The organism is Pedobacter sp. CFBP9032 (assembly GCF_034045265.1).
Classification (GTDB): Bacteria; Bacteroidota; Bacteroidia; order Sphingobacteriales; family Sphingobacteriaceae; genus Pedobacter.
Window position 1 is genome coordinate 346,029 of record NZ_JAXCWE010000004.1, and the last position, 57,671, is coordinate 403,699.

The window sequence follows — 57,671 nt, forward strand, 5'->3', positions numbered from 1 at the left end:
GGGCCGTTATTAACTTATAACGAGCAGAATGAAAATTTAGATACTACTTCTTTCACTCGCCTTCGCCATCCGAGAACCTGTCTGGGTATTAAACCAAATGGCAGGGTAATCTTATTAACGGTTGATGGGAGAAACGAAAATTCTGCCGGATTGAGTTTGCCAGAATTAACAAAGTTGATGAACTGGCTGGGTTGTACAAGCGCCATTAACTTTGATGGTGGAGGCTCGACAACCTTATGGATTGAAGGAATGCCCGATAATGGCGTGATTAATTATCCCACAGATAATAAAAAATGGGACCACAATGGTGAGCGTAAAGTAGCCAATGTGGTGCTGGTTAAAAAGAAATAATTATTTTAGTGCCAATGATTAAAAATATTTTCAGACTCTTTTTTATCGTACTCATGCTGTCTGCATGTAATTCAAAGTCGAAAAAGAATGATGCTACCTTACGTGACTTTACCTTTGCACCTGTAAAAGGGATTCGTTATGAAGAAGTGAAGCGTCGTTTCAGCAACAATATATCTTTTAATAAAGATGGTTTTATGCAGGAACCTTCCTGGATTATTGAAGTGGCCGCAGAAGATACCATGATGGCCTGGAGCCCGCAAAAACAAATTATGCAAAAGTTTTACCTGCAATATGATCACGGCAATGTATACAACTTTGCCGAAGAATTCTTTAAGGTTAAACACATTAGCAAAGATAGTTTGGTTTTTCAACGCATCCAGGTAGATGGAAAAGTAATTGCCGATGATATCCGTTCGGATGTAAACATGACGTTTTATGCGCAGACCTACATTAAAAATAAGTTGAAAACAACAGCATCTGTTTTGCAAAGACCAACAAAGGCAGATACGTTATTTATCAAAAAACGATCTGCCGAAGTTAACCGAACAGATACTGCTGCTTTTGCCGCCAGAGTGCCTGTACAATTTATTCCGAAGAGCAAAATTGTAAAGGCAGAAAAGTTTAGTTCTGTTGATAAACTGCAAAAGAGAACCTCAGCTTACGATTATATGTTTCCTAAATACCGGATCGAGATTCAGAGGGCATATAAAGACTTTGCATATGAATGTTTAGCAGTGGTAGATTATACCGGAAATATGAAAATTTTGACCGTAAATGGCGTATTGCCAGAAGCTGCAGAAGGTAAAAAAAGGATGATGCAAGGGGTAGCAGATATTTATATCAGAAACCTTTTTAATGTAATCCCCGGAACAACACTTGGAATTCCGCATAATAGCGAAATTACCGTGATGATTGTTGGGAAGGCAATTAAAAGCCCTTAGTAATCTGATGTTTACATTTTTTTAACCGTTAAAAAAATGTTAAAATATATTTTGATTTTAAAAATTAAAACTTACCTTGCAGACTTAATTTTAATATTTAATACAATGCAAGAAGGCACAGTAAAATTCTTCAATGTAACTAAAGGTTTTGGCTTTATCGTACCTGCTAACGGCGATAGCGAAATTTTTGTTCATTCAACAGGTCTTATCGACGAAATCCGTGAAAACGACAAAGTACAGTACGAAGTTGCTAACGGTAAAAAAGGCTTAAATGCCGTTAATGTGAAAGTAATTTAATTTATTATCATATTTACAAAGGGGCCTCGATCACAGTCGGGGCTTTTTTATTGCCAAATTTTTATTGATTAATTTTTACGAATGACAAATTACTTTATCGTACCTGGCTTGGGTAATTCAGGCCCGGATCACTGGCAAACATATTTTGAAAACTCAGGTCAAAATTTCATCAGAATTAATCAAAAAGATTGGGATACGCCAGCCAGTGCTGATTGGGTTAAAAACATTGATGAGGCGCTCTCTGGTTATGATTTCTCTACCGTAATACTAATAGGCCATAGTTTAGGTTGTACAGCAATTGCCAATTGGGCTAAACACTCGCAAAAAATAATTAAAGGCGCCTTACTGGTGGCGCCAAGTGATTTGGAAGCACCTCGCTACACTTTTCCAACAGTAGGTTTCGATCATGTTCCGTTAGATAAAATCAATTTCAAAACCATTGTAGTAGCCAGTACAAATGATGAATGGGTAAGCATAGAAAGGGCTATGTTTTTTGCCGCGAATTGGGAAAGTGAGTTGATCAATATCGGTGAAGCAGGTCATATTAATGCCGCTTCCGGTTTTGGGAAATGGGATGAAGGATTGGAAATTTTAAAAAGTTTGGATTAAAACAGTCATATATCCATCTGATTAAGCGGTAGCGTTGGTATATCGTAGTGATCAGATGAATCTAAGCATGGGCCAATATTCATCCGATGTCTACTTCCAGGATTTATGAGTTGCTTTTTTCCTTAATAAATGATCCAGAAATACCAACCCAATAACTAAATCAATAAATAAGAATGCATAAATGGTGAATGGGCTAATTAACTCGTTCCAGTCTATATTAAGGTTAATCTTAGTGTCGAAACTTGAAAATTGAAGGTTGGAAGAATAGAAAACATAGCCAAATAAGGCCAAAATAGCCGCTAAAAAACACCCGCCAATACCATAAACAATATAAATATTAACCTTTGTTTTGAGGGCTACCGGGGTTGGCTCCGAGGTAATGCTGTCCATTATATTTCTGGTGAAAGACATGGATGGTTCTTCCAAATCCAACTCGGTGAAAGAAAGATTAAGGTTTAATAATTCTTCATACAAAAGATTCACTTCTGCGTCGTTATTAATCTTTTCCTGAATAATTTTCTGCTGGGCTGCATCTAGATTTCCATCAATGTAATCCCAAAGTTGTTGTTCTATCGTATTCATAACAGCTCCTTTGCTTCATCCTTTAACAAATATTGTAATTTTTCTTTTAACCGTTGCCTGGCCCGGTGTAATTTCACTTTTATAGTATTTGGAGCCATGCCCAGGGTTGTACCAATTTCTTCCAAACTTTGCTCCCCCTGATAAAAAAGCGTAATAATTGCAGCATCGTCTGTCGATAGCTGAGTAATTGCTTCATTTAAAAATTTATAACTATCTTTTTTCTCATAGCTATTCGCCATAAATGCAGAGGTATGGTTTTCCAATTGAATGAAAGTTTCATCGTCACTAATAGATAAGGTATCCAATCGTTTTTTTCTCAGGAAAGTCATGGCTGTAGTGTAAGTAATGGTATAAAGCCAGGTACTAAACTTCGAAGTTTGTTTAAATGTTCCAAGTGCTTTGTAGGCCTTTACGAAACAATCTTGAGCAATCTCCTCTGCATCTTCTCTGTTTTTAGCGAAACGAAGGGCCAGTGTAAATACAAATCGCTGATGGCGTTTAACCAACGTAGAATATTGATCGGTATGCCCGTTCAATACTCTTTCGATCAGCATTAAATCTGTATTTGTTTGCTCCATGTTTAGCCATAAGACTACACTTGCGCGATGGAGGTTACAGAAAATTTATTTTAAAAAAATAATGAAATCGTTTTAGTTTAAAAAGATTGCTTTAACCCATACGATGCTGCTCGTGCGTATGGGATGGGGTTAATATTGCTCTCAGATCTAAAAGAAAGGTACGCAAATCTAAAATGACCTAAGTTTTGGGATTCCAATCTCCGGAATTCCCGGAATCGGCTGGACCATTTTAAGCCAGGCCTTTAATAATTAAAATCTCCATTTCTCCCCAACAGATTAATGGAAAAAATGCGCAGCTAAAACACACTATAATATTAATGCGCTGCAAAAAACTTTAACCCCGCAATAGATCCAATCAATGTACAGATAAAAAATATTCGCCAGAAAGTAGCCGGCTCATTAAAATATAGGATTCCAACGATTACGGTTCCAACAGCACCAATTCCCGTCCACACAGCATAAGCAGTTCCCATTGGAAGCGTTTGCGTAGCCTTATTCAAAAGTAAAAAGCTTAATGCAATACAAACAACAAAAGCAGCAGTCCATTTAATATTGGTGAAGTTTTTAGACAGTTGCAAACAAGTGGTAAAGCCAACTTCGAAAAGCCCGGCAACAATTAAAATAATCCAGTTCATACAAAATGTGTTTCTGCAAAGGTACCAAGCCCTATTTAGCTCACATTTTACATTTGTTAAAAAATGAATTATTTGCCAGCTCTTATTCTACTTAAAGTAACCTGGGTAACGCCTAAATAAGAAGCGATATGCTTCAATGCAACCCGTTTGAGCAATGCTGGCGACTGATCTGTAAATTCCTGATAACGTTCTGCCGCCCCCTTAAACGATCGGTCAATTAGTCGCCTTTCTGTTGCAATTAGTTCCCGTTCAGCCATTTTTCTACCCCAGTTCGCAAGTTCAATATTTGCCTGGTATAAGTTAAATAAATCGATGAGCCGAATTCGGATCAATACACAATCCTCTAAAAGCTCAATGTTTTCATAGCCTGGTTTATCATTAATGTAGCTATTAAAGGAAAATAACACACTTCCGCTTTCTCCAAACCAAAAGTTAATCTGTTGATTTTCGCCATCAGAATAAGCCCTGGCAATGCCGCTCTTAAGAATATAAAAATAAGGTTCTATTTTATCAGCCCGAATCAGAATGGTGCCTTTAGGATAACTCATTTCCTGACTGTGATTGGAAACGGCCAATAAGGCTTCATCGCTGAGCGATCTGAAAATGTCGATATGTTTTAGCTGATGCTGCAAGATTTATAAAGCTATTAATTTTTTTCCCGGCAAGGTGTAACCTGTTTCAAAATGTTGTAGTCATAATACACAGAACACGGTTCAAAACAACAGAAAATAAATTAAAACAAAAAAATATTATTATGGAAGCAGTATTAGTCCCAATGTCAATATTCCTGGGCACATTCGCAATGGTTTTCGGAATTCGTTATTTATCAAACAAAGAAAAAATGGCCATGATCGAACGTGGCATTCATCCCGGTGTTTCCAGATCTGCACCAAGACCTTATTTAAGTTTAAAGTTCGGTTTATTGATGGTTGGTTTAGGAATTGGCCTCTTAGTAGCGCTATTCACTGTAAAAGGTGTTTTTGGCCCGAATATGACCCATACTGAAGAAGGCCAGGCAGCTGCGATTTACTTTGGTTTTATAGGAATTTTTGGTGGGCTCGGATTGATCACTTCTTTCATCATCGAGAAAAAAGCAATTGACAACGAAGCTTTAAAATAAACACTAATGAATTTAAAATCGCTGTTTGCAATTTGCAGGCAGCGATTTTTTATTGTGGTTTATTAATCACTGCAACTGTTAACCGGCTGATGCAACTCATTTTTCCCCGGTCATCATACAATTTAATATCCCAGATGTGGGTTTTTGCACCGCGGTGAATAATTGTACAAATCCCCGTTACCAGCCCGCTTTTTACCGGACGGAGGTGGTTTGCATTCACTTCTAAACCAACTGCAACATATTTTTCAGGGTCAATACACATGTAAGAAGCAATGCTTCCAAGGGTTTCAGCTAAAACCACAGAGGCGCCACCATGTAAAATGCCAGCTGGTTGGTGGGTGCGTTCATCTACAGGCATGGTACCCTTGATGAAATCGGCACCAATTTCCGTAAATTCAATACCGAGCAGTGCGCCAATATGGTTTTTAGGACGACTATTTAATTCTTCTACAGTAAACGTTTTAAACCACATCGTATCGTTCCTTTAATATTCCAAAATGATGCATAATATGTCCGGCTGCAACAAATAAAATAGATTTTACATTAATCGCTCTGCCAGATGCCGTTCCTGCCCGATTAATTTCATCATCATTTAAACTCCGGTAAAGATAAAGATTTGCTTTTCGGAGTGCGGCAAATTCTTCGATCATATCTTCATAATTGCGTTCGCTGAAACGGGCATTTGAAACGTAATCATTCTCATCAAAACCTGGTAAATGCTGTTGTTCATTTCTGGCGAAGCAGGTAATGCGGTAAGCAAAAACACGCTCGCAATCGATAATATGGCCAAGCATTTCTTTTAGTGTCCACTTGTTTTCTGCGTAAGCAAAGTTTTCTTTATCTCTATTTCTTTCAAACAAAGCCGGGAGGCTAAAAACCTGTTCTTCCAGTATTTCAAAAATATCCTGATTTACTTTGCTAATGTAGGCTTCTGCCCATATCGGGTACTCGTTAGGCTGTGGTCGGTTCATATCTTAAGCTGCTTTTTAATATTATTCTAAAAGTTGTTCCCTTACCTACTTCAGATTCTTTCACAAAAATTTCTCCGCTGTGGTAGTTCTCCACGATGCGCTTGGTAAGTGAAAGGCCTAATCCCCAACCACGTTTTCTGGTGGTGTAGCCCGGTTGGAAAACGGCATCAAACTTTGATCTCGGAATCCCTTTTCCAGTATCCGTTACATCGATAAAAACCTGTTCTTTCGCTAAGTTTTCTATGATGTTAATAGATATCGACCCTTCATTTTCAATCGCATTTGCAGCATTTTTAAGTAGGTTTTCGATCACCCAGTCAAATAGCGGAACGTTCAATAATGCCCTTACCTGTTCATCTCCCGAAATGCTGAATTTCACTTTATCGGATGTCCTCACCTTAAAGTACCTGACAAAATCACTGATCACAATGTATACGGTATGATCTTCCAAAATGGGTTTAGAGCCAATTTTCGAAAAACGATCGGCAATAATTTCCAGGCGTTTAATATCATTCTCCATCTCTGCAATTAATGGATCATCTTCCGCATCAAATTTGGATTTCATCAGTTCTGTCCAGGCCATTAACGAAGATATGGGTGTACCCAACTGGTGGGCAGTTTCTTTGGCCAAACCAACCCACACATGATCCTGCTCATCTCTTCTTGCAGAACTAAATGCCGCATAAGCCGTTAGTAGGAAAAGGAAAATAACGGTCATTTGGATGTATGGGAAATAGCGAAGTTGGGTAAGCACGAATGAATCGCGGTAATAGGCTTTAAACTTCTTCCCGAAAATATTCATTTCATCTGGCGGATGCTGTGCCTTCATTTGTCTCAACTGGCGAACAAAGTAAACACTATCGTAGGTTAGCTTGGTATCGGCAATGGGATAATTGGTTTTGGTACTGTCCAATCCAAAAAAGGAACTGATTACTCCAGAAGAATCGACCATAATCACCGGCGTTTTGGTGTTTTGCCTTACGGTTTCTACCACCACCCGATAATCATCATTATCGTATAAAAACATGGCCCGTTCCTGAATTTTTACCCAAAGGTGAAATTGATCAGCTTCTTCGCGTTCCATTTTTTTAACAAAAGAATCGGTGTAAAATACTGATGCAATGCCAATTAAGATGGCGAAAATGAGAAGGAAAAACTTCCAGCGGCGTTTCTTTTGATAAGGATTCATGCTTTGGGTAGCCAAATTACAATAAACAAAACGAAAAAAACAGAAAACCATTATGCTTTTTCAAAAACGATGCCGTAACATTATAGAAAGGAGAATAGATTCATCACCGATGGAAACCCTATAAAATGGAGGAAAAACATATCTTTGTGGCGAGCATAGTGCATAGCGCTTCAGGCATGGATTGCACCATACCTTCGCCCTCAACTCCCTGCTCTTTGCTTAATTATGGATAAGAAAGTTAGAGTAAGATTTGCCCCAAGCCCAACCGGAGGACTACATTTAGGTGGTGTTCGTACGGCTTTATTCAATTATTTGTTTGCCAAAAAAAACAATGGAACCTTCGTTTTGCGTGTTGAAGATACCGATCAGAACCGTTTTGTAGCAGGAGCAGAAGAATATATTGTAGATTGTTTAAACTGGTGTGGCATTACGCCTGATGAAAGCCCGGCTAACCCCGGTAACTACGGCCCTTATCGCCAGAGCGAACGCAAACCAAGTTATAGAAAGTTTGCCGAGCAGCTTATTAGCGATGGTTATGCCTATTACGCTTTTGATACACCAGAAGAACTAGACGCTAAGCGGAAGGAAATTCCAAACTTTCAATACGGACAAGCTACACGGATGCAAATGCGGAACTCTTTAACCTTAACCATTAGTGAGGTAGAAGATTTGCTGGCAGCAAAAACACCTCATGTGATCCGCATTAAAGTTCCTGAAGATGAGATTGTACATTTCAATGATTTAATTCGTGGCGACGTAAGCTTTGAAACTTCATTGGTAGATGATAAAGTCTTATTAAAAGCCGATGGAATGCCAACTTACCATTTAGCCGTTGTGGTAGATGATAAAGCCATGGAAATTACACATGCCTTCCGTGGAGAAGAATGGTTGCCATCTGCACCAACGCATATCCTGTTATGGAAATATTTAGGTTGGGAAACTGATATGCCCGCTTGGGCACACTTACCTTTAATTTTAAAACCAGACGGGCACGGTAAATTAAGCAAACGCGATGGAGACCGTTTAGGATTTCCGGTGTATGCCATGAATTGGACAGATCCAGCAGGTCATGTTACCAATGGATTTAAAGAGATGGGATTCTTACCGGAAGCTTTTGTAAATATGCTGGCCTTATTGGGCTGGAACGATGGAACAGATCAGGAGTTATTCTCATTAAAAGAACTGGAAGAAAAGTTTTCTATTGAGCGAATTAGTAAGGCTGGAGCAAAATTTGATTTTGAGAAAGCTAAATGGTACAATCATGAATGGATTAAAGTGCAAAGCGCTGCGGGTTTGGCGCCAAGCGTTATAAATGAATTGCAAAAAGCAGGTATAGAAATAAACGATGAAAGCTTTTTAAATACCATTATCGATTTAATTAAAGATCGTTGTACACTTTTGCCAGATTTTGTGGCACAAAGTGGCTACTTTTTTACAAGCCCTAAAGCCTATGATGTGGCTTCTGTTAAACCAAAATGGACAGAAGAGAAAGCCGCATTTTTTAATGCTTACTCCGAAAGTTTATCATTAACGGATGCTATTACAGCAGAAGAGGCTTTTAAAGCGCTGGCAGCAGAGAAAGGTTTTAAACCTGGAGAGCTCATGTTACCATTCAGAATCATGTTGGTGGGCGGTAAATTTGGTCCGGGTGTTTTTGATATTGCCATTTTATTAGGATTAGCGGAAACAAAATCAAGAATAGCTAAGGCGATTGAAGCTTTTAACGCTTAGTTATTAAATAAAAAATTAGAAGGGCCAGCATACGTAGCATGGCCCTTTTTACAGCTAACTTATTGCGGAAACAGATTGCGTAAAATATTTTCTACTTTAGCATAACTATTTTTCGGTAATCAGGTTATTCATACAAATAAAAAAATAAATTATGCAGTGGTTTGGTAAAGGTAGCGGCGACGTAGAAGATAGAAGAAGTAGTGGAGGAGGCGGCCGGACAATTTTAGGCGGTGGCGTCGGAATTATTGTTGTTGTTCTGGGACTAATCTTTGGTAAAGATTTAACCGGATTGGTAGGCCAGACGCCGGGAAATACTGGTGGAGCACAAACTGAAGGGAAAATGGGTGTTCCTGAAGATGAGCAAGGCCGTTTTGTATCTAATGTTCTTCAGTCTACTTATGAGGTTTGGGAGCAGGAATTTCAAAAAATGGGTGAAACATATGAAAACCCTAAACTTGTACTATTCAGAGATGGCGTGCAAACCGCGTGTGGAAATGCCAGTGCCGATGTAGGCCCTTTCTATTGCCCGGGAGATCATAAGGTTTATATTGATCTGTCATTTTATGATGATTTGAAAAACCGTTTCGGTGCCGCCGGAGATTTTGCTCAGGCTTATGTAATTGCGCACGAAGTTGGTCATCACGTTCAGAATGTTTTAGGCATCTCCGAAAAACTGGACCAGGCCCGCGGCAAGGTAAGCGAAAAAGAATACAATAGATTGTCTGTTAAATTAGAATTACAAGCGGATTTTTTCGCTGGCCTTTGGGCACATCATGCTCAGAACCTGAAAGATTTTAAACTGGAGGAGGGTGATATTGAAGAAGCATTAACTGCTGCTAACGCCATTGGAGATGATAAACTGCAAAAGCAAGCTACAGGCGACGTGCAGCCAGATTCTTTTACCCATGGCACATCACAACAGCGGATGTTCTGGTTTAAAAAAGGGTTTGATACCGGTGATTTTAAACAAGGTGATACTTTTACCTCCGGTGATTTGTAAAAAATTAAAACATTTTCAAATGTCTGTTTGTTCATTTACATTTTAAGATATTTCGTATCTGAACCAAACATAATTGTCTTAAGCTTCTTACTTGTATAATAAAAGATGATCCTTATAGTTGATGACAGGCCTGAAAACCTGATTTCGTTACAGAAAGTACTCCAAGCGCACAATTTTGAGGTCGATACTGCATCTTCAGGAGAAGATGCCCTGAAAAAAGTTTTAAAAAACAATTATGTTCTGATCATTCTTGATGTTCAGATGCCTGATATGGATGGTTTTGAAGTTGCAGAGGCCATCTCTGGTTTCAGCAAGGCTAAAGACACCGCTATTATTTTTCTCTCCGCCGTAAATACAGAACTTAAGTTTATTACAAAAGGTTACCTAAGCGGTGGCCTGGATTATATTACCAAACCTGTAGATATTAATGTCCTGCTTCTTAAAATCAAAACCTTTTACCGCATTTATGAGCAAAGTAGAAAGCTAAACGAAGTACAGGAGAAGCTTTTAGAAGAAATTGAATTTCGTAAACAAGCCGAAAATAAAAAGGACGAATTTATCAGTATTGCCAGTCATGAATTAAAAACACCTTTAACCAGTGTAAAGGGTTATATCCAATTGCTTCAGCGGAGTTTAAATAAGGATGATAAAACAATGGCGCAAAACCACTTGGCCAAAGCCAGTGTTCAATTGGAAAAACTGAATGAGCTGATTGTTGATTTACTTGATATTTCCAAAATTGAAAGTGGAAAAATGAAGTTTAACATGCAATATTTCTGTGCCGATAATATGGTAAACAATGCCATTGAAATGTTGCAGCAATCTAATCCTGGTTTTACCATTAACAAGCTTGGAAAAACGAATGAAAACATTTACGGTGACGAAATGCGCCTGGAGCAGGTGGTTATCAATTTCATTACCAATGCCATTAAATACGCCCCCGGAACCAATCAGGTTAATGTAACCATCAATATTAAAGATGGCAAACTATACCTGGCCGTTAAAGATTTTGGAATCGGCATTTCTTCAGAGCAGCAGGCAAAAATATTCGATAAATTTTACCGGGTAGAAGAACATAGCAATCGTTTCAATGGGTTAGGTATCGGGCTATACATTTGTTCTGAAATTATTAACAGGCATGGCGGAACTATTGGCGTAAATAGTGTGCCCGATGAAGGTTCAGAGTTCTATTTTATCATTCCCATTACCGAAGAACAGGTACCCAGCAATCAAATCTAAGATCTCAAAAATATATTCATGAAAACCACCCTGAAAAATAATCTACGTTTAGGCTTAGGCTTATCGCTTATTATTCTTTTTATCAGCTCGCTGGCCTCTTATGTAAGCATTCGTAACCTGATCAGAAGTACAGAATTAGTTAAGCACAGTGATCAGGTGATCCTGAATTTAGAAGGCGTAATATCAACCTTAAAAGATGCAGAAACCGGACAAAGAGGTTACCTCTTAACCGGGAATAAATTATTTCTGGAGCCGTATAATGGTGCTACCGATCTGGCGCTTAGAACAATTGATACCATTTCAACAGCTACGCTTGATAATCCTTCACAGCAGAAAACCATTGCTGAATTAAGAGAAATCCTGGTAAAGCGTTTAAGCATTATCACTTCCACAATCGAAATTAAAACGCTTGGTGGACGAATTGACCCGACAGTTCTTCTGCAGGGAAAAACATATATGGATCAAGCTCGCGCCGCAGTAAACAAAATGGTGAAGGAAGAGCGAAGATTGTTAGACGAGCGTACGCAAGAGCTAAACAAATTAACGTCATACACACCAATTTTGATCATGGTAGCTGCATTTCTGGCTATTTTGATTACGCTGTTTTTCTATCGGAAGGTATCCGTCGACTTTGATGAGCGGGTTAAACTTCAGCAAGAGATTGAGGATAAGAAAGCGGAAATGGAGAAACGTATTATCGCCATAAAGGAGATTGCGCATCAAATCTCAACCGGCAATTATGGCGTTACTTTAGATATACAAGCACGTGATGATATAGGTGAACTTTCAGGATCATTAAATGAAATGTCGGCCTCATTGAAAAAATCTTTTGATACACTTGAAGAGAATGAATGGATTCAAACTGGTGTTGCCAATCTGAACATGAAAATGGTTGGGGAGAAAGATGTTTTTCATCTGGCAGATGATATTATTGAGTTTCTGGTTACCTATACAAAAAGCCAGATTGGAGCGGTTTACCTATTTAAGGATGATGGATACCTGCATCTAAAAGGTAAATATGCTTTAGAAGGACAAAACCTGGTGCCAGTTATTGAATTAGGCCAGGGATTAATTGGACAGGCCGTAAAATCTGGAAAAAATATCATTTTAGATGATGTACCTCAAAACGGACTTACCATTACCCATGCAACAGGAAATATAAAACCCTCTCAGCTAATTGTATTGCCTATTATTAGAAATGGAATATCTATCGGTGGTTTAGAAATCGGTACAGTTAAACCTTTATCTGATCTTCAGTTACATTTCCTGAACCTTGTTTTATCTGATGTGGGTACAGCATTGCTAGGCGCCCAAAACAGGCAGAAATTACAGCAATTGTTAGAAGAAACACAAGCGCAATCTGAAGAGTTGCAAGTGCAGCATAACGAACTGGAAGGCATGAATGCTGAGCTTGAAGCACAAGCACAGAAGCTGCAGGCTTCGGAAGAGGAACTGCGTGTTCAACAGGAAGAACTTTTACAAAGTAATCAGGAACTTGAGGAAAGAAGCAGCTTGCTGGAAGAAAAGAATGAACTGATAGAGGAGAGAAATGCTGAAATACAGCAAAAAGCGGAAGCACTGGAGTTAAGTACCCGTTATAAGTCAGAATTCCTGGCTAACATGTCTCATGAGTTAAGAACCCCGTTAAATTCCATTTTACTGCTTTCGAGGTTAATGGCAGAGAATGAGGAAATGGATAAAGAACACCAGGAATATGCTGAGGTGATTCAAAGTTCAGGACAAGGTTTGTTAAGTTTAATTGATGAGATTTTGGATTTATCTAAAATTGAGGCTGGTAAAATGGAGCTAGATCGCACCAATGTTAAGGTAAGTGATATTGCCTTAAATATGCGATCGCTGTTTAACCCCTTAGCAAAAGAGAAAGCCCTGGAATTGGTAATCGGCAAAGCAGAAGATGTTCCGGAGTATTTCCATACTGATAAAATGCGTTTAGAGCAAATTCTTAAAAACCTGCTTTCAAATGCAATCAAGTTTACATCAAACGGTTCAGTAAAATTAAATATCAGTAAGAATGAAAAACTTCATGCCCTGATTTTTGAGGTCACTGATACTGGTGTAGGTATTGCACAAGATAAGCAGGCTATGGTATTCGAAGCCTTTCAACAGGCTGATGGCTCTACCCGTCGTAAGTTTGGCGGTACCGGTTTAGGTTTGTCAATCAGTAGAGAGCTGGCAAAACTTTTAGGGGGTTTCATCGATTTAAAGAGCAAAGAAAACGAAGGGAGTATCTTCACTCTAACATTACCTATTGATAAAAATAAAGGTTTTGAAGGATCAGTTCCTTTGGCTGAAAAAACTTTCACACCGCCGGTAGAGGCGCCAGTAGCAAAGGTAAGCTACTTAACCGTAGAGAATATTCCTCAGGAAATTGAGGATGACCGCGATAATATTGAAAGCGGCGACAAGGTAATTTTGATTGTTGAAGATGATACGCCTTTCGCTAAAACGCTATTGGACTTTACGCGGAAAAAAAATTATAAAGGCTTGGTTGCCGTTCGCGGAGATGTTGGTATTGAAATGGCTAAGGCTTATAAACCGATAGCAATTTTACTCGATATTCAATTGCCTGTAAAAGATGGATGGCAGGTAATGGAAGAGTTAAAATCCGATCCCGATACACGCCCGATACCGGTTCATATCATGTCTTCTCTTCAGGTTAAAAAAGAGAGTTTACTTAAAGGAGCGGTAGATTTTATCAATAAGCCTTTCGCTTTTGAACACATGCAGGAAATCTTTTCCAAACTGGAACATGCCTTAAGCCGTCATCCTAAAAAAGTATTAATTGTAGAAGAAAACGAGCAACATGCAAAAGCCTTAAGCTACTTCTTAAGCAATTTCAATATTCAAACGGAGATTGTGAACCAGGTAGGTGAGAGTGTTTCCGCACTGCATAAACCAGATGTGAATTGTGTAATTCTTGATATGGGAATTCCTGATAAACACGCTTATGAAACTCTTGAGGTAGTTAAAAAAACACCGGGGCTTGAAAACCTTCCAATCATCATTTTTACAGGAAAGAACCTATCAAAAGGTGAAGAAAACCGCATTAAGCAATATGCAGATTCGATTGTGGTTAAAACAGCCCACTCTTATCAGCGGATTTTAGATGAAGCGGGTTTATTCCTTCACCTTGTAGAAGAAAAAAGCAAGGAAAAAACAAAAGCACCTAAAAAATTCTCAGAGCTGCAGGATGTACTGAAAGGTAAAACTGTTTTGGTTGCGGATGATGACATACGGAATATTTTCTCGTTAACGAAAATGTTAGAACAGCATCAAATGAAGGTTTTGGCCGCTACCGATGGCAAAGAAGCTTTGAAGCTATTGGATGAAAATCCATCTGTAGATGTCGTTTTAATGGATATGATGATGCCAGAACTGGATGGTTATGAAACCACTTCTGCCATCCGGCAGGATTTTAAATACCGAGATCTACCCATTTTAGCCGTTACGGCGAAAGCCATGATGGGCGATCGTGAAAAGTGTATTGCTGCGGGTGCTTCCGATTATATCAGTAAGCCGGTGGATATGGATCAGCTGGTTTCGCTTTTACGGGTCTGGCTTTATGAAAATCATTATAAATCTTAGTACTTTTATTTTATATGCCCCAAAAAATTATTCTTGTTATAGATGATGATAACCGAAACATTTTTGCTTTAAAAGCTGTTTTAAAAGCCAAAGGTTTTGAGTGTCTATCAGCGATCAGTGCCCGCGATGGTTTCGCCATTATGGAAGAAAGAGATGGTGTTTCTGTTGTTTTAATGGATATGATGATGCCAGATATGGACGGTTACCAGGCCATGGCAGCGATGAAGAAATCTCCGAAAATGCAGAATATTCCGGTACTTGCAGTAACTGCACAGGCCATGGTTGGTGATAAAGAACGTTGCCTGAGCGCAGGTGCTTCAGGTTATGTATCCAAGCCCATAAATGTTGATGAATTAATACAGCAAATAGAAGAGGTAACAAAATAAAGTGATAATTGACGCAATTGATAATGAACAGGTAGACACGCTTCTGAATGATGTATTGGAGGCGCATGGATACGACTTTCTGGAGTATTCTCATGCATCAATAAAAAGGCGCATTACCCGTTTATATACGTTGGATAGTTTTGTGAGTTTCGCAGAATTCAGGTATGCCGTTAAAACCGACAAAAAGTATTTTAAGCGATTTTTAGAAGAGATTACGGTAAATGTTACTGAAATGTTTAGAGATCCTACTTTCTATAAATCTTTGCGAAACGATGTTTTACCCGCTTTAGGCACTTACCCTTTCATCAGGATTTGGGTGGCAGGATGCTCAACCGGTGAGGAAGCGTATTCTCTGGCTATATTGCTCAAAGAATTAAACCTTCTGAACAAATCACTAATTTATGCAACGGATATTAATCCATCTGTTTTGGAAACAGCAAAACAGGGAATTTTTCCGTTAAACTACTTGAAAGGTTACTCCGAAAACTATGTTCATTCTGGTGGCCTGAAAGATTTTTCATCTTATTACGCAGCAAACTATTCGCTGGCGAAGTTCGATGAGGCGCTAAGTAGTAAAATGATTTTCTCTACGCACAATTTAGTTTCTGACCATTCTTTTAATGAATTTCAGCTTATTTTATGTAGGAATGTCTTAATTTATTTTGATAAGGACCTGCAACACAAAGTTTTTCAATTATTTGATAATAGCCTGGAGAATCTTGGTTATCTGGCGCTGGGAAGTAAAGAAAGTTTGGATTTCTGGCCCAATGCAAAGAATTACAAGCGGGTAAAAAGTGAAAAAATATGGAGGAAACTTTAACTCACGGCAAATGTAGTGCCTTAGTTATCGGTGGTTCTGCAGGGAGTTTGGATGTGCTGCTTGAAATTTTTCCAAATTTAAGTACGCGAATTAACTTTCCAATTATTATAGTTACCCACCGTAAAGCTGGTAATGACTCCTTACTGGCCGATCTATTAAAAAATAGAACGAGTTTAATGGTTAGAGAGGCTGAAGAAAAAGAGAAATTATTGCCTGGATATGTTTATATTGTTCCTGCTGATTACCATTTACTGATTGAAAATAGCCACACCATTTCGTTAGATTATTCGGAAAAGGTTAATTATTCACGCCCATCTATTGATGTTACCTTTCAGTCTGCCGCAGAGGTGTTTAAAAATGAATTGGTTTGTATTCTATTGTCAGGGTCAAATGCAGATGGAGTAGAAGGATTACTAGCGGTAAAAAAATATGGTGGTTTAGCAGTAGTACAAGATCCGCAAACAGCCATCATGCCCTATATGCCACAGCAGGCCTTAAATAATGCAAAGCCCGATGTGATATTGGATAGTTTAAAAATGGCAGCATTTATAAACGAGTTAATTAATAAATAGTAGTTAGATTTGCCTACGGGAGAAAGTGTTATGGCTGGTACGAAAAAAGTATTTGTTTTTGATGATAACAGGGATATTTTAGACCTGTGTACATTCATATTAGAGGATGCAGGTTATGAAATTAAAACATCCGAGAGTGCAAATGAGATAGAGAAACAAGTTTCGGCATTTATGCCAGATATCATCTTTATGGATAACTGGTTGCCTGATTTGGGTGGAATACAAGCTACACGTGCCATTAAAGGTAACCCTGCATTAAAGCATATCCCTGTGATTTATTTCTCTGCAAATAATGATATTTCTTCATTAGCTGATGAAGCTGGAGCGGATAGCTACCTTTCTAAACCTTTCGATATTGCAGCATTGGAAGACATTGTTAAAAAGCATTTAAGCTAAACAATCCCGATTATTCTCCTGGTTAGTGTCTCAGAAGTAAAATTTGCGATGATCATTTTGATCTGCGGGACAACTCCTTTAACTAAAGTTTGGTATCTATCAACCATCATAAGTTTATCTCATTCCTAATGACCGATATATAAAAGCAATCGATTATTCCTTACCCCAGATTCTGGTATTTAACTTAGTGTTTGTAGTCTCATCAACTAACCTAAGTTTCGCCATGACTGAAACAATTTTCACGCAGATTTAGGTGATTTCCGCAGAAGCAGGAAGTAAATTTGCGATGATCATTTTGATCTGCAGGACAACCTCTTTAACTAATGTTTGGTATCTATCAACCATCATAAGTTTATCTCACTCATAATGACCAATATATAAAAGCAATCAATTATTCCTTGCCCCAGATTCTGGTATTTAGATCCAACTCCTTCACAATATCACATAAAAAACGGATCGTATTTATATCTGTATTAAGCGAAACCGGATTAAGTAAGGACTCAAATATAGGAGCCTCGAAATAATTCCTATCTAATGGAAAAGCGATGTACATTCTCGATTCCATAAAAGATAAAGAAATAGTTTCGAGTGCATTGGCGTTTAGATACAAGATACGCTCCATCATAGCTGGGGTTAAAATGTAGCGGGATTCTATCTGATTGTTTCCATAAGTTACAAAAGTCAGGTCGAAAGCGGGATTCTCCAGCTGGATCACCTCTTTATCTCCGAAAGAGAAAATATTCTTTGTAAACCAGGAGCCGATTGTATTTCCAAGGTCTTTTGGTTTTACAATTGTTATGCTGCCCAGGTGTTTATTAAAATCTGCAACAAAAACGATTCCCCTAAAAACATCAGTCCAGGATGTTTCAGTACCATTCTTAGTTTCACGTTCAGTTTTATGTTCGGCATGAACCTCTGCAAAATAAAAGCTTGTTTTATCCGCTTTTCCCCTTACCAGATCTTCCGTTTTATACCGATCAATCTGTTTGGTAAAGAGCTGAGCATGCCTAAATTCGGCTTCAGATATTCCATCCCTGGGGCTTATCGTTAGGCTCGGATTTAGAAACTTTAGCGCCTCGCCAATTATATTTTGCTTATAGGCCAGTTCATATGCTTTTGTTGCCGGACTGATTTTAAATAAAATAATTACCCCGTATATTACCGGAATTAAACCTGCAAGTACTGCCCAGAAAAGCAATCCAAGTAGCAATCCGATGATGGTGACTGCAATGCCAACACCAATAAAAGTAAGGCCTTTAGTTTGCACTGATGCCACCCTTTTTCGCTCAACTTCCATTGTTGCCAGGGTGTTCTGCAAAGCCAAATTACCGTTTAGATAGTTTTGCATTAACTATTGAAAAGGGTTTTTGCACTAATGTTTTTTCGTTCTTCTTCGGCGGTAGCTAAAACTGCAATGGGTTGAAAATTTAACATGCCTGCAAAGACGCTTCCTGGAAACATCATAATTGAATTATTGTAATCAGTAACAGCTGCATTATACGTTCTTCTGGCGGCAGCAATCTGTTCTTCACTTTCCGTCCAGGTGGTTTGTAGGTTGATGAAATTGGTATTGGCCTTTAAATCCGGGTAGTTTTCTACATTAACCATTAAGCCATTTACACTACTGCTTAATTGCGCATCGAGCGTGGCTTTCTCTGCTTCCGAAATATTTCCAGCTGTAGCCTTTGTGCGTAATTCAACAATTTTAGTAAGCGTTCCCTGTTCGTAGGTGTTATACTGTTTAACTACTTCTACCAGATTTGGAATCAAATCAAAACGTTTTTTAAGCATCACATCTATGGCCGAAAATGCATTGGTAACCTGGTTTCTTTTGCCGATTAAACCGTTATAAAAGAAAATGCCAAACAGAAATAATGCACCGAAAAGGATTAAAACGATAATCATAATTGTCTTTTTTATTTTAAATATAAGTAAACATTAATAACTTGTTCATCTATCGCCGTTCATTTTGCTGCGCGCACGATCTCGCTGCTGCCTTCGCTTTAACCTGTTTCGCTTTCTGATCTGATGGTTTTCCTGCATCTCCTTGAAATTAGCAATGTGTTGTTTGATTTCATTTTGCTTTTCTTCTGTAATACCGATGCTATTTTTAATGCCCATAAACAGGCTTCTCCATATCAGACTAAAAAATGATGAACTATCCGGTTTTTTATAATCAACCTGTGAAGAAATAAACTCATTGTGACGATTTGGGTTTTCAGAATTGATCAGTAACGCATTGGCAAGAATCGAAATTAAACCGCGGGTTACCAGGTGATCTTTGGATGGATCATTACGCATCAATGCAACCGATAAATCATAATAATAGAAATCTACCTTGCCCTTTGCACCAGTATTATCAGCTTTAAAATCAAACTGTAACTTATCTACAATCCCACTGTTAATTCTAACCAGGCCTAGTGGTTTTGTAATTTGGTTAAGTACCCTGGCATTGAAATTATGCAATACCCCTTTGTACTCAAAATCTCCTTTGGGAGCTTTTAGATCGAATTTAAAGTTTACATCCAAACTCGCCTGACCCAATAAGTATGTGTTTAAGCTTACCTCCATAGTGGGGTTGATAGCCTTTATTTTTGGAAGGTTAGTTACATTTTTAAAAACGCCAGAAGTATGTTCAAAAGAGATTCTTCCACGCTGTTGACTTTCGCTATTATAAACGCCGTAAGTTATATTAACATCTTTTAAGTTAATCTTCTGTACCAATACAGGTGGAGCAAGCTTCTGCAAAAGCTGATGTGGGAACCGGCCAATTTTAATTTCACCTACTTGTTTGTCTATACTTCCATTGTTAAATACAGAAACGAAGCCATTTACTATGCCCATTTCTTTTGCCCGTAATTCCTGTTTGCTAATGTAAACGGGCAAATCAATGCCGTTCATCGAGATGTTGCTCATCTGGATATGGAACCTATCGGTGGCATGACCAGCAACTTCAGCGAATTTCATTTCATCATAACGGGGTTCCAGCTCAAATTTATCTACCCTTAGTTTTCCTGTAGATGCACGGAAATCAAGTTTATTAAGCTTAATATTATACATTTTATTCGGAGTAGTATATTGATAATCGTTAAGATTGATAATGACATCCTTTAATAAGTAAAATCTGGATGGATCATCAACCGAAGTAGAATCAACCAACAAATCTATAAGTGTGATATTAAGGTCGTCGATGGCAAAAACATTGAGTTTATTTACATTTTTATTGACGTATTTAAAGCTCGCATCCTGGAAACGAATGGCGTTTATTCTGAATTCATCCAGATTTTTAGAAATGAACGAGTAAGGTGATTTTATTAGTCGCGGGGGCCTGTCTTCATTAAAATCGAACTGCCTGTTCATCATGAGCACTTCTGGCTTATCAAAAATTACTTCTTCAATCTCAAGCTTTCTTTCCCGGTATAGGGTGAGTGGGTGGAAATGTTTGACCACTAATTTTTTTAAGGTAACAGTATAGAGATTATTTGGAGCCCTCTTTAACCGGATTAGTTCTCTGAATCGAACAGTATCAGCAGTTATCTTAACATTTTGCAAGGTGGCACTTCCCGTTAAAACATTGGTGGTGACCTTCGAGAAGCTAATGGTATATAAACTATCTGTAGATTTATAAAGAAGTGTTTTGATTTGTTCAGTTAGCAGCGGGCGGGATTTTACATTTAAAAACCATGCAATTGCAGCCAAAAGGCCGAAAGCAACAACAATTGTCGCTGCAATCCATTTAATAATTTTATAGCTGGGTCTCCTGGTTTCTGGCATTTAACTAATGGACTGGATTCTACAGCAATATACATTTATAAACGTATTTCTTAAACGCTGCCCGTTAATTTTTCTCTCGCCTTGCCTTTCGAGCCGCTTTTCTATCGGCTCTTTTCTGTTTCCGAATCTTTTTGGCAATTACCTTTTGCTGTTTGACCGGGTTTTTTTCAGGAACTATACCTACGCCAACAATGTCCTTTATACCAACAAAGACTGTTTTCCACATCAAGTTAAAGAAAGAGGCAGATTTGATTCGGGTATTAGTCATTGTTGCTGTACGAGGCGCATCTCCTTTTGTAGGGTTTGAGTCTTTGATTAAGATATTATTTGCCAAAAATGATAGGAACCCCTTCTCTTTAGTTCCCTCGCCATCAATATTATCTGATAATAACTTCACTTTAAGATCTGTATAAATCATATTCATCGAACCCGAAGCCGTAGATTTATTTCCGGTTGCCTTAAAATCCAGCTTTTGAATATTTCCGCTTTCAATTTGTACCAAACCTAAAGCTACGGCTAGCGGATTAAGCTTTACAAGGTTAAATGTGCCCAGGTTTCCACCATAACTAAAGCCACCGTTTGCATCAGTCAAATTGAAATCTATCTTAACATTCATCTTTCCTACGCCCATTAAAAGGGTGTTCAGATTGGCTTTTGCATGGTTATTTTTAGTTAGCCTTAAGCTATCGTTGGTTACATTAAGAATATTTCCATTTAACGAATTAAATAATATCGTGCCTGTTTTTTTACTTGCCGGACTGTACTCGGAATATTTAACATCAACATTTTTAAGCTTTATGGTATCAATAGCGATCGGGATGTTGAGTCTCTTCAGTGCCATGTGCGGATAATTTCTCCCTTTATCTAGGTCTGCAGCGGGTGGCGATTCCCTGCTCATAAATACCGCTACTTTAGCCGGACCAATGGTTACCGACTTTGAATAAATCTTTTCGTCAGTATTTAAGCTGGTGAAATCCACTCCAGCAAATTCAATTGCGTTAAAGGTGAGGTCGTAACGATCTTTTTGAACCTTGAATTTTCTTGCGAAAGCCAGTTCAGGATATAGGGGAATTAATTTGAAGCCTTTGATTGATATCTTTTTTGCAGCGGTTGAGCCCCTGATGGTATCAACTTTCATGCTATACATTTTATCTTTAGTGTTCGATTTATAGCCTGCAATCTCAAATGAAATATCTTTTGTATAGTAAAACCTGGAAGTGTCTTTGCCCGAAAGTGAATCTAACAAGAAATCTTTTACATTAATATCCAGGTGTTTAATCTCATTTCTGGTTTTCTTCGGAGCGCCACCTTTAATGTAGCTAAAGTCGGCATCAATAACCTTTACAGCATGTACCCTGGCAGATTTGAAGGTTTTAGAGATTAGCTCATAGAGCGATTTTTCTACCTTATTGGTGTCAACCACTTTTAGAACCTTATTAAAGGTAACGTCAATGGAGGGTCGATCGAGGACAATCGCATTAATATCCAGCTGCTTTTTGAAATAGGCTGTTAAGATACTCGCCCTGGTAATCTGTAATTTTTTCAGCTTAACTTCGAAAACATGCGCTGGCGCAAGCCTTTGTTTTTGCAAACTATCAAAAACTGATGGGTTGGCTTTTAATGTAACTTCTCTTAAAGCAAGGCTTCCGGTAATTACATTTAAATTAATACTTTTAAAATCTATAGTGTAAAGATGGTTAGATCCATTATATATACTTTCCTTTATCTTTTCTGTGAGTATAGGTTTCCACCTTGCACTTAAGAACATCGCTCCAAAGGCAAGCACTAAAATCAATAATCCGAAAATACTTCCAATCCAAACCCAAAGTTTGGTTCTATGCTGATTTGTCATCTTTTTGGGGTATCGATATTAAACACATCAACATTAGAAAGGTTTTTTAACAGATTTGTCTCCTCTTTTCTGCTAGAACTAAAAGACCTTTTCATCAAGATAATCTGAGGCAATTGTTTTTTAAGGAGATTTTAAGGCACAATGTTAATTTAGACAATTAAATTAAGCGGATCACGTGCGAGAGGTCGTTAGACTAAGGTTCTAAATACAGATCATTAACCTCAGAATATGAGAAAGATAGCTGAAATTAGCTAAATCCTTAATAATAATCTATAACTTAACATTAACTTAACATTGAGCGTGTAGCTTTGTAACATATTAAGAATTAACATGAACAATATTTTTAAGTTCTTTACCCCTCAAGATAGAAAGTTTCATCCTCTTTTTGAGCAAGCTGGTAGTAATGCATTAAAAATCGCAGAATCTCTTTTAGAAATGGTTAGCACAGCTGATGCTGAAAGCCGGAAAAGTATTTTCAAGGAAATTGAACGTTTAGAACACGTTGGAGATGATATTACCCATTCAATTTTCTTAGAATTAAGCAGGAACTTTATCACCCCGTTCGATCGTGAAGATATCCACCAGTTGGCTACAGCTGTAGATGATGTTGCAGATTATATTTACGGAACTGCAAACCGTATGCAGATGTATAATATGAATACCATTAATGAGCCAATTGTTAAAATTGCTGAGCTTTTGGTAGAAATGTGTACTGATATTGATAAAGCGATTAAAGAATTACGCAGTTTCAAAAATATCCGGGTAATTGCAGATGCTTGTATCCGCATTAATAGCGGTGAAAACCAGGCAGACTATGTATTCACTTTAGCGGTTGCCCGTTTATTTGAATATGAAACCAATGCAATTGAATTAATTAAACAAAAAGAGGTTTTACAAACGATAGAGAAAGCGACAGATAAGTGTGAAGATGTGGCGAATGTGCTTGAAACTATCCTGGTTAAAAACGCTTAATAAAACACAAACATGGTAACTACCTTATTGGTTGTTGTTGTAATTCTGGCCATTGCTTTCGATTACATAAATGGCTTTCACGATGCCGCTAATTCGATTGCAACGGTTGTTTCTACAAAAGTTCTTACGCCTTTTCAGGCGGTTTTGTGGGCAGCACTTTTTAATTTTGCTGCTTACTTTTATTTTACCGATCATAAGGTAGCCAATACGGTTGCCAAAACGGTAATCGAAAATTATATTACGCTAGAAGTGATTCTTGCAGGGCTTGTTGCCGCAATTATCTGGAATCTTTTAACCTGGTGGTATGGTATTCCTTCCAGTTCATCACATACACTTATTGGTGGTTTTGCTGGTGCTGGTATGACGCATGCCTTGCTTATAGGTGCAAGTCCGTTAGATGCGGTAAACATGAGCTATGTAGTGAAGATTGTATCCTTCATCGTATTGGCACCTGTAATAGGTATGGTTATTTCGGTGGTGATTACTTTAATTATTATCAACATTTGCCGTTATGCAAAACCATCAACAGCAGAGAAGTGGTTCAAACGACTACAATTATTATCATCTGCGGCTTTAAGTTTTTTCCACGGAGGAAACGATGCGCAAAAAGTAATGGGAATTATTGCTACTGCTTTAATTGCATCGAAAGTTATTCCTGATTTTGCAGCGCTACCTACATGGGTACCAATTGCCTGTTATTCCGCAATTTCATTGGGTACCATGAGTGGAGGTTGGAAAATTGTGAAAACAATGGGTTCAAAAATCACGAAGGTAACGGCACTGGAAGGTGTTGCTGCTGAAACGGCTGGCGCGGTAACACTAGGTATAACCGAGCATTTCGCTATTCCGGTATCTACTACACACACCATTACCGGTTCAATTGTAGGGGTAGGGTTAGTGAAAAGTGTTTCGGCTGTACGTTGGGGTGTAACCATCAATTTAATCTGGGCCTGGGTATTAACCATTCCTGTTTCAGCTACTTTGGCTGCAATTATTTACGCTGGTATTTATTTCTTTAAATAGAAGATAATCCTTTAAAATACGAAAGACCAAGGCTTAGGTGCTTTGGTATTTTTTTATGCTTTTTTTACCGCGGAGAGCACGAAGTTTTTCGCAAAGAGCGGAAAGCCTTTTTCTACAGTTAATTTGATGCTAGGGCTGTATGTTCCATGTGCCTTTCACCCTAGTCTTTGTGGTAAAATGGGTTAGTTATAATTGTCTGGCTTGGCGTTCTTTGTGCCTTTGCTTATCGCTCTTTGCGGTTAAACCTTAAATGTTTCTAGAATCTGATACTCAATTCTACTTCGTTTGTTCCTTTGGTAGGTAAAATCCAGTCGGGCCCAGCCTTCACCAGGCGTTTAGCTTCTGCATCGGCTTTAGCATTAAGCGATTTAATCACTTTAATATCTGTTGGCCGACCGTTTTTCTTCACTTTGAAACCTAGTATCACAAACTGCTCCGGTCCTTTAGGATTGTAGAGTTTGTTGTTATTGGCCAGGTATTGTGTATAATCAATAATGGCGACAGGGATTGGCTTGCTAATTTCATCAGCCCGTTTTCCATTTAGATTCTGCTCCGCTCTCAATACGATTTTAGGCGCAGGAATATTTTCCTTTTTTCTACCGTTTGACCCGGTAATCATCGCAATTTCATTCAGCGATTTATTTCCACTTAATGCTTCCCGAATGGCATCTGGATTTTGCGTGCCCTTTATAGGTGTTTCTTTGTAGCCAACTGCATTAATTACTAAATCTTTATCCTTTAAATTACTATCGGCAGGTAAAGCAAAATAACCCTTCGTATTAGTAGAAGTGATTTTATCAGAGCCTATAATCTTTACCACGGCACCCTGAACAGGTTGTCCGTTACGTTGGTCGATAACATTTCCGCTAAATAAAATCTGATCTGCTGTTGTGGATGGTGTAGCCGAAACCATAGCCGCACTCATAGGTTCCTGGCTCGTTTGTACCTTAGGTGCGCCTGGAGTTATTGATTGTGCGCTTTTATTGAACCTTTGATAATTGACTGTGTTCTGCTCACTTTGCGCTGCTTTTTCTGATGTTTTAATGATGGAATTAGATTTTGTATTCTTCGCTAAAGTCGCAGACTTTCCATCTGCAATCGCTTGGTCTATTAAGGCTGATTTGGTGGCTTCATTAATATTTACCGCAGAATCTTTTGTCTTTGTAGTGGTAGCCAGGGAAGTATTGGAATCTAAATTTACGATGACACCATCTGCTTTTCTTGCTGCAGTTTCAGCATTCCGCCGATTGGTTTCCCGCATAAAGAAGAGAATGCTCACGGCAATAAAAGCGACAGTGGCAGTTGCAGCAATACTTAATCGTTGGGTAGTGATGCCCCAAAGTTTTCGTTTAACTGGCTTTTGAGCAATACGATCGTACAGTTGTTTTTGTAAAATAGAAAGTGTTTGCTTACGTTTTGGAGATTGTTTCAGGCCTTCTAAAGCTTCGGCTACGAAAGGATCTTCTAAAGCCTGCCTTTCTACAAAGTGCATAGCCTTGGCATCAAGCTTACCGTCGAGGTAATCTTCCAGTACATCAATATCTAACCAATCGTTATTCACCACTGTTTTTCTCTATACAAATCTTCAGGTTGCGCTTACCATTTTGGATATAACTTTTTACCTTCAGCATATCATAGCCTGTAATATCGGCCACTTCTTTATAACACTTCTCCTGTAAATAAAATAAATCTACGCTTTTTCGCTGTTCTTCGGGCAATGTTTCCATGCACTTTTCCATAATGGTAAGTTGCGTTTCTTTTGTGTTGTCGATATCTAGATGCACCAGTTCGCTGTTTTCCACAAAAGTATCATCAATAGATACGGTATTTTGCTTTGAAGATTTCCTCAGCGCCATTAAACAATGGTTGCGGGTTAATACATGGAGCCAGCTTTTAAAATTTTGAACTTCATGGATTTTCAGTTTCGTAACCAATTCTTCAAAAATTTGCATTACCGCATCTTTGCTTTGCTCTTCATCTTTGAAATAATTTAAGCAAACCCCAAAAACCAAATGCATATATTTATTATAAAGCGTACCCAACGACTCCAAATCACCTGTATTTTTATACTCGGCAATTAGTTTGGCATCGTCTTGCTGGTTATTTCCAGCTGTGTTTTTTATAAACTTCAAAAAATCAGGTAGCTATTTCAAATATCTTCCAAGTATAAAAAATATTTTTGAGTGATGAGAAATAAACCAGACAATTGGGTACTTATATTCAAGGGATACCTTTAAATGGCTTAAAAATCACGCCCACAGCTATTTGTTAAAACCTAATCTTTAGAAGCTGTTGAATATTATGGCAGTTCTTTTGCTTATAAGAGTTAAACACACACAAAATGAAGAAAATTAATGTTTTATCTGCATGCCTCTTATTCATGCTATTTACCAACCTGAAGACAAATGCTCAAATCAAACTCAGTGATATTTTTAAAAAGGTTACCGAAAAGAAGGGAACTACCTCCGCGTCTGTAACGGGCACGCCCAGTAGTTTAGAAATTGGACAGGGAATAAAAGAAGCGCTACAGATTGGTGTTTCGGCTGGTGCAGATCGACTAGCTGTGAAAGATGGTTTTCTGGGGAACCTGGCAGTTAAAATTTTAATGCCACCCGAAGCCCAGAAAGTAGAGCGAACCCTGCGTGGGATTGGGCTGAATAAACTTTGTGATAATGTAATTGTAAGTTTAAACCGTGCCGCTGAAGATGCAGCTACAGAAGCAAAGCCAATATTTATTACTGCAATTAAGCAGATGACATTGGCCGATGCCAGCAATATTTTGCTTGGAAACAACGATGCCGCTACTGCTTATTTCAAACGGGTAACCACAGCACAATTGCTTCAGAAGTTTAGTCCGATTGTAACCAACAGCCTCAGCAAAGTAAACGCAACAAAATATTATTCAGATCTTACTACGCAATACAATCGCCTGCCCTTGGTGAAGCCAGTAAATACAAATTTGACAGAATATGTTACACAAAAAGCGATAGATGGTTTGTTTATTGAAGTCGCAAAAGAGGAACTGAAAATCAGGGGAAATATCAATTCCAGAAGTACAACTTTATTGCAAAAAGTTTTCGGTTACGCAGATAAAAAGAAAGGTTAACAACCTCAAGTGCATCGCAACGATACATTAAGTCTGATTAAAATCAAAAAGGAGTAGAAGATCCATGTTTCGAAAGGGCATGGGTCTTTTTTGCTTAAAACAATTCGTAAAATTGTAAATGATTAAATTTAACTTGCGTTTGGCGGTGGTAATTATTCCTTGCTTCACATTATTTTCGGCCTGTAATTCAGGTAATAATGATCAATCGAAGTCTACTGCAGTTTTAGATACGGTGTCGTTAAGTAGCAAAAGTTTTGCGCTGGCTTATCAGGATGGGAGCAAAATTGTGGCAACGAGCATTGATACCATGAAACAGATTTCTTTTGGCGGTGCTACCGATCCGGCAATATCACCTAATGGAAATAAACTGGCCTATACTGTAAGCGATAGCATAGGTAACAGAAGCATTTGGGTGGCTGATCTGGAAAGTAAGAGCCAGTTGCAATTACAAGCAAATAGCAAAAATTACCATCATGCGGTGTGGTCACCAAGCGGAAACAAAATTGCATTTAATCTATATAATGATAAAGGCATATGGAAGGTTGCGGTAATTAAGACGGATAATACCGGATTGTTAGTGCTCGACAACAAATCTGCAGCGAATTTATATTCTCCAACCTGGAAGAGCGAAACGGAAGTAACTGCTCACGATTTGAAAAACATTTACACCTTTGATGCTGCTGGAAAAATAATCAATACCAAAGCAATAGTGGAATTGTTAGGTTCAGATTACCGCATTGCTGGCAGCAATAGTCTCTTTTTTACCAGCGATGGAAAGAAACTTATCTTCAATGCTGGTTTTGGAAGCCAGGTAGCGGAACTCAAAGGCCAGGCTGAAAGTGTTTTTGTGTTGGATGTTAGTACAAAGAAAATCTCAAGAATTTCGCCAGAAGGGCTGAATGTGCCTTACGTTTTCTTAACAGCAGATAATCGCATTTTCTTTAGCGGCGCTGAAAAGCCTTTTACCCAAAGTAAAATTTACGTATCAGATTTAGATGGGAACATAAAAACGCTTGTCAATAAAGGAACTAATCCAACTGGTACCTTAAAGTAGGTTTTAGAGCTGGATTTAGATAATCTGTTGGATAGTGCTTTCAACGGGTTTCGTGATTTACTTAATTTTACTGGCAAATACCTGGAATCTTCCCTGCCAAGCTGACACCTTATATTCCTGTATTGATTGCAAATTGACAGTACAGGTGTAAATTTGTCCCTCAGCACCACTTGGCATAAAAAGTGTTAATTACCTGCATAGTAAAAACTCAACTCAAATAAAAAATAATAAAAGTTATGGCGTTAAACCTAAAACCAATTGCTGGCAGTTCAAACAGAGTAATAGTTGAACCAGCTGCGGCGGAAGAAAAAACTGCATCGGGTTTGTATATTCCTGATACTGCAAAAGAAAAACCATCTAAAGGAACTGTAGTTTCTGTTTCTGAAGAAGATGCTGACGGTAAAAAAGCGAGCGTAAAAGTTGGCGATGTTGTAATTTATGGTAAATACGGTGGTACCGAGTTTCCTTACGAAGGTAAAGACTACCTGATTATGCGTGAAACAGATATTTACGCTGTTGTAGGGTAAATACTGATTAAATGACTGAATTTCGAACGTGTAAATTCAGCATGAATCAAATAAGTAAAATAATTATAGAATGAATGATTTTTGAATGATAGAATATATCGAAGTCCAAATTGAAACATTCTTTCATACAATCATTCAAAATTTAAAAACAAAATGTCAAAACAAGTAAAATATAACGTGGAAGCACGTGACGCCCTGAAACGTGGTGTTGATATCTTAGCGAATGCAGTAAAAGTAACTTTAGGTCCAAAAGGACGTAACGTAATTATCGATAAAAAATTCGGTTCTCCGGCGATTACTAAAGATGGGGTTACTGTTGCAAAAGAAATCGAATTGAAAGATGCGGTTGAAAACATGGGTGCACAAATGGTTAAAGAAGTAGCTTCTAAAACAGCAGATATTGCTGGTGACGGAACTACTACTGCTACTGTTTTAGCACAGGCAATCATCACTACAGGGATTAAAAACGTTGCTGCTGGTGCAAATCCAATGGATTTAAAACGCGGTATTGATAAAGCTGTTGCGGCTGTGGTAGCTAATTTGAAAGAGCAATCGCAAACAGTTGGTGAAGACAACAATAAAATTAAACAAGTAGCATCTATTTCTGCTAATAACGACGAGATAATTGGTTCGTTAATTGCTGAGGCAATGAGCAAAGTAGGTAAAGATGGTGTAATTACTGTTGAAGAAGCAAAAGGTACTGAAACTGAAGTAAAAACAGTTGAAGGTATGCAGTTTGACAGGGGTTATTTATCTCCATACTTCGTTACCAATGCAGATAAAATGGAAGCGGAATTAGAAAATCCTTACATTTTAATCTACGATAAAAAAATCAGCAACATGAAAGAATTGTTGCCAGTTTTAGAAAAAACTGTTCAAACAGGTAAACCATTGGTTATCATTTCTGAAGATTTAGATGGCGAAGCTTTAGCTACCTTAGTCGTGAACAAAATCCGTGGTTCGTTAAAAGTTGTTGCTGTTAAAGCACCAGGTTTTGGCGACAGAAGAAAAGCAATGTTAGAAGACATCGCTATTTTAACTGGCGGTATTGTTGTATCAGAAGAGAGAGGTTATAAATTAGAAAATGCTGATTTAACTTATTTGGGTTCTGCTGAGAAAGTTGTTGTTGATAAAGACAACACTACCGTAATTAACGGTGCTGGTAACTCAGAAGATATTAAATCTCGCGTTAGCCAGATTAAATCTCAAATCGAAACCACTACTTCAGATTACGATAAAGAAAAATTACAAGAGCGTTTAGCTAAATTAGCTGGTGGTGTTGCAGTTCTTTACGTTGGTGCTGCCAGTGAGGTTGAAATGAAAGAGAAAAAAGACCGTGTTGATGATGCTTTACATGCTACTCGTGCAGCTGTAGAAGAAGGTATCGTTGCTGGTGGTGGTGTTGCTTTCATCCGTGCAGTAGAAGCTTTAGCTGATCTTAAAGGTGTTAACGAAGATGAGAATACAGGTATTCAGATTATTCGTCGTGCTATTGAAGAGCCTTTACGTCAAATCTGTGAAAATGCAGGTATCGAAGGTTCTATCGTAGTTCAGAAAGTTAAAGAAGGAACTGCAGATTTCGGTTACAATGCACGTACCAATGTTTACGAAAACTTAATTGGTGCTGGTGTAATTGATCCAACTAAAGTAAGTCGCGTAGCTTTAGAAAATGCGGCATCAATTGCAGCAATGTTGTTAACTACAGAAGTTGTTTTAGCAGATGAGCCTGAAGAAGGTGGTGCTCCAATGCCGCCTATGGGTGGTGGTGGTATGGGTGGTATGATGTAATATCACCTATAGCGAAATCATTTCGTGTAAAATATTCCCCGATAGCCAATTGCTGTCGGGGTTTTTTTTTGCCCATTTTTTAGCTACAATGAATATTTATTCACTTTAAACATTCATTTTGTTCGATTTCATGTAAAAAATTATAGGTATACTATAAAAGTTACGTTATTTGCAATTGAATATTTATTAACGTGCTACAGAAGTGTTTACTTATTTGCATCTCACCTAACTAGTTGATTTGAAAGTGCCGATCATAAATTAAAGCGTAACTAAATCATTCCCCTATGTGCCCGCGATTATGAAAACCTGTTTGATAAGGAAATGGCCCTTTTTTGCGCTGTTTTGGATACTGCTTTTAATGACAACTGTCGGATTTTCCCAGGTTAATATTGGCGCGGTAAACGCAGGGCCATTTACACCAGGAAGTACGATCGCAGTTCCATTTAGTATTGCCAATGGCTGTGCTGAACAGAGCAATACGTTTCAGCTTTACTTATCTGACCAAAATGGAAGTTTTGGAAGTGAACAACTAATTGGAACTTACACTGGTTTCTATAGCACTTATGTGAATGGAATTATCCCAACAGGAATTGCGCCGGGTACTGGCTATAAAGTACGTGTAAAAACCACCCAGCCAGCTTCTGTAAGTGGAGAATCAACTGCCTTTGAGATTAGAGCCGGATTACCTGTTGAAGCCAAGTTGGTAACTTCTTACCTAAACCCCTCAAATACGGAAACCTTCGGGACCTGTGGAAGCAGGCCAAATAATTCATTTTTCATTACTAATGAATCTACTGCTACGGCTACTGTTACGGCGGCGGTCAGAAATGAATCAGTAGGAAGCACCTCTACACTTAATTTTACAGTGCCTATTCAGAGTTTTAACGCAGATCAAACTCATTATTCTATTGTGGCAACAGCTACCATGCCGGATGGAACAATAGGAACAAAAGGCTATTTGCTCGTTAATAACAGAGCCATTACTGCTTTTGGTACATCAGGTAATAATATTGTATGCTTGCCATTAGGTGCCCTGGAGTTCAATGTTGATTATACTTCTCCGGCAGGTATTCAGAATAATTTTCCAGGTAATCGTTATACCATTAGCTGGGGAGATGGAAGCCAGACGGTTTATACCTTATGCGACATTATCAATAATTCAGGAAAAGTAACCCATCCCTACACCAGGTCATCATGTGGGAGCAATTCGGTAACCAGTGCAGGTACCATTTACAATGCATTTCCTGTTACCATAAATGTATCAAATGATTTTTGCGGTACCGTAGGAACGCCGGTATCTTCATCGGCAAAAGTAGTGGTTAAACCCATGAATGCCTTTACCTTTCAAACACCTTCCTGTACCAATACGGATGTTACCTTTTACAACACCTCCATTTTAGGCGAAAATCCAGATACCAATACACCGGCCTGTGCACCAAATAATGTTACCTATAACTGGTATGTAGATGGTGTAATTACAGAGGCTAATAAACCGCGCTCATATAATCTGGTTACTCGTTTTTTAACAAATGGCGAACATGTAATCCGTTTAGAATCCAATAGTTCCGGCACGTGTAATGCCGATCCAGTAGAGATGCGGATATGTATTCAGAATCCGCCGAAACCTGAATTTTCACTCCCACAAAACACCATTTGTGCGGGCGCCACTTTAACCGCTACTGATTTATCCGTGCTGGATAATACCTGCGAAACAGCCAACACCTATTCATGGAACGTTACACCTGCGGTAACCTATGCAGGCGGTACAAATGCATCCAGTAAGGAGCCTGCGTTTATATTTACAAATCCCGGGATCTACACCATCACTTTAAACATCACCACACCATCCTGTGGTTTAGTGGCATCAGCCCCGCAAACGGTTGTGGTAAATGAATTACCTAAAGCTACACTTTCACCAGATATTACTTTATGTAACCTGTCTACCTATGATTTTAATCCAACAACAACAGGGCCAACGAGAACACTAATTGAGGGAACCTATCAAGATGTGGCAGATACTTACACCTGGACGGTTGTTCCAGCCGGAGCTGGTACCTATAGTTTTGAAGGAGGAACAACAGCAGCATCGAAATATCCTTCTATTAAATTTGATAATTACGACGAATATAGTATCACGGTAACCCATAAAAATAATTGCGGAACAATATCTAAAACACAAAAACTAACTTTCACCACTGCTCCGGTAATTAATGCCGGGGTTGATCAGACTTTATGTTTTACAGGAACCAGTTTTAATCTGGACGGAATCATTACAGGAACGGTGAGTTCGCAAACCTGGATAGGTGGTTTAGGAAGTTTCTCTCCCAATCGAAACGACCTGAAAGCAGTTTATACACCAACAGCAGCAGAAAAAGCAAATGGTTCCGTAAACCTGATATTAAGAGCAACGACTACTTTGGCGCCACCCTGCAATCAGATTGATGATGAAATCGCATTAACCATAAAACCAGATATTAGTGTAACCAGTGCAGCCAGTAAAACCATTTGTACAGGGACAAATGTAGGCTATACGCCAACAGGGTTGGTAAATGGAACTACTTTTAACTGGACCGCTACCGGATCCGCTAATGTAACCGGAGTTACACCATCTGGAACAGGCATTATTAATGATTTACTAACCAATTCCGATTTAACTACAAACGGAACGGTTACCTACATTATTACGCCACAAAAAGATGGTTGCGAGGGTGTACCATTTAACTTTGTGGTTACGGTTACACCAAATCCAGATGTGGTAGCTACAGCAGCCAATCAAACCATTTGTAGCAGTACATCATCTGCCATTACCTTAACATCGGCCTTAACTAATGTTAATTATACTTATACCAGCACGGTAACGGGCACCATTACAGGGAACAGCAACCGTCCTGTTGCCACTGCAGCAACGCAGATTAATGATATTTTAATGAATACCGGAACCACGTCTGGTACGGTAACTTATACCATTACGCCAGTATCAGCAGGTGGATGTACCGGAGCAGTGATATCTATAAGCCTCACAGTTCTGCCAAGTGCAACTTTGGCAAGTGCCGGGCCGGATGAATCGGTTTGTAATGCTTCAACTTATACTTTGAAAGGAAATGTTCCGGTAGTAGGGGTAGGGAAGTGGACTGCAGTGGCAGCACCAACAGCGATTACTTTTGATGATGATGCAAAAAATGATGCGGTAATATCTGGTTTAGTTGCCGGGAATAGTTATACGCTCCGCTGGACCATTACTAACGGTGCCTGCTCCAGTAACAGTGATGATGTGATCATTACTGTGAATCCTAACAGTGTTGGCGGTACCACAGGTAATGATTTAACTTTGTGTGCCGGCGCAAATAGTGGCATTATTACTTTAACCGGCCAAGTTGGAAACATCGTTCGTTGGGAAGCTTCTATAGATAACGGCGTAACCTGGGCAAGTTTAAACTCAACCTCCAATCCATATACTTTTACCAACATCGTAGTTTCTACCAAATACAGGGCTGTTGTACAAAGTGGCTCATGCTTAGAAGTTCAATCATCTGTCACTACCATCACCATAAACCCTACAACTGTGGCTTCAAACGCTGGTGCAAATCAAAGTTTATGTAGTGGCAACGGCATTACCCTTAACGGAAATAATCCTGCACCAAATAGTGGCTTGTGGACATTAGTTTCGGGCCAGACTGATGTAACGATTAATGATCCAACCTTGTTTAATACGGCGGTTACCGGCCTGATTCCCGGTCAAACATATCGGTTTATGTGGACAATAACCGGGTTCGACGGCTGCCCGCCATCCATATCTGAAACGACTGTTACTTATTTCTTCCCTGTAACCAACAGCATCTCGACGGCGGCAGACCCAATTTGTTTTGGTCAGAGTGCCACCATTACAGGAAGTTCGCCAACAGGCGGAAGCGGGGTGTTCAGTTATCAGTGGCAAAGCAGTGCAGATGGAAATACATGGACTAATCTTGCTACTGCTACCAATAAAGATTTAATTGTGAATGTTCCTGTATCTACCTTCTACCGTAGACTGGTAAACAGTACCATTTGCGTTGCCATGAGTAATAGCGTTCAGGTTGTGGTGTTACCAGCATTGCGCAACAACACTATTTCAGCAGATCAAACCATTTGTATTGGCACGGCTGCGGCCCCAATTATCGGGTCTACCCCAACCGGAGGCAACGGAACTTATGTTTATCAATGGCAATCAAGTTTAAATGGTACAACATGGACTGACATTTTAAATGCCAATGGTGCAGATTATGCACCACCTGTACCAGCAGCAACTATTTATTACCGCCGTTCGGTTTCTAGTGGTGCTTGTTCAGTAATTATGAGCAATCAGGTAAAGATAACGGTAAACCTTCCCGCAAAAGCGGAATTTACCTATACTACTGATGCAGGTTGTGTTCCTTTTGATTTAAGTTCAGTTAATCTTGCTGCAACGCCATATCCAGATCGAAATGCTACTTATACCTGGTTTGCTAATGATGTACAAATTGGAACAGGCATTAACTTCCCGGGCTATACTATTGCTACTCAAAATCAGTCTGTTATAATTAAGTTGGTTGTTACAAGTAGTTTAGGGTGTAATAGTGATGAGTTTTCGCATACCTTTTTTACGCGGCAGGATGTGACGGCATCTTATACACAAAATGTTGTGGAAGGATGTGGGCCATTAACAGTGAGGTTCACTAATACATCTACATCGCTAACTGATGCAACATTTAGATGGAATTTTGGCAACGGCACCACTTCCAATCTGGCTGTACCATCGGATGTAGTCTACGCGGCTGATCTCACCGGGAGAGACATTACTTATACGGTAACGCTTGAAGCCACCACACCTTGTGGCGTAAGCAGGCAAACTTCTACCGTTCTGGTAAAAGCAGCTCCAATTTCAATCTTTTCACCAGATAAAACAGCCGGATGTTCACCTTTTACCGTAACTTTTAGCAATACTTCTCCGGGAAATAATGGTACCTATACCTATGATTTTGGTGATGGAACCACAGTAACGAAAACGGATAAAAGCAGCGTTTCACATACTTATAACACCATTGCAGTCACAAATTACGTAGTCAAAATGCTTGCTGTGAACGAATGCGGAAGCAATGAATCTTCTTATACCATTAATGTAGCCCCAAATAACATTACTGCAGAATTGGTTGTAAATAGCAATCAACTTCGGGGCTGCGCACCATTTAAAGTAGATTTCTTTAATAATACGAAAGGGGCCAATACTTTTGTTTACGATTTTGGCGATGGCAGCACAGTGGTTCGAAATATTGCACCCGAAACTGTTTCGCACACCTTTACCAGGGCTGGAAGATTCAGGGTTACACTTTATGCTTCGAATGATTGCTCAAACGCCACAACAGTAGAAGAAATAGAAGTTTTAGAACAACCAGAAGTAAGTTTTACAGCAGATAAAACCAGTGGTTGCGATGGCTTAATTGTGAAGTTTAAAAACGATAGTAAAAATGCGATAGGATACGTGTGGGACTTTGGAGATGGCACAACTTCTACTGCTTTTGAACCAACACATACTTTTAACGGAGTGGGCAGAAACTTCATTGTAAGCTTAACTGCAACCAACACTTTGGGCTGTACCAGTACGGTAACTTCAAGCTCACCAATTAGTGTTGTAGCCCCTCCGGTGGCTGCTTTTACAGTTTCACCTGGCAACGAGATATCCATTCCTAATTATGCTTTTGGTTTTAAAGATAGCGGTACAGGTGCGGTAAGTTGGGAATGGGCTTTCGGAGATGGTGCGGTTTCAACACTCCAGAATCCAAATCACACTTATGGCAATGAAGGTACTTATACGGTTACGCTAAAAGTGCTCAATAAAGAAGGATGTAGTTCCACAACAGTGCAATCCGTTAGGATTATTGGCGTTCCCGGATATTTGAACGTTCCGAATTCTTTTATGCCGGGAAGTGCCAAGAATGAAATCAGGGTTTTCCAGGCAAAGGGGAGAGGTATTCAGGAATGGAAGATGTCTGTTTTTAATAAATGGGGGCAGATGCTCTGGGAAAGCTCAAAATTGGATGACGGTGCCCCTTTAGAAGGATGGGATGGAACATATAAGGGAAAAGAGCAGCCGCAGGGCGTATACTACTGGAAAATAGATGTCAAATTTATAAATGGTAGTGAGTGGAAAGGGATGACCTATGATTCATCATCTCCAAGGAAAACGGGTGTAATATATTTAATAAGATAATGATGAGGAGGATAATATTATTGGTGCTGGTGATTGTGCAGCCACTAATCTCGATAGGACAGGATCACATTTACTCTCAGTTCTATAACGCACCAATTTACCTCAACCCTGCACTTACAGGGCAATTTGAGGGCGATTTCAGGTTCAATGCGCTCTATAGAAATCAATGGACAGGTTTAGCTAGCGATTTTTCTTATATGAGTGCTTCAGCAGACTTAAATCTTCATCAGATTAACAGTGGCCTGGGAATTATTTTTAACCGAAGTAGTGAAGGCACAGCCTACCTGGTGAAAAATAATATTGCGGCAAGTTATTCTTATATTATTGGTGGGGATGATTTTACGCTTTCATTTGGTTTACAGGCGGGTGTAACCAATCAAAAATTAAATTGGGATAAACTGGTGTTTGGCGATCAGATTGATATCAATTCAGGCTATATACCCGGAAGTGTTTCTGGTGCAGAAAGGCCTGCGATTGATAGTCGTTTTTACCTGGATGCAAATGCAGGTGCCAACCTGGTTTACGGAAAGTTTATGCTGGGTTTAGCCACACATCACTTAAACCGTCCGGATGAGTCGCTTTCTGGATTTCAGGCTAAATTGCCCTTAAGAGTTTCTACGAATTTAAGTTATAAAGTTACCCTGATTCCAGATCAATATGATCGGGACGGAAGTTACCTCATTCCTTCAGTTGTTTTATATAAACAAGGAAACGTAAACTCTTTTAGTGTGGGCACCCAATACAAATATGCAGGCATTAATGCCGGAATCTGGTATCGAAATGATGGGAATGCCAATGGAAATGATGCAATTGTTTTTTCTGTAATTTTCGACATTTTTAACAGAAGAACCAATGGAGAAAAATTCAGGTTGGGCATTAGTCATGATGCTACCACTTCGAAAATTAATTACAGCAATACTGGTGGAACGTCAGAAATTGGAGTAGGTTACGAGAAGTATTTTCCCAATAGTTCCAATGGCGGCCGGGCAAATGGTTTAAGATGTTATGATTTTTACTAATTTGGTGCTGTTAATTTTAAGTAATGAACGATATTTTAGACAATAGCCATTTCATCACACAAAGTGAAGTAAATAAATTTCTGCTGGCCACATTGCTCTGTGGACTGATCGGAGCTGAAAGAGAATACAGAAGTAAATCTGCAGGTTTAAAAACCATGATGATGATCGGTTTAGGTGCTGCATTATTTACTATTCTATCTATAAAAATCGGACCAACAAGCCAGGATCGGATTGCCTCTAATATTGTAACCGGAATTGGTTTCTTAGGTGCAGGTGTAATCTTTAAGGAAGAAAACCGGGTTAAAGGTTTAACAACAGCTTGTATTATATGGATTGTAGCTGCCATTGGGATGGCAGTAGGATCAGGTTATTATGAACAAGCCATTGGGGTAACAGGGGTGGTTCTTTTAGCATTGATTGTTTTTCCTTTTATAGAAGAAATGGGCGATCGCCGTTTTACAAAAAGAATCTATCGCATTGTTAAAAAACAAGATACACAAGGCGATTTGGAAAGTTACGAGGAAGTTTTTAGGGAAAATAAACTAAAGCCGCAACGTGGAAAACACCAACTGGTAAATAATATCATTACCGGAAACTGGACAGCCACCGGCACACCGGTTAATCACCAGAAGTTTGTAGAGCAGATGTTGAAAGATAAGGAAATTATAGAGTTTGATTTTTAGGGTGTCGGATTTTGCTTAAATGAATCAAAAAAAGTTTCCTTCTGCTTAAGCAAAGCAAGTTTTTTTTCTTCAACAACCATTGTATTTGATAAGCGATCATGCCAGGGATTACAAGGCGTTCCAAATGCACTGAAAGCATTAAAAGGAATAGCCCTGATTATATTTCTACTAAATGCCTGACCAAAATTCATATCGCTTCCATCTAAATTTACGGCTTTGGTTCCTGTAATGAGTTTTCCGATAGATTTCCCCTGAGAGGCGCCTTCAATAAACGACATCACGATACCATAAAGTAACAGGGAGATTAGCCTACCCATTAAACCGTCAAAAATATTGAGTACACTTGGTGCTAAAATGCCAAGGAATATGCCCAAACCAAACATGATCAGATAGAAAAAAATCATATCGATAATGTAGTTAGCTAATCTTAAGCCAGAGGTAGCGCGACAGTAATCAAGATCTACTTCCTCCTGGTTTGCGTTAAAATTTATCATAGAGCGTTATTAAATTTATGGTAAGATAATAAAAATAATTACTGGTTAAAGAATTATTGATCTGAATTTTAATAAAACAATCATAGCTTTGTATAACTAACTTTCTTCATGATTAAAGAGCAAATCTCCGTCTTCGATATTTTTAAAATCGGTATTGGTCCATCGAGTTCTCATACACTTGGACCATGGCGTGCTGCGCAGCAATTTACGGCATCGTTAAAGCAACACGGTGTTATTAATCATGTAGAAGCAGTAAAAATATTACTCTATGGCTCGCTTGCGAAAACAGGGAAGGGCCACGGAACCGATGTGGCTATCCTGTTGGGATTAACTGGTGCCGATCCCGTTACCTTCGACGTGGATGCAGTAACCCCAACGTTTGAAGCGATTCAACAAAACAAAGCGCTAAACCTGGCTGGTGCGAGATTAATCGATTTCGATTACGATAATGATTTGCTTTTCTTGTTTACCGAAAGTCTTCCCTTTCATCCAAATGCGGTAACTTTTCAGGCATTTTTAAATAATGGAAAAGCTTTCTCAGCAACTTATTACTCTATTGGTGGTGGTTTTGTAGTGAAAGAAGGGGAGGATAATAGTCATAAGACCCAGGTAGACTTGCCATTTCCAATTGAAAAGGCAAAGGAACTTTTACACTGGTGTTTATCTACCGGATTGAAAGTGAGCGAAATTGTGCTCGAAAACGAATTGGCCTGGAGATCTGAAGCCGAAACAAAAAACGGAATTCTACAACACTTTGCCGTAATGCGCGATTGTATTTATAGGGGTTGCCATACTACTGGTTTTTTGCCTGGCGGTTTGAACGTGGCGCGAAGAGCATTTCCATTAAATAAACGATTAATAGATAAAAGTGAATATTCAGATTACAACAGTTGGGTAGAAGCCATTAAAAAAGGTGGAAACGGCTTTAATTATACCTTGGATTGGGTGAGCTGTTTTGCGTTAGCCGTTAATGAAGAAAATGCATCCTTCGGACGGGTGGTAACTGCCCCAACCAATGGTGCTGCAGGGGTAATTCCGGCAGTGCTTCAATATTTTATTACCTTTTGCGATGGTTACGATGAGAATAAAATTATCCAATTTATAGCTTGTGCCTCAGAAATTGGAAGTATCTTTAAGAAAGGCGCAACCATCTCCGCTGCGATGGGCGGTTGTCAGGCAGAAATTGGTGTTTCATCAGCTATGGCAGCTGCTGCGCTGACAGAGTGTTTAGGTGGTTCTCAGCGCCAGGTTTTAATGGCGGCAGAGATTGCAATGGAACATCACCTGGGCTTAACATGCGATCCAATAGGTGGTCTGGTGCAGATTCCTTGCATTGAACGGAATACCATGGGCGCCATTAAAGCGATTACTGCAAGTCAGCTGGCTTTGCAAAGTAATCCTGATAAGGCAAAAGTGAGTTTAGATGCCGTGGTTAACACGATGTGGGAAACGGCTTTAGATATGAATGCTAAGTACAAAGAAACATCTGATGGAGGCTTGGCAACCAATATCCCGATTAGTTTACCGGAGTGTTAGCGCTTTAGCGTTTAAGTCTAGAGTCTGGCAAATTTAAAATCTAGGTAAAATTCCGGGCGCTTATTGGTCTAGCTCTACAATCAACCTTTGCGTGAAATTATCCCGCTGATTTCGGGAATTCCGCAGATAAGCAAAACGTTATTACCACAGGCTTCTGAATTAACACTGAGAATGTAATCCTGTGTGTTCTCTGTGCCTTTTCTCATTGCCCTCTTTGATTATCCCTTAACCCAACTTTGCGTTACCTTGCGAAAAGCTTTGCATTCTTTGCTGTTAACTTTTGAACCAACACTAAGAATATAATCCTGTGTGCCTGCTCTTATTACCCTCTGATTAACCCTTACCCCAACTTTGCGTTACTTTGCGAAAAACTTTGTGTTCTTTGTGGTTAAACTTTTAAATCCAACACTGAGAATATAACCCTTTATGCCTTTCTTGTTGCTCTCTGTGATTAACCGTTACCCCACTTTGCGTTACTTTGCGAAAAACTTTGCGTTCTTTGCGGTTAAACTCAAAATAATCCAAAATGTGTTAACACCACCCACCATAATGCCGTGGTGATGAAAGACAATAAAATTCCGATCCCCACCACCAGGTTAGCAAGTTTCGGATTCAGGTTATATTGGTCGGCAACTACGCCAGCGGTTAATAAGGTAGGCATTGCCATCTCAAAAATAGTAATTTTAGTAATTGTGCCAGTCATTCCCAAGAGTATAGCGATTAGCAAAATAGAAAGCGGCGCTAAAATCAATTTGTAAAGTAAGGCAATACTGATGTGTTTTAGTTCGCTAAACCAACCGCCAAACTTTAATTGTAAACCAATAGAGAATAAAGCCAACGGACCAACCGTTCCTGCCAGTTTCTCGAATAAAGGATCGAGGAAAGAAATGTTTAAAAGCCTGGGGATGATCAATGCTAAAACGCATCCAACCAATGGCGGAAAACTCAATACCTTTTTCAGAACCAACTTACCGTTTAATTTTTGCTGTTGCGAGGCCCGAATGGCTACAATGATCCCAATGGTAGATAATAGTGTAAAGGTAATCTGATCACAGATAATGGCGATAGGAATCTCTTGCTCACTAAAATAAGCCAGGATTAGTGGAAAGCCAATAAAGGAGGTGTTACTTAGCGAACTTACGAGTTTTAGTCCACCGGTAGTTGCGCTGCTTAACTTTCTAATCCGACTGTAAGCAGTAATAAATAACCAGCCAAACATCCAGATACAAATCGGGGCGAAAGCCGGAAAAAGTAAATCTTTTGACCAGACAATATGAGGCAGGTATTTAAATGAAACAGCAGGTAGTGCGATATAAATAATCCACGCATTAATGCCTTTATGTGCATCTTTAGGTAGCGTTTTGCTTTTTCTAAAAAGTATTCCGGCTATTATGCATAAGCCAATGAGGATAAAATTTGCCATTTGCGTAAGCAAAGATAAGGGTTAAAAGAAAAACGCCAATAAGGAAGCTTACTGGCGTTTAAATTATACTGATGGTTTTGGCTTTTTCTTATGCCAAACTTTTTTCTTTCCGTTGTTATTTTGTGGTGGGCGTTTTTCCTCTACATTGGTAATCTCCATCGCCGCAATCTGCTCGGGTAAAGGCATGCGCTGAACAGGCTTTTCAATTAACCGCTCGATGTTATCAAACTTACGTTTATCTCTGCCATTAACCAGCGTTATCGCAGTTCCTTTGGTTGCGGCTCTCGCCGTTCTGCCAATGCGGTGTACATAATCTGCAGGATCGCCGGGTACATCGTAATTAATTACAAGGTCAATTCCTTCTACATCAATCCCACGGGATAATACATCTGTTCCAATTAAAATTGGCAACCTTCTGTTTTTAAAAGCCAGCAAAATATCTTCGCGCTCTTTCTGCCCCAAGTCTGAGTGAAATGCCTCGGCTTTAATGCCTAAACTTTTAAATGTTTTGTATAAAGCTTTAACCTTTTCTTTGGTTGATGCGAAGATGATACTGCTTTTGTATTTATCATCTTTAAAAATATCAGTTAATAAAGCTTGTTTTTGCTGATCGTGAATGTTGTAAGCCTGCTGATCAATTCCCTCGGCTGGTTTTGCGATGGAAATGGTAATCTGCTGCGGGTCATTTAAAATCTTAGCCGCCATCGTTCTGATTTTTGGCGCCATGGTTGCAGAAAAAAGCAAAGTTTGTCTTTTCTTAGGCAAATAGCTGATGATGCGAATAATGTCATCATAAAAACCCATGTCTAACATTCTGTCTGCCTCATCTAAAATCAGATGCTGTAAATGCTCAAGCTTTAATACGCCAGATGATAAATGCGCCATTAAACGACCGGGCGTTGCAATAATGATATCTACACCCTCACGCATAGAACGCTTTTGTTGCTCATACGCAATTCCATCGCCACCGCCATAAACAGCAAGTGAACTGATATTGGTAAAGTAGGCAAGTGCCTCAACTTGTAAATCAATCTGTTGAGCTAGTTCGCGGGTGGGTGCTAATATTAGGGTGTTATTATGTCTATCGGTAGCCCGGCTAATCTTATCCATTACAGGCAATAAATAGCTGGCGGTTTTTCCTGTTCCTGTTTGGGCACAGGCAATTAGATCGTGATTATCCAAAATTACCGGAATGGCTTGTTGTTGGATCGGTGTGGCGCTTTTATACCCCATCGCCATTAGGCCTTCGTATAAATCGGGGCCAAAGTTAAAATCGTTAAAATTCAATCTGATGTGTTTATATCTTTTAGCAAAAGTACCTCAAATTAAGGCGAATAGCAAAAAACATTTAACATCAAATGAGATTTTGAATTGTAATGGGTGTATTCTGTACCCTTTTGGTTAGTAGAATATATCGGTTGTACCTGCTGGTGGATTAAAATCCGTAGAAACTATAGTCGGGATCAGATCCCGACCAGTGGAAGGAAATCCTAATTAATGGAGTTAGTTTGCTTGCTGCTCCCTATTTTTGCTTCTCCAGCTACTACACCTGTTTTTATATTCTGCTTTAAATTTTGCCCGTTCTTCTTCATTCATGCTTTCCCATTTTGAACGCATTTTAAAGGCTTTCTCCCGAAAGCCGCCACCCCCTTTGTTGAAATTGCCGAAAAGTAATCTGCATAAAACCAGTAAGCCAAGCGCCTGCCAGAAATTTAATTGCCCAACGTGAGCAATGTTTGGCAAAATCCAATTCCACAAGTACATAACAATGTAGCCCAGGGCGGTTGCAATGAGTGCAATAACGGGTAGGCAGAAAAGAAATTTCATGCCCTTACTAAATTTTCTATTGCTCATTTTATTATATTTAATAGTTTATAAATTCTTGATACAAATTTTGCAAACGGCTACGCAAATGTTTTACCGCGTAACCCTTTCTTGAAATAAGCGTTTTAATATTCTCACCAGTTTCATTTGATAAATCCTGAAACGTACGCTCTTCCAGTTCGTTTTGAACAAACACATAACGTTGCTTCTCTGGCAATTCATCCAGCGCCAGAAATAACTGATCCCAAAAAAGTCTTTTTAAACTTTCTTCTTCCGGCGAGCATGATTCTGCGAGCAAAACCTCCCTGAAGTTAAATTCACCCTCATCGTCTTCATAACCAAAATCTTCCAGCAATGCTTCTTTTTGCTTTCTATGTTTATCCGTAATCTTATTTCGTGCTACGCGATATAGCCAACCACTAATCTGCTCAATGGCACCAGCCTCTGGCTGATTGCTCAATTGATACCAAACATCCTGCAAAATATCTTCCGCATCTTCATCAGTATTTACCCGTCCACGGATAAAACTGAAAAGGCGTTTACCATAATTGGCAACAGTAGAAATAATATTTAGCGTTTCTTTATCAGGCACGATCAATGGCGTTATAGATCAGTAAACGAATGAGGTTCGGTTTTACTTTAAATATATTCAGTTTTATCCATGATGTGAACTGATCAAAAAATCAACAACAAAAAAAGCCTTCCTTTTTGAGGAAAGCTTCAGGCAAACTAAATGAGTTTGAATTATTTTTTTGTTGTATCTGCAGGTTTTGCAGGAGCAGTATTGTTGAAGTTTCCACCGATTGGAGATGGAGACGGTGTTTTATCTAAACGCTCTTGAATGGATGAATTTCCAACAGCTGTAGCGCCACCGCCGCTTTTGGCAACAGTAGTAATGGCTAATGTTAAAACAACGATAAAGGTTAACAAGATCCAGGATCCTTTTTCCAAAACATCACCGGTACGTTGCACACCAAACATGTTGCTTGTGCCACCTCCACTTGCTAAACCACCACCTTTAGGATTTTGTATCAATACAAATAAGCCTAAAGCAATACACACAACAATTAATAAAATGATTAAAAAAGTTACCATGGTAAATATTATATTTTAAAATTTCTTTTCTATAGATTGGATAAGGTCGGCAAAGTAACCACTTTTTTCTGGATATTTCAAACTTAATTTTTTATAAGTATCTATGGCTTTGTGATAAAGCATTTGTTCGATATAAATTTTCGCTAAAGTTTCAGAAACTAAGTCGTAACGATCTTCAGCGCTCTTCTTTGCTTTATTTTCTGTGTCGATTTGCTCTGGCTTTGGTGGTTTTATGGTAGGGTCTTCTTTCAGGAATTTTTCAATAATTTCTGCACCCTTGGCATCTTTTACATCAGCTGAAGGATATTCTGCTAAATGATCTGCAACTTCGAAAGGAGTTTGAATATGGAATATGTGTTCAACGTATTGTTGTTGAAACTCTGCAGTGTTTTTTTGCTGAGCTGGCTCTTGTTTAACAATTGCTGGTTTTGGCTGAACATAAGGTTGAAAAATTTGCTCGTGTTCTTTTCGGGTTTTAGAGAGCCACCATAAAAAAGTATAGGGCAATTGATCATCATCGTATTTAGAAACAAAATTTACATCATGACTGTCAGGAACAACTGTTTCTATTTGAGGAGCAGTACGAACCACATCAGTGCTCAGCTTTTTTTCAAATGCAAAAAAATCAGTTGTGGCAATACTTTCTATAAATAGCTCTTCTTCGGCAGGGAAATCAGATGAATCGAAATTTGAACCCGGTAAATCAGCCGTTGGCTCTACAATTGGGGTTGCATCCTGTTCAACCGGAATAACTTCGGCTTTAGCTTCAATAACTTCATCCTGATTTGCTATGATAACCGTTTCAATTTCCTCGTTTTCTTCAGTTTTTTCTTCAAAAGAAGTGGTTTCATCTTTAACCGAAACCATGTTTAAAACATGAAAGAGCGCATTGCCATGGCTATAAAGTGCAGCCTTAGAAATAAAAGAAGCATCAGCTTTGGCGAGCAGTAAATGAATGGGTTGAGCATACGGAAATTGTACTGCAAGTTCCTGAAGCATGGGTACATGCTCCGGACCAACCTTGCCAGGTTGAGCGAGTAAATTTGCCAGTAGCTGCTGATGATTCATTATATAGGTTTGTCGCTAAGTTAAAAAATGTAAGCGGTTTTTTGAAAGTTTTATGAGTATAGCGCTATAAGTGAGCTTACCATTGTGCAAAAGCACGGTTAAAAATATCTTCTGTAAGCTGTCTGTTAATGTTCTCTATTGCTGCCGGTAATGCAGATTGAATGGGTGCACCATTTAGCGGAAAATCAAAGTATTTGGTAAAACTTTCTTCAAAGCTTTCTTTCTCTTTGCCTTCTGTATTATTGGTGTATTTTACGGCAACCGTAATGGTTAACCTGTTTGCACCTGCTGTTGGAGTGGTGCTGGATTGTAAAGCCACCGGCTTAATGTCATAACCTGTAATTCTACCTTCAAACACGGCATCGCCCTCTGTTGTGGAGATGCTCAGGCTCGTTTGGTTCCGGATCCTGGTTTTTAAGGCTTCGGTAAACTGATTGCTCAGTGCAGGAACAACCAATGGAGCATTATTTTCAAAAACTTTCACTACAACGGTTTTTAAACCTACGGTTGATGCCCCATTAAACTTATAAGAACATGCTGTGAGCGCTGTAACTACAAGAAGGATAAATATTTTAATTTTCATTTATGATGGGTGCTGTTTTAGTTGCTTTACAATTTGTTTTTACTGCATTTAGGCGATAGTTATCGTCTACAAACTTAATTCTTTAATTTTTCTGTAAAGCGTACGTTCTGAAATACCCAACTCCTGAGCAGCAAATTTTCGCTTCCCTTTGTGTTTCTTTAACGCTTTCTTGATGAGATCGGATTCTTTATCAATCAGCGACAAAGATTCTTCAATCTCTTCTGCATCGTGTGCGTAGTAATCTGAATTATTGCTGCTATTATTATTGTTGTTTGGCGTAGGCTGTTGGATGGTAAAAGTATGCTCCTGGCCACCCGGCAATTCAACGTCTCTGTATAACTGGTTGATGTATTGAGGATTATCTGCCAAAACGCTGGCTGTATTTCCGCCATGCTGTATAATTTCGGCTACCAGCTTTTTGAGTTCAACCATGTCTTTTTTCATATCGAACAAAACTTTATAAAGGATATCTCTTTCTGTAAAGTCTTCTTTCGATTGAGAATTGATCGCCATTGGGAGGTTACTTCCTGCCTCGTTTGGAATATAATTTAGAATTGCTGGTCCGGTAACATTTCTATCCTTTTCCAGTACGCAAATTTGTTCGGCAATATTTTTAAGCTGACGAACGTTTCCCGGCCAGCTGTAGTTGGTGAGAATTTGAACGGCATCGGCCTCCAGGTGTAATGATGGACTACGGTACTTATCACTAAAGTCTGCAGAAAATTTTCTGAACAATAAGTAAATATCTTCTTTTCGCTCGTGCAAGGCAGGGATGCGTAAAGGCACTGTGTTTAGCCGGTAATATAAATCTTCACGAAACTTGCCATTTTTTACGCGATGGTAAACATCAACGTTGGTTGCGGCAATAATGCGGACATCTGTCTTTTGCACCTTTGATGAACCTACCCGTAAATATTCACCACTTTCTAAAATCCTGAGCAAACGGGCTTGGGTTCCGAGCGGTAATTCTGCAACCTCATCTAAAAAGATCGTTCCGCCGTTGGCTACTTCGAAATAGCCTTTTCTAGCTTCGTGTGCGCCAGTGAACGAGCCTTTTTCATGTCCGAAAAGCTCCGAGTCAATTGTTCCTTCCGGAATGGCCCCACAGTTTACGGCAATGAATGAGCCATGTTTGCGTGCGCTCATTTGATGGATAATCTGTGAAAAAACTTCTTTACCACTTCCACTTTCACCTGTAATTAAAACCGACATGTCTGTTGGAGCAACCTGGCTGGCAATATCTATGGCACGATTAAGTAAGGGCGAATTGCCAATAATCCCGAATCGTTGTTTTATATTTTGTGTATCCATTCTTGTAATGTTAAAAGTTGACTGTTAAAGGTTAAAAGTCATGGGTTATAACTAACCATGTAACATTTAACCCGTAACCTTTAACCTCTTTTTTTAAACTATTCTTCCAATTAGGGTAGCTGATGTACATTTCTCAATAAATACATTAGCGTATTCACCAGGTTTTACACTTTCTGTTGCCGGGAAGATTGCCATTGCACCACTATCGCCTCGGCCGCAATAATCAAGATCAGATTTCTTAGATGTGCCTTCGATTAATACGCGAACAGTTTTTCCAATCCACTCTTGCAGGCGCATCAATGAATGTGCCTGCTGTTTTGCCAGAATTTCTGCTAAACGGCGTTTTTTTACTTCCTCAGGAATATCGTCTGCCAATTTACGAGCGGCTAAAGTTCCTGGTCTTTCCGAGTAGGTAAAATTATAAGCAAAATCGTATGCTACATAGTCCATCATGCTCAACGTTTCCTGATGTTCTTCTTCGGTTTCGGTGCAGAAACCGGCGATGATATCAGTGGAGATTGCGCATCCGGGAATAATTCTTCTAATGGCATCGATCCGGTTAATGTACCATTCGCGGGTGTAAGTACGGTTCATTAATTCTAAAATCCGGCTGTTGCCAGATTGAACCGGTAGGTGAATGTAGTTACAAATATTATCGTATTTAGCGATGGTCTCTAAAACTTCATCGGTAATGTCTTTCGGGTGAGAGGTAGAAAAACGAACCCTTAAATCAGGATTAATTAATGCAGTATGTGCTAAAAGTTGTGCGAAGTTTACGGTTTCAGTTCCATCTTCGGAAGTCCAGGTGTATGAATCTACATTCTGGCCTAGAAGGGTTACTTCCCGGTAACCGGATTCAAATAACGATTTCGCCTCCTCAATAATGGAATGTGCATCCCTGCTTCTTTCGCGGCCACGGGTAAAGGGCACCACACAGAAAGAACACATGTTGTTGCAGCCTCGGGTGATGGAAATGAAAGCGGTAATTCCATTGCTATTTAAACGAACAGGACTGATATCTGCGTAAGTTTCTTCACGAGATAACAATACGTTCACTGCTTTATGGCCACTTTCTACCTGTTCAATTAAATTCGGTAAATCCCTGTAGGCATCCGGGCCTACCACTACATCTACTAATCTCTCTTCCTCCAGGAATTTAGATTTAAGGCGTTCTGCCATGCAACCCAGCACCCCCACAATTAACTTAGGATTGCGGCGTTTTTCTACACCAAATTGCGATAAACGATTTCTTACCCTGGTTTCTGCGTTTTCGCGAATAGAACAAGTGTTAATAAAAATCACATCTGCCTGATGGTAATCGCCTGTGGTTTCAAACCCTGTTTCTGAAAGGATAGAGGCCACAATTTCGCTATCTGCAAAATTCATTGCACAGCCGTAACTTTCAATGTATAATTTACGTGCGTCGGCTTTTACTGGGGCATCTAAAATTAGTGCTTCACCTTGTCTGGCCTCATCATGCGTTTTATCCTGTACTTGTAAATCAATCATTCTTTAAAAAGATTTTGGGATTGCAAAAATACACAAATTAAATTAAAAGTGACAAATTGGCACCTTTAGTTCAAATGTTTACAGTTTAATTATAACCGTTAAAAAAAATGATAGTTTAGCGCTTGAAAGGAATATTATAATAGATTTTAGCTATTATCCGCCTTTTTGAAGCGTAAAAGCAAAGGTAGTTCCAATGCCAGGCGTACTTCTTACCGAAATGGTTTGTTGATGTGCTTCCAGAATATGTTTTACGATGGCCAAGCCTAAGCCCGTACCACCTACTTCTCTTGCACGGTGGGTATCAATGCGGTAGAAACGTTCGAAAAGCCTGGCCAGGTGTTTTTCTTCAATCCCGATTCCATTATCTGTAACTTCAATAAGAAACTGATCGTGCAATTCAAATATTTTAATAGCGGTTTCGCCGTTTTCTATCCCATATTTTATACTATTCACAATGAGATTGATCAGCACCTGTCTGATTTTTTCGCGGTCAGCATTTACACTCGTAATTGCAGTATATTTATCTTTAAAAAAAAGCTTAATGTTTTTTGCTTTCGCCCTGTCTTCCAGGTTTTCCATTACATCTTTAGCAAGGGATACAAAATCAAATTTTTGATAATTGATGGGCGATTCACCTGTTTCTAATTTTGCGATAGCATCCAGGTCATTAATCAGGTAACTTAATCTTTCTACGTTATTTTCTGCTTTTTTTAGAAATTTAATCGCCATATCCGGATCGTCAGTAATACAATCCTGCAATGTTTCTATATAACCCTGAATGGCAAAGAGTGGTGTTTTAAATTCGTGAGATACATTTGAAAGGAATTCTCTTCTAAATTGTTCTTGTTTTTTAAGCAGATCAATTTCTTTTTTCTTTGCGCCAGCCCATTCTTTTACTTCTTGTTCCACATCGTTTATCGGGTCAGAACTTACATACTCACCCAAGGCGTCTTTTAGATCTTTTCCAAGTTTTAGGTTGTGAATCAGCTTATAAATCAGCTTAATTTTATTGTAGATATATTTTTCCAGCAGGTAATAAAAAACGAGAAAACTACTTAAAAATGAAACCCCAAAGGAGATGGCGAGATAATAAAAGCTATGCTGGAAATAAAAGTTAACCATCCCGATGGATAGCGCAACAGCTAAAGCCGTAAATAAAACCAGCACACTTAATTTCATGTTGCAATTTAACGGTTTTATATTAAATCGATGTTAAGCCAATTGCTTTTCAGTTAAATATTTCCAATATCTTTTTGGTACATGTTGCAGATGAAGTTTGGTGTTTTTTCGGGCAACAATATTGGCGCTTTTAAAATAATCTTTCCATAAAACGGCATAAAGTTCTTCCTTTTCATCCATCAGGGCTAATGAAGGATTTGGATTTTTCGCGCCATCAGAAAAGTTGATGGTTACTTCTTCAACAGAATTTAAATCATAATGAAGGCCATATTTACGTTTTAAATCGTAGATGATCCATTGTTGATCAGCATAGCGATTTTTAAAATGATTAGAAATTAAGGGTAGTACATTAAAATCAGGATCTATGGAAGTATAAAACATACCATCTCCTGTTTTTTGAAACCTGATGAAAGCTTCCATACGGTGTTTTTCGCGTTCCACGCTTTTTGCATATTTTGCAAGTGCAATCACATGATCATTGCCATAGTTTGCCGCTGCACCCATTTCGTTTTCAAAAATATAAATGGCGAACTGGAAAAGGTGATTGTAAGCCTCTGGAATTTCTGATAAATAGCTGCAATAGAACGTCCGCTGCCAGTCTTTTTTTAATTTTTTTTGAAGCCCTTTCCAAACGCGATCTGCTTTTTCCTGGTTGGTAATGATTTCGACGGTTTCGGTAAAAGCTTCTGGCTGGAAAATAGTGTTAAATTGCAATGTAGTAGGGCCAGGCTTCCGCTCAAACCATTCAAACACCGAAGTTAATAAGCCCGTAAGGGAACCATCGAAAGTATAAATCATTAAAGTTATCGCGCTTAGCGGTTTAATAGTGTAGTGAGTTGGAATTGCAGGAAGCAGACAGCTGATCCGTTTTCCGATCATGGAACTGTTCTTTGTCCCTTGCTCTTTTCTCTTTGTTCCTTGCTCTTTATTCTTTTCTCTTTGCTCCTTGTTCTTTGCTCCTTGTTCTTTACTCTTTGCTCCTTAATCCTTGCTCTCTTTCCTTATTCCATTAAAATAAGATAAGCTGATTATTATCTGTCTTTAGGTATTTACTTTGGCTCTCGGCCATGATAAAGGCCTTTATTTGCGTTCCCTGATAATCTCTTAACTGATAAGGGCTATCTGCACAAGTAATAAAATGTTTCGCCCTGTTGTAAGCCACACCTATTTTTTTCAACTGGTCTATTCTTAGCTTTCCGAATTTTCTGGCCTGAACAATTTTCTTTGCAGACATTACACCGATGCCGGGAATGCGTAGAATCATTTTATAGTCTGCTTTATTAATATCAACAGGAAAATGCTGCATGTTTCTAATTGCCCAGCTTAATTTCGGATCGATATCTACATCTAAATTCGGATTGGCATCGTTTAAAATTTCCTGAACTTTAAATCCATAGAACCGCATTAACCAATCCGTTTGGTACAGCCTGTTCTCTCTTAATAATGGAGGCTGAGTGCCCAAAATTGGCATCCTGCTATCGTTACTGATGGGTACGTAGCCCGAATAATAAACTCTTTTTAAAGCAAAATTTTTATAAAATGCATTAGCCGTATACATAATGTCTTTATCGCTCTCTGGTGTGGCACCAATTACCATTTGTGTACTTTGGCCTGCCGGAACAAATTTCGGAACATGTTTAATGAGTTTCTTATCTGCTGCAAACTGAACAATATTTTGTTGCACAAAATCTAAAGGTTTAATCACATCTGCATGACTTTTTTCGGGAGCTAAAAGTTTAAGGCCAGCTTCGGTTGGCATCTCTAAGTTGATACTCATTCGATCTGCATATAATCCGGCTTCCTTAATTAACTCTTCACTGGCGCCAGGAATGGTTTTTAAATGAATATAGCCATTATAGCGTTGTTCTAAACGAAGCTTTTTACACACCAAAAGTAAGCGTTCCATGGTAAAATCCGCATTTTTGAAAATTCCAGAACTCAAAAATAGCCCTTCAATATAATTCCTGCGGTAAAAATTCATGGTGAGGTCTACCACTTCATCTACTGTAAAAGCAGCCCGTTTTATATCATTACTTTTTCTGGAAACACAGAACAGGCAATCGTAAATACAATGATTGGTTAAAAGAATTTTTAAAAGCGATACACATCGGCCGTCTTCAGTATAGGTATGGCAGATGCCGGATGAGTGGCTATCGCCAATGCCTTTATTATCATTTTTCCGAGTGCCACCACTTGATGAGCAGGAAACATCATATTTAGCAGCGTCGGCAAGAATGTTTAACTTTTCACGAATTCGATCAGACATAGGTTTTTATTTACTAACAAATATAGCTTTATGGCTAAAAATATTAGTAAATAAAAATAAAGAAACCACTCTTTAAGGGAATATTATGTAATAGAAAAATATTTAAACAAGGCAATTTAGTAGACGTCTTATTCACCTTCCCATTCACGGTAAAACTGATCCAGGTAATCCAGCATAAACTGGTGCCTTTTCTCCGCTATTTTCTTTCCGGCGTGAGTATTCATCATGTCTTTCAGCAACAGCAACTTTTCATAGAAATGATTAATGGTTGGTGCCGTGGTGTTTTTATAACTTTCTTTCGAGAGGTGTTCTTCAGCTTTAATTGCCGGATCATATAAAACCCTGTTTTTAAAACCACCATAGGTAAAGGCTCTCGCAATTCCTATAGCGCCAATGGCATCTAAACGATCTGCATCCTGAACAATTTGCATTTCTTTCGATGTAAAGCTATTGCCATCAAAACTGTTTTTGAAAGACATGTGCTGAATAATAAGTTTAACGTGTTCTACGATCTCTGCCTCGATAGCAATAGACTGCAAGAAAGATGCAGCCATATTGGGGCCTAATTCTTCATCTCCATTATTAAATTTTGGATCAGCAATGTCGTGCAATAGCGCTGCGAAAGCAACAACTAGTTCGTTGCCGTGTTCTTCTTTGTTGATGTTTATAGCCGTTTTTAAGACACGTTCAATGTGAAACCAATCGTGGCCGGCTTCGGCATCTTTTAGCGTTTGTTTAACGAAAGTGATGGTTTTTAGGATAGAATCTTGCATAATTAGTATTTGCAACAAAGATATTGGAAATAGGTGCAAGGATAAAAAAATGATATCAACAGCGGAAGTTATTAACTCACCGCTGCTGCCCTCTGCTCGTCGTCAGATATGATTTTTATTAAATCGTTAGGATTTAAGGTTAACAAATGCGTAACCTCGACTTCTAAAATTTCAGAAACCTGAAATAAACGATCAATTGTAAGTTTACTATAGCCAAGTTCAATTTTACTATAGGCATTCTGCGAAATTTTTAATTTTGCCGCTAGATAATCTTGAGTATAATCTCTGTATTCTCTAATTTTTCTAATGTTCCCGGCAACGTTTTTCGTCTTCAAAGCTAATACATCTTCCATAAAAAGGGATAATTTTTATAATTTTTTAATATATACGAGTCTTTTATTCCTATAGTTTTTCGAAATGGAAGTTTTTAGCACTATAAGGAATCAATAACGTGAGTAACCGATGGTATCGATTAAACAAACACATAACCTAAAAGTTTAATGTATTCCGTTTTGTTTTTGAAAATCAATATTTTAGAAATCTTTCAGATCAATAATTTCCGGAGGTTTTTAATCGAATTGATAGGATTTTGACAAAATGAAATAGGCATTAATTTAGGTATTATTCATTCTAATAAGGGTATGAATCTATAGATTAACGTTTAAGGCTGGTTGAGGAAGGATTGCTTTGGCAGGAAGCTTGATCACTGCCTTGCGTTTCATGAAATAATAAAACCTGAATTTTCCAGTATCTTATTTCATAGATACTAAAAATTCAGGCTTGGTCGATTGGATCGATGATTTAAGAAACAGTTTCTTGTTCAACCAATGGTGCGCGGCGGGAGCCATCATACAATTCGTATTCAAGTAAGCGACAATCTAGTTTTCCATTGTAAAATTCCAGCTTACGCGAGGCCTTTAAACCTATCTTTTTAGCAAGGTCTGGGTTTCCGGTAAAAATATAGCCCGAGTAACCTTTGCATTTTGTTTTCATATAATCGCCCATGCGTTTATACGTTTGCTCAAGTTTGCTGTGAACACCCAATCGCTCTCCATATTCCGGGTTGAAGACTACGGTGCCTTGCCCTTCTTCAGGAACGGGCGTAAGTTCAAAATCACAAACTTCAAATTCAATTAGCGTATCTACGCCAGCAGTTTTTGCATTTCTTCGGGTTACTTCTACCGCATCTTCAGAAAGATCGGAAGCGATAATTTTAAGATCAGTGTTTTTAATTACCTGGTCTTTTAAAATTCTTCTCTCGGCAAAAAAGGCTTCTTCTTCATATCCTAAAATATGCATGAAAGCATAGTTCATTCTGTATAAACCAGGTGCACGGTTAGTTGCAATTAACGCTGCTTCGATGGCTAAGGTTCCAGAACCACACATGGGGTTAATAAAAGGTGATTTGCGATCCCATTTGGTAGCATAGATTACGCCGGATGCAAGTGCCTCCAGCATCGGTGCTTTTCCTGGTATTTTACGATAACCGTGTTTGGCAAGCGTTTCGCCAGAGGTATCCATAAAAACATCGGCATCGGCATCTTTCCAATATAAATGGACTACTGCTTTATTTGCATCTGAGCCAGAATTTGGACGAATCCCCTTCTTCTCTTTCATTCGGTCTACAATCGCATCTTTTACTTTCAGGTTGGCAAAAAGCGGCGTAGTGATGTTTGGATTGTCAACATTTGATGTTACGGAGAAATAACCAGCAAAATCGATCAGTTCTTCCCATTCAATTGCTGCAATCTCGTTATATAAATCATCGGGCGTAATGGCCTTAAAACTTTTAATCGAATATAAAATCTGACTGGCACAACGCAAGTTCAAATTCAGCTTAATACACTCTGTAAGGGTGATATTCAGTTCAACACCAGTTTGAAAGGCTCTTTCTATAGTGTAACCTAAAGCCGTAACCTCATCTTGTAAATACGGAGAAAGGCGTTTGTTGCAGGTGATAATAACCCTGCTTTTATTGTGGAAAACTTGCATCATAATATATGCGAAGTTATCAATAAAATTATAGAGATTTGGCTTTTATACGTACAATATTAGTATTAGTTATGGAAATTAAAGGAAAAGTACACGAAGTAGGTGCAACGCAGCAAGTGAGTGAAACGTTTAAAAAACGTGATTTAATAGTAGAATACGCAGAAAATCCAACGTACCCAGAATATATCCGTTTTGAGGCTTTACAAGATAAAACTGCATTATTAGATACATTTAAAGCGGGTGATGAGGTTGAGGTTTTCTTTAATTTACGCGGTCGCCCATGGACAGATAAAACGGGTAAAACATCATATTTCAACAGTTTGGTAATTTGGAGAATCAATGCTGTTGCAGCAGGCGCTCCATCCGCAGCAGCCCCAGCTTATGCCGCTCCGGTTGATGTTAGCAATGCACCAGGTGAAGATGATGATTTGCCTTTCTAAATAAAGAATCTTTTTTAAAGCAAACAATTTTGAACCATGCCGGGGCTTCTGCCCCGGCATTTTTTTTTGCGTAACTTTTTTTATTCTTGCTGTCTATTATTCATGATGGCTTCCAATCTTGGTGGGTTCTACAACATCGAAAAAGCTACAAACCTTTTATAACTAAAGTTATAGCAAGGCAAACAGTTATAATAAATCTTTAAGATATGAAAAATATTAGCTTTTTAATTATCACCATGCTTTTGTTAAGCTGCCGTAGTGTAAAACCCCCAAAACTCATCTTTTACCAGGATATTAAACATGAAGAACTAAGTAAGTCAGAACCAAAAGTTTCTGCCTCTATTTATATTATCCAAAATTATAGTTCTTCGGTTCGGATTGAAAAAATGATTGATAGTTTAGCTTATGCAATAGGTAATGGTAAACAAGATAATCAGTACATTTTGCAGCTATATAAAGAATCTTCTAAAACGAATTTAATCAATTTAAAGAAAAACCCCCGCGATTTAGATAGGTATTCTGATGTACAAGACCATTTATTCGATTATGTATGGTACAATAAGAAGTTTATAGGAAAACAAAAATTTAGGAATGGACAAATAATATCGGATAAAAATGTAAAACTGAGCCCACCACCAAAAGAAAAATAATGATACTATATTTTCCTTTAAAGAATATTGCTATTTGTTTATACGAAGATTAGAATAAATTTTGAACCATGCCGGGGCTTTTGCCCTGGCATTTTTTTTTGCCGCTGTATCGTTTATATCTTCATTTACAACGCAATACCCGTTGTTAAAATATGTTAAAAACATTCTTCTCCATTACTGAATCAGTATTTTTGGTATCTGATTAATTTAAAAGACGCTTTATTTATCTTTTTTAAGAGGTAAGGCAATCCCAGGTTAATGAAAAAAAGAAGTTTTTGGTTTATAACCGTATTAATGACGGTGGCTTTGCTTGGTGTTTTTGTAATGCAGTTGTATTACATCAGGGAAGCTTATTACCTAAAATCTCAACTTTTTGATCAACAGGTAAATCAAACCTTAGCCAACGTAGTAAAAAAGATCGAACGTTTAAACGTAGCTGATCACCTGAATAAGAAAGATGCTGAAAACAAGCTTAGAATGCTTC

55 protein-coding genes (2 of these 55 cut by a window edge) are annotated in these 57,671 nt (G+C 38.6%); 26 read left to right on the plus strand and 29 right to left on the minus strand.

What is annotated here, in order from left to right; genetic code table 11:
* From SOM16_RS10145 to SOM16_RS10160, 4 genes are all read left to right on the plus strand, one after another.
* On the plus strand, positions 1 to 351 hold the final stretch of the coding sequence (locus SOM16_RS10145; RefSeq protein ID WP_320463891.1) for a phosphodiester glycosidase family protein. Its footprint begins 516 nt before the window's first position; only the last 351 of its 867 coding nucleotides appear in the window; its start codon lies off the left edge, out of view; it ends in the stop codon at positions 349 to 351.
* Positions 352 to 365: 14 nt separating this feature from the next.
* Positions 366 to 1,292, plus strand: a complete 927-nt coding sequence (locus tag SOM16_RS10150) for a hypothetical protein (RefSeq protein WP_320463892.1) — start codon at positions 366 to 368, stop codon at positions 1,290 to 1,292.
* A gap of 105 nt (positions 1,293 to 1,397) precedes the next feature.
* A complete protein-coding gene (locus SOM16_RS10155) occupies positions 1,398 to 1,589 on the plus strand; it encodes a cold-shock protein (RefSeq protein ID WP_025141747.1) in 192 nt (63 codons plus the stop codon).
* Between the two features lie 81 nt (positions 1,590 to 1,670).
* Positions 1,671 to 2,198, plus strand: coding sequence for an RBBP9/YdeN family alpha/beta hydrolase (locus SOM16_RS10160; protein ID WP_320463893.1), 528 nt, complete (start codon positions 1,671 to 1,673; stop codon positions 2,196 to 2,198).
* Positions 2,199 to 2,288: 90 nt separating this feature from the next.
* Here SOM16_RS10160 and SOM16_RS10165 read toward each other — a convergent pair whose 3' ends face one another.
* From SOM16_RS10165 to SOM16_RS10180, 4 genes are all read right to left on the minus strand, one after another.
* Positions 2,289 to 2,780, minus strand: coding sequence for a hypothetical protein (locus tag SOM16_RS10165; RefSeq protein ID WP_320463894.1), 492 nt, complete (start codon positions 2,778 to 2,780; stop codon positions 2,289 to 2,291).
* Positions 2,777 to 3,358: a sigma-70 family RNA polymerase sigma factor gene (locus tag SOM16_RS10170; protein WP_320463895.1), complete on the minus strand. Its 582-nt coding sequence runs from the start codon at positions 3,356 to 3,358 to the stop codon at positions 2,777 to 2,779. Before SOM16_RS10170 ends, SOM16_RS10165 begins: the two co-directional genes overlap by 4 nt.
* A 314-nt stretch (positions 3,359 to 3,672) precedes the next feature.
* Positions 3,673 to 3,993 carry a multidrug efflux SMR transporter gene (locus SOM16_RS10175; RefSeq protein WP_320463896.1) on the minus strand — a complete coding sequence of 107 codons (321 nt, stop codon included), beginning with the start codon at positions 3,991 to 3,993 and terminating at the stop codon, positions 3,673 to 3,675.
* Between the two features lie 68 nt (positions 3,994 to 4,061).
* The gene (locus tag SOM16_RS10180) at positions 4,062 to 4,625 is read right to left on the minus strand and encodes a Crp/Fnr family transcriptional regulator (RefSeq protein WP_320463897.1); all 564 of its coding nucleotides are present in this window, start codon (positions 4,623 to 4,625) and stop codon (positions 4,062 to 4,064) included.
* Positions 4,626 to 4,747: 122 nt separating this feature from the next.
* Between SOM16_RS10180 and SOM16_RS10185 the strand changes: the two genes are divergently transcribed.
* Positions 4,748 to 5,113 carry a DUF6249 domain-containing protein gene (locus SOM16_RS10185; protein WP_320463898.1) on the plus strand — a complete coding sequence of 122 codons (366 nt, stop codon included), beginning with the start codon at positions 4,748 to 4,750 and terminating at the stop codon, positions 5,111 to 5,113.
* Between the two features lie 49 nt (positions 5,114 to 5,162).
* Here the strand turns inward: SOM16_RS10185 and SOM16_RS10190 are convergent, their stop codons facing one another.
* The 3 genes from SOM16_RS10190 to SOM16_RS10200 are packed head-to-tail and all read right to left on the minus strand — an operon-like array spanning position 5,163 to position 7,273.
* Entirely contained in the window at positions 5,163 to 5,585 is a 423-nt protein-coding gene (locus tag SOM16_RS10190) for a hotdog fold thioesterase (protein ID WP_320463899.1), read from the minus strand.
* Complete coding sequence (locus tag SOM16_RS10195) at positions 5,575 to 6,084, minus strand: DinB family protein (protein ID WP_320463900.1); 510 nt, start codon at positions 6,082 to 6,084, stop codon at positions 5,575 to 5,577. The genes SOM16_RS10190 and SOM16_RS10195 overlap by 11 nt, the downstream gene beginning before the upstream one ends.
* The gene (locus SOM16_RS10200; RefSeq protein ID WP_320463901.1) at positions 6,065 to 7,273 is read right to left on the minus strand and encodes a HAMP domain-containing sensor histidine kinase; all 1,209 of its coding nucleotides are present in this window, start codon (positions 7,271 to 7,273) and stop codon (positions 6,065 to 6,067) included. Before SOM16_RS10200 ends, SOM16_RS10195 begins: the two co-directional genes overlap by 20 nt.
* Positions 7,274 to 7,498: 225 nt before the next feature.
* On the opposite strand from SOM16_RS10200, the gene gltX reads away from it, so the two are divergent.
* From gltX to SOM16_RS10240, 8 genes are all read left to right on the plus strand, one after another.
* Positions 7,499 to 9,004, plus strand: a complete 1,506-nt coding sequence (gene gltX, locus SOM16_RS10205; protein WP_320463902.1) for a glutamate--tRNA ligase — start codon at positions 7,499 to 7,501, stop codon at positions 9,002 to 9,004.
* Positions 9,005 to 9,155: 151 nt separating this feature from the next.
* The gene (gene ypfJ / locus SOM16_RS10210; protein ID WP_320463903.1) at positions 9,156 to 10,004 is read left to right on the plus strand and encodes a KPN_02809 family neutral zinc metallopeptidase; all 849 of its coding nucleotides are present in this window, start codon (positions 9,156 to 9,158) and stop codon (positions 10,002 to 10,004) included.
* A gap of 105 nt (positions 10,005 to 10,109) precedes the next feature.
* Entirely contained in the window at positions 10,110 to 11,243 is a 1,134-nt protein-coding gene (locus tag SOM16_RS10215) for a hybrid sensor histidine kinase/response regulator (protein ID WP_320463904.1), read from the plus strand.
* Positions 11,244 to 11,261: 18 nt separating this feature from the next.
* A complete protein-coding gene (locus SOM16_RS10220; protein ID WP_320463905.1) occupies positions 11,262 to 14,849 on the plus strand; it encodes a response regulator in 3,588 nt (1,195 codons plus the stop codon).
* Between the two features lie 14 nt (positions 14,850 to 14,863).
* A complete protein-coding gene (locus tag SOM16_RS10225) occupies positions 14,864 to 15,235 on the plus strand; it encodes a response regulator (RefSeq protein ID WP_320463906.1) in 372 nt (123 codons plus the stop codon).
* 1 nt (position 15,236) lies between these two features.
* Positions 15,237 to 16,055, plus strand: a complete 819-nt coding sequence (locus SOM16_RS10230; RefSeq protein WP_320463907.1) for a protein-glutamate O-methyltransferase CheR — start codon at positions 15,237 to 15,239, stop codon at positions 16,053 to 16,055.
* Positions 16,040 to 16,627 (plus strand): chemotaxis protein CheB, encoded by a 588-nt coding sequence (locus tag SOM16_RS10235; protein ID WP_320463908.1) that lies wholly within the window; start codon positions 16,040 to 16,042, stop codon positions 16,625 to 16,627. Before SOM16_RS10230 ends, SOM16_RS10235 begins: the two co-directional genes overlap by 16 nt.
* 30 nt (positions 16,628 to 16,657) lie before the next feature.
* Positions 16,658 to 17,023 (plus strand): response regulator, encoded by a 366-nt coding sequence (locus SOM16_RS10240; protein ID WP_320463909.1) that lies wholly within the window; start codon positions 16,658 to 16,660, stop codon positions 17,021 to 17,023.
* Positions 17,024 to 17,414: 391 nt separating this feature from the next.
* On the opposite strand, the gene SOM16_RS10245 is transcribed toward SOM16_RS10240, so the two are convergent.
* The 4 genes from SOM16_RS10245 to SOM16_RS10260 all read right to left on the minus strand — a co-directional run bounded on the left by SOM16_RS10245 (position 17,415) and on the right by SOM16_RS10260 (position 22,649).
* Positions 17,415 to 18,371: a DUF3137 domain-containing protein gene (locus SOM16_RS10245; protein ID WP_320463910.1), complete on the minus strand. Its 957-nt coding sequence runs from the start codon at positions 18,369 to 18,371 to the stop codon at positions 17,415 to 17,417.
* Positions 18,371 to 18,928: a LemA family protein gene (locus SOM16_RS10250; RefSeq protein ID WP_320463911.1), complete on the minus strand. Its 558-nt coding sequence runs from the start codon at positions 18,926 to 18,928 to the stop codon at positions 18,371 to 18,373. Before SOM16_RS10250 ends, SOM16_RS10245 begins: the two co-directional genes overlap by 1 nt.
* 45 nt (positions 18,929 to 18,973) lie before the next feature.
* Positions 18,974 to 20,797 carry a hypothetical protein gene (locus tag SOM16_RS10255; protein WP_320463912.1) on the minus strand — a complete coding sequence of 608 codons (1,824 nt, stop codon included), beginning with the start codon at positions 20,795 to 20,797 and terminating at the stop codon, positions 18,974 to 18,976.
* 64 nt (positions 20,798 to 20,861) lie between these two features.
* Positions 20,862 to 22,649 (minus strand): hypothetical protein, encoded by a 1,788-nt coding sequence (locus SOM16_RS10260; protein ID WP_320463913.1) that lies wholly within the window; start codon positions 22,647 to 22,649, stop codon positions 20,862 to 20,864.
* 330 nt (positions 22,650 to 22,979) lie between these two features.
* Between SOM16_RS10260 and SOM16_RS10265 the strand changes: the two genes are divergently transcribed.
* Both SOM16_RS10265 and SOM16_RS10270 read left to right on the plus strand, forming a co-directional pair.
* Positions 22,980 to 23,621, plus strand: a complete 642-nt coding sequence (locus SOM16_RS10265) for a DUF47 domain-containing protein (protein ID WP_320463914.1) — start codon at positions 22,980 to 22,982, stop codon at positions 23,619 to 23,621.
* 12 nt (positions 23,622 to 23,633) lie between these two features.
* Positions 23,634 to 24,644 carry an inorganic phosphate transporter gene (locus tag SOM16_RS10270; RefSeq protein ID WP_320463915.1) on the plus strand — a complete coding sequence of 337 codons (1,011 nt, stop codon included), beginning with the start codon at positions 23,634 to 23,636 and terminating at the stop codon, positions 24,642 to 24,644.
* A 256-nt stretch (positions 24,645 to 24,900) separates the two neighbouring features.
* On the opposite strand, the gene SOM16_RS10275 is transcribed toward SOM16_RS10270, so the two are convergent.
* Together SOM16_RS10275 and SOM16_RS10280 are read right to left on the minus strand one after the other, a co-directional pair.
* A complete protein-coding gene (locus SOM16_RS10275; RefSeq protein ID WP_320463916.1) occupies positions 24,901 to 26,205 on the minus strand; it encodes a carboxypeptidase-like regulatory domain-containing protein in 1,305 nt (434 codons plus the stop codon).
* Positions 26,198 to 26,776, minus strand: a complete 579-nt coding sequence (locus SOM16_RS10280; RefSeq protein ID WP_320463917.1) for a sigma-70 family RNA polymerase sigma factor — start codon at positions 26,774 to 26,776, stop codon at positions 26,198 to 26,200. The genes SOM16_RS10275 and SOM16_RS10280 overlap by 8 nt, the downstream gene beginning before the upstream one ends.
* A gap of 209 nt (positions 26,777 to 26,985) precedes the next feature.
* Between SOM16_RS10280 and SOM16_RS10285 the strand changes: the two genes are divergently transcribed.
* From SOM16_RS10285 to SOM16_RS10315, 7 genes are all read left to right on the plus strand, one after another.
* Positions 26,986 to 27,750 carry a DUF4197 domain-containing protein gene (locus SOM16_RS10285; RefSeq protein WP_320463918.1) on the plus strand — a complete coding sequence of 255 codons (765 nt, stop codon included), beginning with the start codon at positions 26,986 to 26,988 and terminating at the stop codon, positions 27,748 to 27,750.
* Positions 27,751 to 27,868: 118 nt separating this feature from the next.
* A complete protein-coding gene (locus SOM16_RS10290; protein ID WP_320463919.1) occupies positions 27,869 to 28,804 on the plus strand; it encodes a hypothetical protein in 936 nt (311 codons plus the stop codon).
* A 236-nt stretch (positions 28,805 to 29,040) separates the two neighbouring features.
* The gene (locus SOM16_RS10295; protein WP_029281770.1) at positions 29,041 to 29,331 is read left to right on the plus strand and encodes a co-chaperone GroES; all 291 of its coding nucleotides are present in this window, start codon (positions 29,041 to 29,043) and stop codon (positions 29,329 to 29,331) included.
* Positions 29,332 to 29,484: 153 nt separating this feature from the next.
* The gene (gene groL / locus SOM16_RS10300) at positions 29,485 to 31,119 is read left to right on the plus strand and encodes a chaperonin GroEL (protein WP_320463920.1); all 1,635 of its coding nucleotides are present in this window, start codon (positions 29,485 to 29,487) and stop codon (positions 31,117 to 31,119) included.
* Between the two features lie 358 nt (positions 31,120 to 31,477).
* Positions 31,478 to 37,342 (plus strand): PKD domain-containing protein, encoded by a 5,865-nt coding sequence (locus tag SOM16_RS10305; protein ID WP_320463921.1) that lies wholly within the window; start codon positions 31,478 to 31,480, stop codon positions 37,340 to 37,342.
* A complete protein-coding gene (locus SOM16_RS10310; protein ID WP_320463922.1) occupies positions 37,342 to 38,361 on the plus strand; it encodes a PorP/SprF family type IX secretion system membrane protein in 1,020 nt (339 codons plus the stop codon). Before SOM16_RS10305 ends, SOM16_RS10310 begins: the two co-directional genes overlap by 1 nt.
* 23 nt (positions 38,362 to 38,384) lie before the next feature.
* The gene (locus SOM16_RS10315; protein WP_320463923.1) at positions 38,385 to 39,044 is read left to right on the plus strand and encodes an MgtC/SapB family protein; all 660 of its coding nucleotides are present in this window, start codon (positions 38,385 to 38,387) and stop codon (positions 39,042 to 39,044) included.
* Here SOM16_RS10315 and SOM16_RS10320 read toward each other — a convergent pair.
* Positions 39,041 to 39,538: an RDD family protein gene (locus tag SOM16_RS10320; RefSeq protein WP_320463924.1), complete on the minus strand. Its 498-nt coding sequence runs from the start codon at positions 39,536 to 39,538 to the stop codon at positions 39,041 to 39,043. The genes SOM16_RS10315 and SOM16_RS10320 overlap by 4 nt on opposite strands.
* Positions 39,539 to 39,646: 108 nt before the next feature.
* Between SOM16_RS10320 and SOM16_RS10325 the strand changes: the two genes are divergently transcribed.
* Positions 39,647 to 41,074: an L-serine ammonia-lyase gene (locus SOM16_RS10325; RefSeq protein ID WP_320463925.1), complete on the plus strand. Its 1,428-nt coding sequence runs from the start codon at positions 39,647 to 39,649 to the stop codon at positions 41,072 to 41,074.
* A gap of 511 nt (positions 41,075 to 41,585) precedes the next feature.
* Here the strand turns inward: SOM16_RS10325 and SOM16_RS10330 are convergent.
* From SOM16_RS10330 to SOM16_RS10400, 15 genes are all read right to left on the minus strand, one after another.
* Entirely contained in the window at positions 41,586 to 42,497 is a 912-nt protein-coding gene (locus tag SOM16_RS10330) for an AEC family transporter (RefSeq protein ID WP_320463926.1), read from the minus strand.
* Positions 42,498 to 42,560: 63 nt separating this feature from the next.
* Positions 42,561 to 43,784: a DEAD/DEAH box helicase gene (locus SOM16_RS10335; RefSeq protein WP_320463927.1), complete on the minus strand. Its 1,224-nt coding sequence runs from the start codon at positions 43,782 to 43,784 to the stop codon at positions 42,561 to 42,563.
* A gap of 216 nt (positions 43,785 to 44,000) precedes the next feature.
* Positions 44,001 to 44,351, minus strand: coding sequence for a hypothetical protein (locus tag SOM16_RS10340; protein ID WP_320463928.1), 351 nt, complete (start codon positions 44,349 to 44,351; stop codon positions 44,001 to 44,003).
* A gap of 10 nt (positions 44,352 to 44,361) precedes the next feature.
* Entirely contained in the window at positions 44,362 to 44,913 is a 552-nt protein-coding gene (locus SOM16_RS10345) for a sigma-70 family RNA polymerase sigma factor (protein ID WP_320463929.1), read from the minus strand.
* Positions 44,914 to 45,065: 152 nt separating this feature from the next.
* Entirely contained in the window at positions 45,066 to 45,416 is a 351-nt protein-coding gene (secG, locus tag SOM16_RS10350; RefSeq protein WP_320463930.1) for a preprotein translocase subunit SecG, read from the minus strand.
* Positions 45,417 to 45,431: 15 nt separating this feature from the next.
* Positions 45,432 to 46,484: a hypothetical protein gene (locus SOM16_RS10355; RefSeq protein WP_320463931.1), complete on the minus strand. Its 1,053-nt coding sequence runs from the start codon at positions 46,482 to 46,484 to the stop codon at positions 45,432 to 45,434.
* Between the two features lie 76 nt (positions 46,485 to 46,560).
* Complete coding sequence (locus tag SOM16_RS10360; protein WP_320463932.1) at positions 46,561 to 47,067, minus strand: LptE family protein; 507 nt, start codon at positions 47,065 to 47,067, stop codon at positions 46,561 to 46,563.
* Between the two features lie 66 nt (positions 47,068 to 47,133).
* Entirely contained in the window at positions 47,134 to 48,378 is a 1,245-nt protein-coding gene (locus tag SOM16_RS10365) for a sigma 54-interacting transcriptional regulator (RefSeq protein WP_320463933.1), read from the minus strand.
* 93 nt (positions 48,379 to 48,471) lie between these two features.
* Positions 48,472 to 49,887, minus strand: coding sequence for a tRNA (N6-isopentenyl adenosine(37)-C2)-methylthiotransferase MiaB (gene miaB, locus SOM16_RS10370; protein ID WP_320463934.1), 1,416 nt, complete (start codon positions 49,885 to 49,887; stop codon positions 48,472 to 48,474).
* A gap of 153 nt (positions 49,888 to 50,040) precedes the next feature.
* Complete coding sequence (locus SOM16_RS10375) at positions 50,041 to 51,066, minus strand: sensor histidine kinase (RefSeq protein WP_320463935.1); 1,026 nt, start codon at positions 51,064 to 51,066, stop codon at positions 50,041 to 50,043.
* A gap of 33 nt (positions 51,067 to 51,099) precedes the next feature.
* Positions 51,100 to 51,864: a TIGR03915 family putative DNA repair protein gene (locus SOM16_RS10380; protein ID WP_320463936.1), complete on the minus strand. Its 765-nt coding sequence runs from the start codon at positions 51,862 to 51,864 to the stop codon at positions 51,100 to 51,102.
* A 211-nt stretch (positions 51,865 to 52,075) separates the two neighbouring features.
* The gene (locus SOM16_RS10385; protein ID WP_320463937.1) at positions 52,076 to 53,332 is read right to left on the minus strand and encodes a putative DNA modification/repair radical SAM protein; all 1,257 of its coding nucleotides are present in this window, start codon (positions 53,330 to 53,332) and stop codon (positions 52,076 to 52,078) included.
* Positions 53,333 to 53,460: 128 nt separating this feature from the next.
* Positions 53,461 to 54,105, minus strand: coding sequence for an HD domain-containing protein (locus tag SOM16_RS10390; RefSeq protein WP_320463938.1), 645 nt, complete (start codon positions 54,103 to 54,105; stop codon positions 53,461 to 53,463).
* 71 nt (positions 54,106 to 54,176) lie between these two features.
* Positions 54,177 to 54,458 (minus strand): helix-turn-helix transcriptional regulator, encoded by a 282-nt coding sequence (locus SOM16_RS10395; RefSeq protein WP_320463939.1) that lies wholly within the window; start codon positions 54,456 to 54,458, stop codon positions 54,177 to 54,179.
* A gap of 448 nt (positions 54,459 to 54,906) precedes the next feature.
* A complete protein-coding gene (locus SOM16_RS10400) occupies positions 54,907 to 56,097 on the minus strand; it encodes a THUMP domain-containing class I SAM-dependent RNA methyltransferase (protein ID WP_320463976.1) in 1,191 nt (396 codons plus the stop codon).
* A 71-nt stretch (positions 56,098 to 56,168) separates the two neighbouring features.
* Here SOM16_RS10400 and SOM16_RS10405 point away from each other — a divergent pair, with 71 nt between their 5' ends.
* The 3 genes from SOM16_RS10405 to SOM16_RS10415 all read left to right on the plus strand — a co-directional run.
* Positions 56,169 to 56,537 (plus strand): DUF3127 domain-containing protein, encoded by a 369-nt coding sequence (locus tag SOM16_RS10405; protein ID WP_029281815.1) that lies wholly within the window; start codon positions 56,169 to 56,171, stop codon positions 56,535 to 56,537.
* Positions 56,538 to 56,743: 206 nt separating this feature from the next.
* The gene (locus SOM16_RS10410) at positions 56,744 to 57,187 is read left to right on the plus strand and encodes a hypothetical protein (protein WP_320463940.1); all 444 of its coding nucleotides are present in this window, start codon (positions 56,744 to 56,746) and stop codon (positions 57,185 to 57,187) included.
* 258 nt (positions 57,188 to 57,445) lie between these two features.
* A protein-coding gene (locus SOM16_RS10415; RefSeq protein ID WP_320463941.1) for a HAMP domain-containing sensor histidine kinase crosses the window boundary here: on the plus strand, positions 57,446 to 57,671 show its 5' portion. It continues 1,607 nt past the right edge of the window; 226 of the gene's 1,833 nt are visible here — the first part of the coding sequence; the start codon lies at positions 57,446 to 57,448; its stop codon lies off the right edge, out of view.

Coding starts and splice junctions, on each gene's coding strand:
- SOM16_RS10365 (WP_320463933.1), bottom strand. CDS start 48,378: ATGGATACACAAAATATAAAACAACGATTCGGGATTATTGGCAATTCG.
- SOM16_RS10405 (WP_029281815.1), top strand. CDS start 56,169: ATGGAAATTAAAGGAAAAGTACACGAAGTAGGTGCAACGCAGCAAGTG.
- ypfJ (WP_320463903.1), top strand. CDS start 9,156: ATGCAGTGGTTTGGTAAAGGTAGCGGCGACGTAGAAGATAGAAGAAGT.
- SOM16_RS10285 (WP_320463918.1), top strand. CDS start 26,986: ATGAAGAAAATTAATGTTTTATCTGCATGCCTCTTATTCATGCTATTT.
- SOM16_RS10380 (WP_320463936.1), bottom strand. CDS start 51,864: ATGATTTATACTTTCGATGGTTCCCTTACGGGCTTATTAACTTCGGTG.
- groL (WP_320463920.1), top strand. CDS start 29,485: ATGTCAAAACAAGTAAAATATAACGTGGAAGCACGTGACGCCCTGAAA.
- SOM16_RS10400 (WP_320463976.1), bottom strand. CDS start 56,097: ATGCAAGTTTTCCACAATAAAAGCAGGGTTATTATCACCTGCAACAAA.
- SOM16_RS10315 (WP_320463923.1), top strand. CDS start 38,385: ATGAACGATATTTTAGACAATAGCCATTTCATCACACAAAGTGAAGTA.
- SOM16_RS10225 (WP_320463906.1), top strand. CDS start 14,864: ATGCCCCAAAAAATTATTCTTGTTATAGATGATGATAACCGAAACATT.
- SOM16_RS10150 (WP_320463892.1), top strand. CDS start 366: ATGATTAAAAATATTTTCAGACTCTTTTTTATCGTACTCATGCTGTCT.
- SOM16_RS10325 (WP_320463925.1), top strand. CDS start 39,647: ATGATTAAAGAGCAAATCTCCGTCTTCGATATTTTTAAAATCGGTATT.
- SOM16_RS10270 (WP_320463915.1), top strand. CDS start 23,634: ATGGTAACTACCTTATTGGTTGTTGTTGTAATTCTGGCCATTGCTTTC.
- SOM16_RS10165 (WP_320463894.1), bottom strand. CDS start 2,780: ATGAATACGATAGAACAACAACTTTGGGATTACATTGATGGAAATCTA.
- SOM16_RS10290 (WP_320463919.1), top strand. CDS start 27,869: ATGATTAAATTTAACTTGCGTTTGGCGGTGGTAATTATTCCTTGCTTC.
- SOM16_RS10355 (WP_320463931.1), bottom strand. CDS start 46,484: ATGAATCATCAGCAGCTACTGGCAAATTTACTCGCTCAACCTGGCAAG.
- SOM16_RS10250 (WP_320463911.1), bottom strand. CDS start 18,928: ATGATTATCGTTTTAATCCTTTTCGGTGCATTATTTCTGTTTGGCATT.
- SOM16_RS10385 (WP_320463937.1), bottom strand. CDS start 53,332: ATGTCTGATCGAATTCGTGAAAAGTTAAACATTCTTGCCGACGCTGCT.
- SOM16_RS10260 (WP_320463913.1), bottom strand. CDS start 22,649: ATGACAAATCAGCATAGAACCAAACTTTGGGTTTGGATTGGAAGTATT.
- SOM16_RS10175 (WP_320463896.1), bottom strand. CDS start 3,993: ATGAACTGGATTATTTTAATTGTTGCCGGGCTTTTCGAAGTTGGCTTT.
- SOM16_RS10375 (WP_320463935.1), bottom strand. CDS start 51,066: ATGAAATTAAGTGTGCTGGTTTTATTTACGGCTTTAGCTGTTGCGCTA.
- SOM16_RS10310 (WP_320463922.1), top strand. CDS start 37,342: ATGATGAGGAGGATAATATTATTGGTGCTGGTGATTGTGCAGCCACTA.
- SOM16_RS10155 (WP_025141747.1), top strand. CDS start 1,398: ATGCAAGAAGGCACAGTAAAATTCTTCAATGTAACTAAAGGTTTTGGC.
- SOM16_RS10305 (WP_320463921.1), top strand. CDS start 31,478: ATGACAACTGTCGGATTTTCCCAGGTTAATATTGGCGCGGTAAACGCA.
- SOM16_RS10185 (WP_320463898.1), top strand. CDS start 4,748: ATGGAAGCAGTATTAGTCCCAATGTCAATATTCCTGGGCACATTCGCA.
- SOM16_RS10410 (WP_320463940.1), top strand. CDS start 56,744: ATGAAAAATATTAGCTTTTTAATTATCACCATGCTTTTGTTAAGCTGC.
- SOM16_RS10235 (WP_320463908.1), top strand. CDS start 16,040: ATGGAGGAAACTTTAACTCACGGCAAATGTAGTGCCTTAGTTATCGGT.
- miaB (WP_320463934.1), bottom strand. CDS start 49,887: ATGATTGATTTACAAGTACAGGATAAAACGCATGATGAGGCCAGACAA.
- SOM16_RS10390 (WP_320463938.1), bottom strand. CDS start 54,105: ATGCAAGATTCTATCCTAAAAACCATCACTTTCGTTAAACAAACGCTA.
- SOM16_RS10190 (WP_320463899.1), bottom strand. CDS start 5,585: ATGTGGTTTAAAACGTTTACTGTAGAAGAATTAAATAGTCGTCCTAAA.
- SOM16_RS10240 (WP_320463909.1), top strand. CDS start 16,658: ATGGCTGGTACGAAAAAAGTATTTGTTTTTGATGATAACAGGGATATT.
- secG (WP_320463930.1), bottom strand. CDS start 45,416: ATGGTAACTTTTTTAATCATTTTATTAATTGTTGTGTGTATTGCTTTA.
- SOM16_RS10395 (WP_320463939.1), bottom strand. CDS start 54,458: ATGGAAGATGTATTAGCTTTGAAGACGAAAAACGTTGCCGGGAACATT.
- SOM16_RS10360 (WP_320463932.1), bottom strand. CDS start 47,067: ATGAAAATTAAAATATTTATCCTTCTTGTAGTTACAGCGCTCACAGCA.
- SOM16_RS10170 (WP_320463895.1), bottom strand. CDS start 3,358: ATGGAGCAAACAAATACAGATTTAATGCTGATCGAAAGAGTATTGAAC.
- SOM16_RS10320 (WP_320463924.1), bottom strand. CDS start 39,538: ATGATAAATTTTAACGCAAACCAGGAGGAAGTAGATCTTGATTACTGT.
- SOM16_RS10245 (WP_320463910.1), bottom strand. CDS start 18,371: ATGCAAAACTATCTAAACGGTAATTTGGCTTTGCAGAACACCCTGGCA.
- SOM16_RS10215 (WP_320463904.1), top strand. CDS start 10,110: ATGATCCTTATAGTTGATGACAGGCCTGAAAACCTGATTTCGTTACAG.
- SOM16_RS10255 (WP_320463912.1), bottom strand. CDS start 20,797: ATGCCAGAAACCAGGAGACCCAGCTATAAAATTATTAAATGGATTGCA.
- SOM16_RS10220 (WP_320463905.1), top strand. CDS start 11,262: ATGAAAACCACCCTGAAAAATAATCTACGTTTAGGCTTAGGCTTATCG.
- SOM16_RS10160 (WP_320463893.1), top strand. CDS start 1,671: ATGACAAATTACTTTATCGTACCTGGCTTGGGTAATTCAGGCCCGGAT.
- SOM16_RS10295 (WP_029281770.1), top strand. CDS start 29,041: ATGGCGTTAAACCTAAAACCAATTGCTGGCAGTTCAAACAGAGTAATA.
- SOM16_RS10330 (WP_320463926.1), bottom strand. CDS start 42,497: ATGGCAAATTTTATCCTCATTGGCTTATGCATAATAGCCGGAATACTT.
- SOM16_RS10265 (WP_320463914.1), top strand. CDS start 22,980: ATGAACAATATTTTTAAGTTCTTTACCCCTCAAGATAGAAAGTTTCAT.
- SOM16_RS10200 (WP_320463901.1), bottom strand. CDS start 7,273: ATGAATCCTTATCAAAAGAAACGCCGCTGGAAGTTTTTCCTTCTCATT.
- SOM16_RS10340 (WP_320463928.1), bottom strand. CDS start 44,351: ATGAGCAATAGAAAATTTAGTAAGGGCATGAAATTTCTTTTCTGCCTA.
- SOM16_RS10195 (WP_320463900.1), bottom strand. CDS start 6,084: ATGAACCGACCACAGCCTAACGAGTACCCGATATGGGCAGAAGCCTAC.
- gltX (WP_320463902.1), top strand. CDS start 7,499: ATGGATAAGAAAGTTAGAGTAAGATTTGCCCCAAGCCCAACCGGAGGA.